Here is a 57,671-nt window from a genome sequence, read left to right as displayed (position 1 = left end):
TAAATGTTCATGTTCATGATATTTTACCGGTTAAGCAAGAAGAAACTGAATTATTTGAATTGGGGGATGAATAGTGAGTCGAAAACCATTAAAAAGACGAGCACTACGTGTATTGGCAATTCAAGCATTATATCAATTAGATATGACTCCTGAAATGCACATTGTGGATGCGCTCAGTCTTGCGTTGGAATGCTCAGAAGATTCACCTTATTCTAGCGATGCAATTACGGAAGAAGATTTATTAGACGAAGTTCCGGAAATTACTTACAGCATAGCATTAGTAAGAGGAGTACAAAATAATCTCGAAAAGATTGATGGATTAATTGAAAAACACTCTAAGAGATGGAAATTAAATCGTATTGTACGTTTAGACTTGATTATCATGCGAGTTGCAATCTTTGAGATGACTTCTCCAGAATTAGAAGTTCCACAAACTGTAGCGTTAAACGAAGCAATTGAAATTGCCAAAACATACAGTGATGAAAAATCAGCGAAATTTATTAATGGTATCTTATCAAACTTTGTAAATGGGTAAGATTCTACTACACGAAGAGTCTGAAGCAAACGTTTCAGACTCTTTTTTAAAACAGGATGCGAGAAAAGGCGCTTATAGGCGATGACGGTTCGCAGGTTGGCCGTAAGCGGTCAAGAAGACCGTGCGGACTAACCTCGAAAGGCTTGAGCCTATGCCTTTTCGAACTCAACTAAAAACAGGATGCGAGGGCGAGTGGTCAGCTTTCGACCCTTTACCGAAATTAACGCAAGCGTCCGATAAGGACGTGCGGATAATTGTCGGAAAGGAACGCGAAAGCTACGAGCCCGAACTCAACTAAACAGGATGTGAAGCAGAAAGACAGAAGCAAAGAATATTCTCACAGTGCGAGCATATTCTGCTTCGTAGTCTTTCGTTCGCACAGTTTATTAGACTTTCTTGAATCACGAGTGATGAAAAGAAAGTCAATAAACCACTGCGCCTAAGTCATGTCACACCCCATTGAATGCACTAAAAAATTATCATATATGATAATTCACGCATTTGTTAATTTCACTATACATATTTTATTTTTATCAATTTAACAACATTATTTTAAGAAAAAGGAGACTTCTATGACGCAAATTCTAGATGGGAAAGCATTAGCTGGAAAAATAAGAGAAGGACTAAAACAGGAAGTACAACAACTTTCTAAGAGTGGAGTAACTCCTTCACTAACGGTCATTCTTGTTGGAGAAGACCCAGCTAGTCAAGTGTACGTACGTAACAAAGAACGTGCGGCAACAGAAGTAGGCATTCATTCAAATGTGATTCGCCTCGCTGAAGAAACAACACAAGAAGAACTATTAGAATACGTGAATACACTGAACCTTGATGATAGCGTTCACGGTATTTTGGTGCAATTGCCCTTGCCAAAACACATCGATACAGAAGAGGTCTTAGAAGCGATTGTTCCTGAAAAAGACGTCGACGGTTTTCACCCAGTAAACTTAGGAAAGTTACTTCAAAAAGATGAATCGATTGTCCCATGTACTCCACAAGGAATTATGGAATTCTTCAAAGAATACAATATTGACCTTGCTGGAAAAGAGATCGTTATCATTGGTCAAAGTACAATTGTGGGACGGCCAATGGCACTTTTAGGATTGAATCATGGAGCAACAGTTACGGTTTGTCATAGCCGTACAAAAGATTTAGCTAAAGTTGCTAAACGAGCTGACATTCTCATTAGTGCAGTAGGGAAAGCAGGACTTATTACAAAAGACTTCGTAAAAGAAGGAGCCGTTGTGATTGATGTTGGGATTAACCGTAATGAAGCTGGAAAACTCTGCGGAGATGTTGATTTTGAAGAAGTGGCGCCACTCACAAGTGCTATTACACCAGTTCCTGGCGGAGTTGGTCCGATGACCATTGCGATGTTACTAGCCCAAACCGTAAAAAATGCTAAAAGTAAGAAGGAGTAGGACATGGAACAAGAATACTTAACCGTCACCGCGTTGACGAAGTATATTAAAACTAAATTTGACCGTGATCCGCACCTAGACCGTGTTTATTTGACGGGAGAAATTTCAAACTTTAATAAAAATAGTGTGCATAAGTATTTCAACTTGAAGGATGAAAATGCCATTATCGCTGCGACCATGTTCCAAGGCGCTTATAAGAAAATTCAATTCCAGCCTGAAGAAGGAATGAAAGTACTTGTGATTGGTCGTGTTACGGTCTATGAAAAATCTGGTAAATACCAAATGATTATCGAGCACATGGAACCAGATGGTGTAGGGGCTCTTTATCAAGCCTATGAACAGTTGAAGAAAAAATTAACTGAAGAAGGAGTTTTTTCTGGACCGAAGAAACCAATTCCTGTATTTCCAAAGAAGATTGCGATTTTAACGAGTGATACAGGTGCTGTTATTCGAGATATTCAAACAACAGTTGCTCGCCGTTTTCCGATTGCACAACTCGTGTTATATCCAACTGTGGTACAAGGAGTACACGCTGTTCCAAGTATTCTTAAAAATTTAGACTTAGTAGAACAATCGGATGCAGATGTGGTTATCATTGGTCGTGGTGGAGGTTCCATCGAAGATTTATGGGCCTTTAACGAAGAACCGGTTGTAAGACGTGTTGCTTCATTCGCTCTTCCAATCATTTCAAGTGTGGGGCATGAAACAGATACGACTTTAACAGACTTTGCCGCTGACCAACGTGCAGCTACACCGACTGCCGCAGCAGAGCTCGCAACGCCGGTACTCAATGATATTCATCTAACACTTGGAAACTTAACGGGTCGTTTGCAAACAACGATGCTCAACCAATTGAACACTCGTAAAGAGTTATTAAGTAAACTAGAAAAGTCTGGTATTTTTGTAAAACCAGAACGCATGTATGAAGTGTATGCACAGCAAGTGGATCAATTGCGATTGAAGTTGATGCAAGGGATGCAACAAAGACTTCATCTGGCAAAACAACAATCGATGCAATTTACTCACCGTCTGCAATTAGTATCGCCAGAACAATTATTAATTCAACAAAAGCAGAAACTTGAATGGTTGCATAAGCAATTACTTGATAATAATCAAAACTACTTGCAGGATAAGCAAATCAGATTCCAACAATTAGTAGAGAAATTAGATTTACTCAGCCCATTAAAAATCATGACACGTGGATACGGTATTGTGTTTAAAAATGGAACAATCGTAAATTCGGTAGAACAAATTGAAAATAATGAAGAAATAGAGATTCGTTTAAGTGATGGTCTTGTAAATGCGACCGTTAATGAAAAGAACAAGGAGAGTTTATAATGGCGAAGAAAACATTAAAATTTGAAGAAGCAATGTCTGCATTAGAACAAATCGTAAGACAATTAGAAAGTGGAAATGTTCCACTTGATGAAGCATTAGATAAATTTAAAGAAGGAATGGAACTTAGCCAATTTTGTAATGAAACATTAACAAAAGCAGAAGAAACCGTTCGAGCGATGATTACAGTGAATGCAGAAGGAAAAGAGGCATAGTCCTATGGTGAAGGCTGTTATTCAACAACTTCAACAAGACGTAGCCAATCACTTAACAAAGCTTATTGAAGAAAGACCAACAGAAGCTCGCTTGAAAGAAGCTATGCTTTATGCGGTACAGTCGGGTGGGAAACGCATTAGACCTCTCTTAACGCTTGCAGTTGGTTTTGCTGGAACGGCGAGCAATGAAGCAGCATTAGACTTAGCATGTGCTCTAGAGATGATTCATACGTATTCTCTGATTCATGATGACTTACCAGGAATGGATGATGATGATTTGCGTCGCGGTCGTCCAACCGTGCATAAGGCGTTTGATGAAGCCACTGCGATTTTAGCAGGCGATGCATTACTGACATTAGCATTTGAGGTAGCTGCAAATGCCAACTTGGAAGCTCGTCAATTAGTTGAAGCCGTGAAGATTTTATCGAGTGCTTCTGGTATGAGCGGCATGATTTCTGGCCAAATGAAAGATATTGCTAGTGAAGAAGTGACGATTACTCTCGAACAAATGAAAGAAATCCATCGTGAGAAAACAGGAGAATTGTTATTAGCTGCTGTTCGTCTTGGGAATCTCTTTTTATCTGATGAAACTCAGAAAGAAGCTTTTGTCTCTTATGCAACTCACTTTGGTCTAGCATTCCAAATTCAAAATGACTTACAAGATGTATGCTGGACAAGTGAACAAACGGGTAAAGAAACAGGGAAGGACTCAGAACTAAGTAAAAATACATATCCGAGTCTCTTGGGTGTAGAAGGTGCCAAAGAAGCACTATCAACCGAAATCGCCTTTTGTAAGAGTGCTTTGGATGAAGTAGATTATACGTTAGAGAACGAACAAATAAAGGCTCTTCTCATTGAGTTTTTAACGTATTTAGAAATATAGGAGTAACAAATGGAAAAAGAACGTGTGGATATTCTGGTTGTCCAACAAGGACTGACGGATTCCAGAGAAAAAGCAAAACGTCTTGTCATGGCAGGACAGATTGTGGATGCAGTGTATCATAATCGATACGATAAACCAGGGGAGAAAATTCCTGTAACGAGTTCATTGATGATTAAAGGAGAACCTTTAAAGTACGTCTCTCGTGGCGGCTTGAAATTAGAAAAAGCCTTAAAAGAATTCGATGTCAGTGTCGATGGAAAGATTTTATTAGATATTGGTGCATCTACTGGTGGATTTACAGATGCGGCCTTACAAAACGGGGCAAAACAAAGTTACGCACTCGATGTGGGCTATAACCAATTAGATTACAAACTACGCCAAGATGATCGTGTTGTTGTCATGGAGCGAATGAATTTTCGTTTCGCTACACCAGATGATTTTACAAAAGGACAACCGGATGTAGCATCCATCGACGTGTCGTTTATCTCGTTGAAACTGATTTTACCGCCATTAAAACCAATTCTAAAAGAAGGCGGCGACGTGCTTGTATTGATTAAACCACAATTCGAAGCAGGTCGTGAACGCATTGGGAAAAAAGGAATTGTCAGCGATCCAAAAGTCCATGAAGATGTATTAGTGGATATTTTAAGCTTCAGTGAACAAATCGGATTTACTGTAGAAAAAGTAACGTATTCACCAATCACTGGTGGAAGTGGAAATATTGAATTTTTAGCGCATTTAAGAAATACGGCTCCAAATGAGGTTCGTTCATTTGAAGAACTCGCGCGTGAGACGGTTAAAGAAGCGCAACGATTAAAAAAGTAAAGGGTGACGAACTTGATTCAAGAGATTTATATTAAGAATTTTGCCATTATCGAAGAAGTTCAGTGTACGTTTGAAAAAGGGATGACGGTTTTAACCGGGGAAACGGGCGCTGGGAAATCGATTATTATTGATGCGGTGGGCCTATTAATTGGTGAACGTGCATCGCTTGAAATGATTCGTTATGGTGAAGAAAAATCCTTGATTCAAGGGGTATTCCGAATTGAGGATCCAGCTGTTGTTGAAAAGCTGCAAGAATTCGGGGTTGAAGTCGTTGAAGATGAATTAATGATTCAACGTGAATTATTGCAAAATGGAAAATCAAACTGCCGTATTAATGGACAGTTAGCTACAGTAGCGCTCCTCAAACAAATCGGACCTTACTTAATCGATATTCATGGCCAAAATGAGCATTTCTTATTATTAAACGAAGAAAAACACTTAGGGCTATTAGATGAATTCGCACACCATCAAATGGGCACATTGTTGGTAGAGTACGATGAAGCTTATGCAAAAGTCATAGCAGCTAAACAAGAACTAAGAGCCCTACAGACTGCAGAAAAAGAAGATGCACAGCGCGTCGATCTATTGAAATTCCAACTTCAAGAAATCGAAGAAGCCAATATTTATGTGGGTGAAGAAGAGCAGTTAAGCGAAGAAAAAGAATACTTTACTCACTTCCAAAAGATCCAAACGGCTCTTCAGACAGCCTTAGGTGCACTTGAAGGTGAAGAATATTCAAGCGTTGATGCCATCGGAGAAGCTACTCGTGAAGTGGAAAGCTTAGAGTCAATTTCAACAAGCTTTAAGACCCTTTCTACGCAAATGAGCGAGGCTTACTATCAACTGCAAGATGCTGCAAGTGCGATTCGTCATGAAATCGAAAATGCAGAATTTGATGAAGAACGCCTTGCTTTTATTGAAGAGCGTCTTGATGTTTACTATCAATTAAAACGCAAATATGGGGATGATGCAGAAGAAATTCTGGCCTTCCAAGATAAAGCAAGAGACGCTTTGAATAAGATTGAAAATAAAGAGGCTTTAATCGCTGAAACTGAAAAAGTGTTGAAGCAGGCCACTCTTGAAGCTTTTGAGATTGCCAAGAAGATTTCAAGTATTCGTCGTGAAGTGGCTAAACGCTTAGAAGCAGATATTGTGAGCGAATTGCACGGTCTCTACATGGAGAATGCGCAATTTGCCATTCAATTTGAAACTTCAGATAGCTTACTGGAAACAGGGATTGACATCGTTGAGTTTTACATTTCAACGAATAAAGGGGAACCCTTGAAACCTCTTAGCAAGATTGTCTCTGGTGGTGAGTTATCTCGTATTACCTTAGCGATGAAATCCATCTTCACGAAAGAACAACTTGTTGGAACAATTATTTTTGACGAAGTGGATACAGGTGTCAGCGGACGAGTGGCGCAGGCGATTGCTTCGAAAATGCACTACATTTCAGAATACGCACAAGTGTTGAGTATTACGCATTTACCACAAGTGGCAAGTATGGCGGATACGCATATTCATATTGAGAAAGTTGAAGAGGGAGAGCGGACGCATACGATTCTAAAAGTGATGAACGAAACAGAACGTACCGAAGAAATCGCACGTATGCTTTCAGGTACAACGATTACCGCATTAACACTTGAAAATGCAAAAGAATTATTACAAATTTCAAACGCAATTAAGCAAGAAAATGATACACGAGCAGAAGGTGAACGCAAATGACAAAAATCTTTGCACATAGAGGGAGTAAAGGAACGCATCCAGAAAACACACTCTCATCTTTTAGAGAAGCAGTGCGTGTTGGAAGTGAAGGGATTGAACTTGATGTCCATTTAACAAAGGATGGACAGTTAGTGGTGATTCATGATGAAACGGTCGACCGCACAACCAATGGTACTGGAGAAATCAGAAACTTAACGTTAGCAGAAGTTAAAGCAATGGATGCAGGAAGTTGGTTTAAGAACGACTTTGCAGGTGAGAAGATTCCAACGCTAGACGAAGTACTTCACTTATTAAAAGAATTGAACTTTACCGGACAATTAAATATCGAGCTAAAAACAGATATTATTCAATATGAAGGACTTGTTGAGAAATGTCTCGCGCTCCAAGTTACCGAATCTTGGCCATTTGCAATTGTCTATTCTAGCTTTAATCCATATACACTAGTTGAGCTCAAAAAGATGAAGCCAGATCAAGAAATTGGACTTCTCTTTGAGTCAGTTGAGTGGGCGAATAAAGGTGATGCCATGCTTGAAAAAGAATCGTATCATCCTGATTTGAAGTTACTTGATTGGACGCTTGAATGGAATACGAAACAGTTGCCTTTACGTGTATGGACAGTGAATGAAGATACAGATATCAACCGTTGCTTTGAACTAAACATTGAAGCTATTTTTACGGATTATCCGCAAAAGGCGTTACAATTAAAGGAGAATTATGAGCGATAAGCTACCCAAAATTATCATTATCGTGGGACCAACCGCGGTAGGAAAAACAGCTCTCAGTATCGAGCTTGCAAAACACTTCAATGGGGAAATCATTAATGGAGATTCGCTTCAAGTTTATAAGGGGCTTGATATTGGGACTGCAAAAGTTACTGAGGAAGAAAAAGAAGGCGTTCCACACCACCTGTTAGATATTTGTGAGTGGGATGAACCTTTTACAGCAAGTGACTTTAAAGAGAAGGCAGAAGCAGCTATAGTAGACATTACGGGTCGTGGGAAACTACCGATTATCGTCGGTGGTACAGGACTCTATATCGAAGGTCTATTGTATGGATTCCATTATAGTGGCGAAGGTTCGAATGATCCGGACTATCGTATATTAAAAGAACAAGAACTGGAAGAAAAGGGTTCTGAGGTTCTTTGGAATGAATTGAATACAGTAGACCCTGAGGCGGCTTCTAAAATTTCTGTAAATAATCCTAGACGCGTGATTCGTGCGCTAGAAGTGATTCATGCTACCGGTAAGAAGTTTTCAAGTCTAGAAATTCAAAAGACGCCGCACTATGATGCGTTTATTATTGGTTTAAATACAGACCGAGCACTACTATATGAGCGCATCAATTTGCGTGTAGAACTGATGTCTCAGGCTGGTCTGGAAGAAGAGGCTAGAGAGTTATATGAAAAATCAAAAGGTCTAGATATCCAATCGATTAGTGGAATTGGATATAAGGAATGGATTCCGTATTTTGAAGGAGAGCAGTCGCGTGAGGCGATTATTTCAACTATTCAACAAAACTCAAGACGATACGCCAAACGTCAATTAACTTGGTTTAGAAATCGACTACCACAAATTCGTTGGGTGAATTTATTAGAGAATCCAAAAGAGAAAGAAGAACTATTAGAAGAGTTAACAGCTTTTGTAGAGGAGGGATAGAATGGAACAAAGAGAACGCGTATTAATTGTAAGTGTGCAAACAACGCAAACTGATGAGGATTTCGCATATGCGAACCAAGAGCTAGTGCAGTTAGTCGATACAGCGATGGGTGAAGTGGTTGCTACTGTGACACAAAAACGTGAGTCGATTAGTGGACGTACGCTTGTTGGGAAAGGAAAAGAGGAAGAAATCAGCCATCTTGTCGATGAACTAGAAGTGGATCTTGTTGTATTCTATCAATCGCTCACTGGTTCGATGGTGAAAAATCTCAATGAATCGATTAACTGTCGTATTATTGACCGAGTGCAATTGATTTTAGATATTTTTGCAATGCGTGCTCGTTCTAAAGAAGGGAAACTTCAAGTACAGCTTGCGCAATTAAACTACTTGCTTCCTCGTCTTTCAGGACAACGAGAAGGTTTATCTCGTCAAGGTGGGGGAATCGGTACTCGTGGTCCAGGGGAAACTCGCCTAGAAACAGATAGACGTTATATTCGTAAACAAATTCAAGATATTGAAGAACAGCTAGAACAAATCAAGAAACATCGTGAACGTTCACGGGAGAAGAGAAAGAGTTCAAATGGATTCCAGCTTGGATTAATTGGATATACGAATGCTGGGAAGTCAACGATTTTAAATCAATTAACACAGGCAGGAACCTATCAAATGGATCAATTGTTTGCGACTCTTGATCCACTAACAAGACAGGTGGACTTGTTCCCGAATTTTGAAGTGACTTTAACGGATACGGTAGGATTTATCCAAGAACTGCCAACGACATTGATTCATGCTTTTGAATCAACTCTTGAAGAAAGCGCGGATGTCGATTTATTAGTGCATGTAGTGGATGCGTCAAACACACAGTTTTCATTACATGAAAAAACAGTCATCGATTTAGTAAATGACTTAGAAATGCAAGAAATCCCGATGGTAACAGTCTACAATAAGACAGACTTGATTGAGGGAGAATTTCAACCAAACCTTTATCCATCGATTCAAATTTCTGCAGTCAATGATGCAGATGTGGAACGATTAAAAGCATTTTTAAAAGAACAAGTCAAAGCGCAAATGACTTACTATGAAGAATGGTTGGAAGTGACGGAGACGAAGGAGTTGAATCAACTGCAACAACGTACCCTCGTAGAATCATTAAACTATGTCGAAGAAAAGAATCAATATTGTGTCAAAGGCTATCGTAAATAATATGCAAAAAGCGGCTTGAACCTATAAATCAAGCCGTTTTATTGTGGAGTACATTTGTAATCCATCCCTAAAACTCGTATAATGTTAAAGATAAGGATTTTTTCAGGAGGCCATCATGAAAGAGATAAAAGCACTCTCAAAAATTTTAAAAGAGAAGTTCGATATTTCGTTTAACAACGAGGCATTGCTCATGGAAGCGATGACTCACTCTTCGTATACTAATGAGCATAAAGAGATGAAGGGAATCTATAACGAGCGTATTGAGTTTCTAGGAGATGCTGTTTTAGAATTAACGATTTCCGATTGGCTCTTTCGACAATTTCCTCACTTCCAAGAAGGGCAATTAACGAAACTACGAGCTCAAATCGTTTGTGAGGATAGCTTATCGTTACTTGCGAAGGAATGTTCTTTGAATGAGTATTTGCTGCTTGGAAAAGGAGAAACGCTGAGTGGCGGTCGTGAGAAACCAGCTATTTTATGTGACGTGTTCGAGGCCTTTATCGGCGCTCTATATCTTGATAAAGGAGTGAACGAGATTCAACGTTTTCTTAATCTAGTCGTTATTCCTAAAATTAAGAATGGACGATATGAACTAATTACTGATTTCAAAACAGAGTTACAAGAATACTTGCAACAAAATGGTCCGGTACACATCCGTTATGAATTAGTTAAAGAAGAAGGACCTTCGCACGATAAAACATTTACTGTTCAATTAATTGTGGATGGAAAAAAATACAAGACTGCGAGCGGCAAGACGAAGAAAGCAGCCGAGCAAATGGCCGCAAAATTGACTATGGAAGAACTAACACAGAGTTCACTTTCATAGAAAGAAAGGGTTAAAGCATGCAATTAGAAAAAATTGAAATGTCGGGATTTAAATCATTTGCCGATAAGACTACAATTGAATTCGATAAAGGCGTGACTGCGGTTGTAGGACCTAATGGTAGTGGAAAGTCCAATCTTTCTGAAGCGATTAAGTGGGTTCTTGGGGAACAATCGGCTAAGAGTTTACGTGGAAAACGGATGGATGACGTCATTTTCGCAGGTTCTCAAACTAGAAAACCAGTGAATATTGCTGAAGTTAATCTATATATCAATAACGAAGATAAAGTGTTGGCAACCGATCAAACACAGGTGGTATTGACACGCCGCTTGAATCGTAATGGAGCAAGTGATTTTTTAATTAACAAGAAACCAGTTCGTTTGAAAGACATTACAGACTTAATGATGGACTCAGGGCTAGGGAAAGACTCGTTTGCTTTGATTTCGCAAGGGAAAGTTGAGCAAATCTTTAACGAAAAACCTGAAGAACGTCGAATGATTATCGAAGAAGCGGCTGGAGTACTTAAATACAAAGACCGTAAAAATCAAGCGCAACGTAAATTGAATCAAACACAAGATCACTTAAATCGTGTGGAAGATATTCTTCATGAGATTGAAGGTCAATTAGCACCACTAGAAGAACAACGTGAAAAAGCGATTGCTTACGTTTCTAAGAAAGAACAGCTAGAAGATGTGGAAACCGCTCTTTTAGCAGTCGAAATTGAAACATTAAATGCTCAGTGGAAAGTAGCTCTTCAAGAAGTGGAGCAACTCCAAGAGCAATTAGCGCAAACGGAAGCAACGCTAGAAAGCCTTCAATTGGACATCGAGGAAAATCAAGTAAAACTTGAAGCCCGTAATGAAGACCTCGATGCAAAACAAGAAGAATACGTAGAATTAATCCAAAAAGTAGAGCAACTCGATGGTCAACGTAAAGTCTTCGAGCAACGTCGCCAATTTGCAGAACGTAGCGATGAGGAAAATCAAGAAGCACTAGCTGCTGCTCTTCGTGAGTTAGAAGAAGTAGAAGAAAAATTAGCTCTTCTTGAAAAGAATCAAGTAGAACGTAAGATTGAATTAAAGAACGTAGAAGAGGCTTGGAGTCAATTAGTTGAAGAATTAGACCAATTAAGTCAAAGTAACGAGGAAAGCGTTAAAGAGCTTCAAAATCGTTATATTGAGCAATTACAAGAAATCTCACGTTTACTCAACCAAGAGAAGAACCTTGAGAAGTCTATGGAGGTAAACCAAAACACTCAAGAGAAAATGACGGAGCGTTTTGATTCCTTTGATGAAGAACATCGAGCTTTAGAAGAAAAAGCAAATGAATTCATTGAAAAGATTGAAGAACTCACAAAAGAAAAAGCAAGTTCTGAAAAACAGCTTCTAGCTCTAAAAGAAAAATTATCAAAAATCAATGAGCAACACTCTATTCTTTCTAATGAAGGGATGGAAAAGGAACGTCATCTTCAGCAATTACAAGCGACCGTTCGAAGCTTGAAACAAGTATCTGAAGATTATGCTGGTTATTATCAAGGCGTTCGTGAAGTTCTGAAACACAAATCTGAGTTGCCAGGTGTGGTGAATTCTGTAGCAGAACTCATTCGTGTAGATGAACAATTAACGACAGCCATCGATATCGCGCTGGGAGCGACGAGCCAACATATCGTTGTAACAGACGAGAAGGCTGCTGCCAAAGCGATTACGTATTTGAAGACAAATCGTTTAGGCCGTGCAACGTTCTTACCATTATCAATTATTAAAGAAAAACAAGTACCAGATACGGTATTAAACCAAGCGAAAAAAGTAGACGGTTTTATTGGTATCGCAAGTGAACTTGTTTCAACAGATAATAAATATGCTTCGATTATTAAAAACTTACTTGGAACTACACTTGTGACAACAAACTTACAAGTAGCACAACTATTAGCGAAACAACTCGGTTACCGCTATCGTATTGTCTCACTTGAAGGAGATGTCGTAAACGCAGGTGGTTCGATGACAGGGGGAGCTTCTAAGAACTCTGGTCAACAATCACTCGTTCGACGTAACAGTCAACTAGAAACAGTGACGAAGCAATTTGAAAAAGCAAAGGCTGAATACGAAAAATTGTCAGCACAGTTCCAAAAAGTGACAGCTGAAAAGAACAAGCTAGAAGAAGAGTATCGCGAATTAAATGCGAGTCATATTCAATTGGAACAAACCCTCAATCAACTAGAATTCCAATCAAGATTTGCGCTTGAAGAAGTTCAAAAACACGAACGTATTCAACAAGCAAATCAATTTGAAATGGATGAACTCATTGAAGCATATGAGCAATTAGAAGAGCAATACGTTGAAAACCATGAAAAATTGGTGGCCCTTCAAAAAGCAAATGCATCCTTGAAAAAAGAATTGGATTACCTTCAATTATCGAATGAAGATAAGACCCAACAAATTCAAGAAAAACAAAAAGAATTGCAAGAACTTGGTACGAATCGTGCTCGTGTACAAGAGCAATTTAACCAAGAAAAACGTGAAATTCATCAAACGAAACTTCAAAAAAATCGTTTAGAAGATCAAATTGAATTATTACATTCTAAGAAATCGGAACAGTCTCGTAATCAAGAGGAAGATGAGGCGATTTACGCGAAGATTCAAGAAGAGTTTGATGCGTTAAAAGGTCAAGTGGATGAATTAGATACACTGATTAAGGAATTACGTGAGGAGCGTTCAGCACTAGAAATTCATGTAAAACAATCAGAAGCTGCTAGAACACAAGCGCAACATCAATTACAAGATCAGTTGAAGAATCAAACACGATTAGAAACGAAAGCGAATCGTTTCGAAATTTCGATTGACCAAAAATTAACGTACTTGAGTGAAGAATACGAATTAACGTTTGAAGCAGCAATTGCTAAAACAACACTTGATATGTCGATTGAAGAAGCTTCAAAACTCGTTCGTAGCCTAAAACAACAAATCGAACAAATGGGTGCTGTAAACTTGTTGGCGATTGAAGAGTTTGAAGCGGTACAAGAACGATTTACATTCTTAACAGCGCAACAACAAGATTTACTAGAAGCTAAACAGACGCTGGAAGAAACCATTACGGAAATGGACGAAGAAGTAACGACACGCTTCAAGACAACCTTTGATGCCGTAAGTACTCAATTTGAGCGTACATTCCCACGCTTATTTGGTGGTGGACGTGCAACACTTGAATTAACAGATCCAGAGAACTTACTCGAAACAGGAATTGAGATTATTGCTCAACCACCGGGTAAGAAACTTCAATCACTCAGCTTACTTTCTGGTGGAGAACGTGCCTTCACAGCGATTGCATTACTCTTTGCAATCTTAGAAGTGAAGCCAGTTCCATTCTGCTTACTCGACGAGGTTGAAGCCGCACTGGATGAAGCAAACGTAGCGCGTTACGGTCGTTACTTAAAAGAATTTACAAACCGTACGCAATTCATCGTGATTACGCACCGTCGTGGTACGATGGAAGAAGCCGATGTATTGTATGGAGTAACCATGCAAGAATCAGGGGTATCAAAACTTGCATCCGTTAAGTTTGAAGACTTTGACGAATTAGAAGAAGTGAAATAAGAGTAAGAGGTAGCAATGCGCGCTACCTCTTATTTTTTAATACGAATGGCTTGTTTTGTGGTATACTATAAGAGATACGTTCAATGAGCGTATCGAGAATATTTTTTTGAAGATGGGATTATTAAAGAATAAAGAGGTGAGATAATGCTTCGTTTGATGCATGTTTACAAAAGCTATGTAGATTCAGATAAACAATTAAACAAAACGTGGATAGAAAGAATTTTCAGTGAAAAAGCGAAAAAAAAGGTTATTAGTGACTTGAATCTCGAAATTCACCAGGGCGAAATTGTCGGTTATATTGGTGAAAATGGAGCAGGAAAGTCTACGACTATAAAAATGATATTAGGAATTATCCCAGCTGATTCGGGAGAAGTGACAGTTTTTGGTAGAAAATCTTTTAATAATCGTAGAAAAAACGCAAAGGATATTGGTGTTTTGTTCGGACAGAAATCTCATTTATGGTGGGATTTACCACTTATTGATTCATTTAATTTTTTACAAAAAATCTATTCAAAAACTTCCAAGCAGGATATGGAGTGGCTGAAATGGTTAATGAGTGAATTAGAAGTGGATGATTATGTAGATCAACCAGTGAGAGAATTGTCACTTGGTCAGAGAATGCGTGGTGAATTCATTTGTGCATTGATTCATTCTCCAAAGCTCGTGATTTTAGATGAACCAACAATTGGAATTGATGTTCAGACAAAGAAAAAAATGATGGAAATGATTTTAAAAATTAATGAACAAAAAAATACGACTTTTATGATTACAAGTCATGATTTTCAAGAAATCGAAAAAGTTAGTCAAAAAATCATTATTTTGGATAAGGGAGAGAATGCTTATCAAGGTTCGATAGAAGATTTTAAGAACCAATATAGTTTTCTAAAAAAGATAATGTTGGAACATGAACAAGGAAAGGCTATAAAAGTGACTCATCCAAATATTAAAGAGTTGGCAAGGAACATTACTTCAACCGAGTTCTTTTTTGATACACGTAACTTATCCGAGGAGCATGCAATTGCTTTCTTTAAAAAAGAATATTCTTCGAATAATGTAGAAGTTTCTAACTTGAGTCTGTCTGAATTAATGACTGTGAAGAAGGTGTTGAAATGAGAGGGCTATGGGCCTATACTGCCTATCAATATCAATCGAATAAGAAATACCAAATGAATAATATGATGACGATTTTGAGCACATTTATTGCTGTTTCTATTCAATACTATATTTGGTTATTTGTGGAAAAAACGAACGGTATTAGAACTGAACAGATTATAATTTATACAATGTTTGCATTGACCTTGTCTAGTGTATTGCCAATGTTTTCTGCAGCAGATTTTATGAATCGAATTATTTTAAAAGGAACGATTGCAAACTATTTACAACGACCGCAACTTCCATTCTTTGTGAATGTAGCTGTTCAATTAGGAAACACTTGGTATAAGATTGTCTATCGCATTATTCCTATTTGGGTGATTTATATATTCTTTTTTAGAATTAATATCTTAGAAGAAATGGATAGCTTATTTTGGGCTTTATTATCATTAACGCTCAGTTGGATATTAGCCATGATTCTAGGACATGTGATAGGTTTGTTTTCCACATTCTTAATGAGCATCAATGGAACAAAAAGTTTATTGTCAGGTTGTTTATTATTATTTGGTGGAGGAGTTCTTCCAATTGATATTTACCCAGAGTTTTTACGTAAATTCGTACTAAAATTACCTTTTGTAGCGATTCAGTATTTTCCTAGTGCTATGTTAAGTGGTAGCCAATTGTTTTATTACGAAGATGCAATTTTTGTTCAACTTTTTTGGATTGTAGTCTTTTTTGCACTACTGCTTTTGGTACAACAACGAACTTATTTCAAACTAGAAATAATGGGAGGGTAGTATTTTGTTTTACAAAATGAAGTTATATCATAAGATTTATGCAGCATTTATAAAAATGGATATAAAAAGAATTAAGATGTATCCAATAGACTTTCTGTTAGGAAATATGGGATTTTTTCTTGAGACTATTTCAACATTATTTGTCTTGTATATTATTGTCTCTACAACCGGTATTTTAGGTGAATTTAGCGGTTACCAAGTGTTATTTTTCTATGCTTTTATAATGTTAGTGAATGCAGTTTGGGAGATTTTTTTTGTGACTGTCTTGGAAGTTCCTTATCTGATTCAAACAGGAGAACTTGATATTTTTTTGGTAAGACCTTTAAATGTTTTATTTCAATTTGTGATTTTTCAACTGGATGAAGAATCGGTATTAGAGGCATTGGTTGCGTTGCTACTGTTAATAGTATCAATTTGTCAGCTGCCGACTTTATGGACTTTAACTTTTTTTGTGAAGTTAGTGCTCTTTATTGTATCTTCAATTCTTGTCAAGTATGCAGTGTATTTACTATTGAGTTGTACGGCTTTTTGGTGGGTATCCAATGATGGACTAAAAAGCATTTTTTGGGAAGTTTCTCAACTTGGAAATTATCCATTGTCGATTTATCCGAATTGGTTGAAGACATTACTTGTGGTAATTCCATTTGGTTTTATTGGGTATTTTCCTGTTAGAGAGTTATTACTTCATACAAAGCAACTTTCTTTAGAAACTTTGATGAATGTATCTTCAGGACCAGTTCTATTGATTCTGATTTATCATATTTTCTGGAAAAATGGATTAAAAAAATACCAAAGTATTGGTGGATAGTGATTTTGATGATTATTTGTGCTCTTTGACTAATCCTAGTATTGAGTCCCTCAAAAGTAAAATTTGGTTTTCCGATAAATCTTGTTACCAATAATTTTATACAAACTTCATCAGTGATTAATGAAATGATTCATCGAAGAAAAACAAAGAAGCTATATCCCTGTGATATGGCTTTTTCTATAGGAATAGTCACAAACCTAAAAATTTGGTATAATTCAAGAATGAAATCAAAGGAATGACGATCTCTAGGAAATGCACCCCTAAACATTGTTTGCACCCCCCTAGAGTAAAAAAGGAGAAAATGTATGATAAAAGTCATTGCACTAGATTTAGATGGAACATTATTAACTGGTGAAAAGAAAATAACAGAAGAAAATAAAAAAGCCATTAAATTGGCTAAAGAAAATGGAATTAAAGTGGTTCTCTGTACAGGTCGCCCAATTGTAAGTATTGTTCACTTACTTGAAGAATTAGACCTGATGGGGGACGATGACTACGCGATTAACTTCAATGGTGGTTTGATTCAAAAAACAAAACATGGAGAAATTATCTATGAAACGGGACATACTGTTGAAGATATGAAGTATTGTCATGAAGAAGTAACCAAAGTAGGGCTTCCATTAGTTATGATTGATACGGTAAGAGCTTACGAGCCAACGCCTCCCAAAGGACGTCCGTCAATTTATAATACATTACCGCATCCAATTACCTTTGAACAAAAGAATCCAGAAGATTTCGAAGAGGATCATATCTTTAATAAAGCCGTTCTTTGTATCGCTCAAGACATCTTGGATGAAGGCATTGCAAAATTACCAAAAGAATTCTTCGAACGCTTTAACTGTATGAAATCAAGAACATTTTTATTAGAAGTTGTTCCAAAACATGTTTCAAAAGGAAATGGCTTAAAGATGTTAGGAGAAATTCTAGGAATTTCGCTGGATGAAATGGCAGCATGTGGTGATGAGGAAAATGACTTACCAATGTTAACAGTTGTCGGTTATCCAGTAGCCATGGGCAATGGCTCAAAAGAAGTCAAAGATGTGGCAAAATATGTAACAGCAACGAATGAGGATTCAGGGGTTGCTAAGGCTATTTACCATATTATAGAAATGAATAAACAAGCGTAAAGTGAGGGGAAAATATGGGATTATTTGATCGAATTAAACGTGCCTTTACCGGTGAAGATGAAGTCATTAAACATGAGGAAAAGAAAGAATCAATTGTTATAGAAAAATATGACAAGGGGATGGAGAAAACACGTCGTAGTTTCTCTGATCGTTTAAACGAATTCCTTGCTGACTTCAGAGAAATTGACGAAGACTTCTTTGAGGATTTAGAAGAAACTTTTATTTCTTCAGACGTTGGGTTCGAGATGACTCTAGCGATTACAGATGCCTTACGTGATGAAGTACGTCTTCAAAACGCAAAAACTTCTGGTCAAGTCAAAGAAGTCATCATTGAGAAGATGGTAGACATTTACGAAAAAGGCGAAGATAATTTATCAGTGCTTAAAAAAGCTGAAGGTCGTCCAACAGTTCTAATGTTTGTTGGAGTCAATGGTGTTGGTAAAACAACAACGATTGGTAAGATTGCTTGGAGACTGAAGCAAGAAGGTAACAAAGTTTTACTTGCTGCAGGAGATACATTCCGAGCTGGAGCCATTCAACAGTTAGAAGTCTGGGGAGAACGTGTCGGAGTTCCTGTTGTTGCAGGTAAAGAAGGTGGCGACCCTTCTTCAGTTGTCTTTGATGCGATTAAGAAGGCTAAAGAAGAAAACTTTGATTATTTATTAATCGATACGGCTGGACGTCTTCAAAACAAAGTGAATTTGATGAAAGAGTTAGAAAAGATGAATCGTATTATCTCCCGTGAAATTGAAACGGGAGCAGATGAAACTTTATTAGTTTTAGATGCGACAACTGGTCAAAATGCTTTAGTTCAGGCGAAACAGTTTGGAGAAACTATTGATATTACGGGGTTAATCTTAACAAAATTAGATGGTACAGCAAAAGGTGGAGTCATTTTATCGATTCGTCATGAATTAAATATTCCTGTTAAATTCATTGGTTTAGGTGAACAGATGGACGACTTGCAACCATTTGAACCAGAACAATTTATTTACGGATTGGTAAAAGATATGCTATAATACGTTTATATTAAATTGAAATGAGGCGATATAATGGAGAATAATCATTATAGTGTTCAATCTAGTATTGAAGGAAGAAATCAATTTTTCATGAAAGTATACGGCTGGATGTTTGGTGGAATTGCAATTTCTGCTGTGGTTGCTTATTTATTTAGCACAACTCCTGCATTATTCAGTCTATTTTATAATTTCATGGTAGCAACACATGGATATGGTATGTGGGGAATTTTCTTATTACAATTAGTTCTTGTATTTTTAATGCGACCTAATTACGAGAGCCTAGGAAATCCTATTCGCTATATGGTCATGTATTGCTTGTATGCAGCACTAACAGGGTTAACATTCTTTACATTAACTTTTGTATATGATTTAGGAAGTATTGTTCAAGCATTTGCTTCTACATGTGCTTTGTTCGTAGGGCTATCTGTTGTAGGATTTACAACAAAAAAAGACCTAACTGGATGGGGTCAACAAGCATTGGGCGCTTTAATAGGTCTAATTCTTGCAAGTGTTCTTAACTTATTCTTCTTCCGAAGTTCTATGGTAGAGTGGATTATGTCAGGTATTTCTTTAATCATTTTTATTATTTTAACAATTTATGATACTCAAAAGTTAAAGAGAATGTATGATTACTTTGAAGATCAATCAGCACTTGAAGGAATTGCCATTCTAGGTGCTTTAGAATTATATCTTGACTTTATCAATATCTTCTTAGATATCCTTCGTTTATTCGGAAGTGGAAAAGATTAATTCGTTGAAATAGGTCTGGGTTTATCCCAGGCTTATTTTTTTGTAAAAATATTTTTATTAGGAAAGAAATAATTACATGCATTATAGTAGAAAATCATGTATACTACCTACGTACGCATTAACGATATAGGAGGAAATTTATGTTTGAGTTAAATGCATTCGATTATGAGGATATTCAATTAGTCCCAAATAAATGTATTGTAAATAGTCGTTCGGAGTGTGATACTACAGTAAAATTAGGGAAGTTCACTTTTAAACTTCCAGTAGTTCCTGCTAATATGCAAACAGTTATTGATGAATCTGTGGCAGAGTTTTTAGCGAAGAATGGTTATTTTTATATTATGCATCGTTTTGATGAGCAAAGTCGCTTGCCATTTGTAAAACGAATGAAAGAGAATGGTTTAATATCCTCTATTAGTGTGGGTGTAAAACCGCAAGAGTATGATTTCATTCTAGAATTAAAAGAAAAAAACTTAGTTCCTGACTATATCACAATAGATATCGCCCATGGTCATTCAAATTCTGTGATTGATATGATTGACCATATTAAAAAACATTTACCAGAAACTTTTGTAATTGCTGGAAATGTAGGAACGCCAGAAGCCGTTCGTGAACTTGAGAATGCTGGGGCAGATGCAACAAAAGTAGGGATTGGACCTGGAAAAGTATGTATTACAAAAATTAAAACAGGATTTGGTACTGGCGGATGGCAGTTAGCGGCTCTACGTTGGTGCTCTAAAGCTGCTCGTAAACCTCTCATTGCAGATGGTGGAATCCGTACTCATGGTGACATTGCTAAATCTATTCGTTTTGGTGCCACAATGGTTATGATTGGTTCACTTTTTGCAGGACATGAAGAGTCACCCGGTAAAACTGTGGAAGTGGATGGACAATTATACAAAGAGTATTTTGGAAGTGCTTCTGAGTACCAAAAAGGGGAACGTAAAAATGTGGAAGGTAAGAAAATTGTCGTTCCATATAAGGGATTGCTTCAAGATACTTTAATTGAAATGCAACAAGATTTGCAATCATCAATTTCTTATGCAGGCGGAAAAGATATCGAAGCCATTCGTAAAGTTGATTATGTGATTGTAAAAAACTCTATTTTTAATGGGGATTCTATTTAAACAGATTGTTAAGCAGAAAGAGAAATCTTTCTGCTTTTTTAATTTGATATTTATTCTTCGAAAATTGTTTGTTATACTAATCTAAAGAACTCCATAAAAGGAGGAAAAAACTATGTGGCTATTTAATCGAAAAAGTCGAAGGAAAGATGAATTCGAATTGGAAGAGACGCTTGATAGTGAAACTGTCGAAGTAGACAGTGATTCCGATGAAGATTGTTATCTCCAAATTTCGGAAATTATCACAGACCATAATCAGACCGTAAAAGGATTATTAGAAAATTATTTTGAGGATCCTAGACTTTTATTGGAAGAGTTCCAAGAAGATTGCGATGAATGGAATGAGGATTCTGAACTTCTTCATGAGGAATTGTTGGATGATTATTGGTTGATTCTTCTATTGACTTTAGAAAAAGAATCATATGCTAAAAGGATATACTGGAGAGATAATGTAGAAACTGTCATGAAAAATCTCAAACAGTTAAAACAGCTAAAAGAGATTTCTCTTGATGAACGTTTAAGCCATTGTAACTATCAATCTTTAGCGGAATTTCTAGAGTGCATTTCAATGGAACTCCAGAAGCTTGAGATAATTATTGGAACTTTCGAATTGGATGATGAGAATGTTTTACTTTTTTCAATGATGGAAAAAAGGATGGGAAAATTCAATAAATTAGTGAATACAATAGAGAAAAGTTGGAAGCAAATTTCGTAACGATTACAAAATGGTACGTTTTTGCTTCTTTCTATTTGAAAACTTAAGAAAATCTTAGTAAAATAAAATAGATTGTAAGGAGGATAGTGATGAATAAACGAAATTTAAAGTTTCTACTTGGAGTACTGAGTTGTTCTTTTGTATTAACTAGTTTAGCACCCATTTCAGCGGAGGAAACGACAGAAGAATCTGTTTCGCAAACAACTGTTGTGGAAGAAACAGAAGAAGCACCAACAACGGTCGCTCCGGAGAAGAAAGAAGAAACGACTCAGCAAAAATCAACAGAACTTTCTATTGAAGATGAGATTTTCGAGATCACTCAAAGATATGGTTATGATGTTAGTGAGTATTATCGACCAGAAAGTGCCATTTTAGTCGATGCTGAAACTGGACAAATTTTATATGGTGACCATATTGATAAGCCTTGGGATCCTGCTAGTACTACTAAACTAATGACAGCTTATTTAGTATATGAAGCTATTAAAGCTGGAAAAATTACATTAGATACGAAAATTACTGCGACTGAATTAGACAGAGCTATTTCTACGATTGATGATATTAGTAATAATCAAATTAGAGCAGGTATTGAATATCCGGTTCGAGATTTATTATATTTAATGATGTATCCTTCTTCAAATGTAGCTACTGTGATGCTTTCGCACGCTATCAGTCAATCAAATGAAGAATATATTAAAATGATGAACGATAAAGCAAAAGAACTTGGTATGACGAATTCTAAGTTCTATAATCCAAGTGGAGCAGTGGTATCGGCGTTCCGTGGATTATATACCGTGGAAGGTGTTCCAGATGAGTATAATCAAACAACTGCTAGAGATTTAGCAACTTTATCTTATTATTTCTTAAAAAATTTCCCAGAATTTCTTGAAATCACTAGAGAGCCAGCAGTGACAACAATGGAAGGAACGGTAGTAGAAGAAACATTCTATACATTAAACCAATTAGCAAGCGGAATGAATCAAGGTTATTTCCATGTTGATGGTTTTAAAACTGGATCTTCTCCAAACGCAGCTTTGAACCATGTTATTACAGCCAAAGAAAAGGGTAGACGAGTAATCGAAGTGCTAATGGGGGTAGGTAGTTGGAGTGATTATAATACTAGCGTATACTATAGAGCTCAATTTGGGAATGCTATTTTAGAAAAGGCATTTACGGAATATCGTGAAGAAACAGTTTTAAAAGCTGGTGTTCATGAAATTGATGGTCAAAAAATTAAAGTAGAAAAAGATATTAAAGCTATTACCAAAGGCGATTCAAAACCAACCTATAAGTTAGTTGGCGATGAAATTATCGTTGAAAATACTTTTCCAACTTTAACAAAAGCGATTAAAAGTAATGTACATAAAGTTACTAAGGTAGTTGAAGAAACAACAACTGAAGAACCTGCAACTACGTCTGAAGCTAAGAATGAAGGTGTATTGTCCTTTAATGATGAGGATACAAGCACTTTTGTTGGATGGTTACGAAGCTTAAGTAAAAACCCATTATTACTTGCTGGCATTTTATTAGCTTTAAGTGTATTTATTAGTGGGATTGTGATTGCAACTGTTCAAGTATTCAAAAAAGATTATTAAAACAAGAAACCCCTGAGAATTTCTTCTCAGGGGTATTTGTTTATTTAAAGAATGCCCAGAACCAATCGATGATGAATCTTAATCCGATAGTATAAGCAGCTAATGTGAATGGCTTAAAGACTAGAATAATAATAATAAACTTTTTGTAAGTCATCTTTGTTAAACCAGCTAACATACATAAAAAGTCATCCGGAGAAACTGGGAAGAACATCATGAAAGCAAAAAAGTAGTCAAACCATTTTCCTTTATCCAGCCAATTGATATAACGATTATACGTATTTTCACTTACCATTGATTTTACGAATTGTTGACCGTATTGACGTGCAAGGTAGAATGCGATAATTGAACCGATAATAATACCGATGTAATTGTAGACATTCCCGATAATATTTCCGTAAATATAAACTCCAGCAATACTTGTTAGAGCACCTGGTATAATTGGAACAACCGTTTGTAAGATTTGGAGAAAGATAAAAATTGGAGGTCCCCAAATTCCCGCCTGTAACATATATGCAGATAAGGTCTCTTCAGAAGTGAATAAGCCTTTTTGCCAAGCCCAAACAATAAATACGACTGTTGCGATTGCTCCTAAAATGGAAGCAATATTCATTACTTTCTGAGCGGTAGGTGAGAGTGGTTTTCCTTGTTTAATTTCGTTGGTTGTCATTGTTGCTCCTTTATGATTTTAAATTTCTTTCTGTTGCAACTTTATCGTAAAATTGTTGCCATTGGAGAAGAATACTCTCTTTTGAGTAAAATTGTTCGCCACGTTTTGAGCCTTCACATGCCATAGCATAGTACTCAGGATCTTCTTTAAGTTTAGTTAATTGTTCTTTAAACGTTTGTTGACTTGTCCCTTTTAAATAGTAGTCAAATAATATTGGCTTGTACTCAGGTAAGTCACGTAATAGAAGAGGAATATTAGCATTCATGGATTCTAAAATAGTCATAGGGAATAATTCTTCAAAAGAAAGTTGTAACATGACATCAGCCATATTAAAAAATTCATTCATTTGGTTTCTTTCAACCAATCCTAGAAAATGAACATTATCAGGAAGATCATCCATATGTTCCATAATTTCTTTGCGTCCTTCAGAAATTCCTTTAAAAGCAAAGTCTCCAGCCCAGACGAACTGAATTTCAGGCATTTTTTCAGCTAAATCGATAAATTCTAGAACACCTTTTCTCATTTGCAATTGACCTGCAGATACAACGGTGAACTGATCAGGATTTAATCCAAATTTCTTTCTTAATTCCCTTTTAGATTGATCAGTGATTTTATAAAAGGTTTCACGAGATACAAAGTTTGGAATATAAGTAACTTTCGAACGATCGACTCCATAATGTTCGAGGTCGTCAATAAAACGTGGATTCACAGTCACTAAATAATCCGCTTGTTTGTAAAAAGATAAGACATATTTATAGAACAATTCTTTTATTGGTTTTGGAAGAGAAATACTCTTTTCAAGTGTTTCAGGTAAGAAATGTACTGATGCTATTGTTGGTTGCTTCTTATTGTTTAAGAATGACTTAAACAGAAAGTCTGGATTAATGGTATGAATATGATTAATATCAGCAATCTTTAATTGGTTTACAACTACTTTGTATCCTTTAAGACCTTCAGTCACTAAATTAATTTGTTCCTCTGTTGCAGACATCACTCCTTGTCCTTTGACACTGTCTGCACGAGTTAGCATATTTATTGTAAGCATATTGACTCCTTAATAGTATATTTCCAACCCATTTTACCATGAATTAAAGCATTTGGAAAACAGCATCAACAAAATTTAGAAAAATTAATGTTTTTGCCTTATTGTTTGAATTTTTGTATACTAAAAAAGAAGAAAGAATCGAGGGTGTTTATGAAAAAAAGTAAAAGATCTAATAAAAAATCTAAAGAAGAAGAAATGACACTAGTAGAATGTTACTATATTCCTTCTGTTATAGCGGAACAATTTCAGCTTTTAAGAGAGCATTGTGCACTAGAAGTTGAAAAGGAACTAGCATTATTGTTTTCAAGAGTAGTTCGAGAGTATCGAGAAGAGGTGGGACAAGTAGTTGTTTCTTATGATGATAATGGAAATAAGACTTGCGAAATCCCTCTAAGTCCTATTGAAGTTTCAAAATTGGAAAAAGAGATTTCAGCGGAAAGATTAAATAAATATATCTTATCAAAGATTCATTGATAATAGAAAAGTAAGCTGGGCATTGTCCAGTTTATTTTGTTAGAAGTCTAGGAGTTAATTATTTTTAGCAAACATCATTTGATAAAGCGTGAGGTGAAGAGAAATGGAAAAGAGTATTCAAAATTTTACTTTTCAAAATCCAACAAAAATTTTATTTGGGAAAAAACGTATAGAGGAAATTGATAATGAAATACCTAAAGATGCAAAAGTCCTCATCTTATATGGTGGAGGATCAGTCAAAAAAAATGGAGCCTTTGAGAGAGCAGTTTTAGCTCTTGGAGGACGCGATTGGGATGAGTTTTCGGGAATAGAGGCAAATCCTACATTCGAAACGTTAATGAAGGCTGTCCATAAAGTAAGAGAAGGAGGTTTTACCTACTTACTTGCAATCGGAGGTGGTTCTGTCATTGATGGAACTAAATTTGTCTCTGCAGCCAGCCTGTTTGAAGGAGACCCTATAGATTTATTTGGTTGGGGAATTGGAAAAGGACTACCCGTTCAAGAGGTTGTACCATTTGGAACGATTTTAACCTTACCAGCAACTGGTTCTGAAATGAATTCTGGAGCAGTGATTAGTTTTGTTGAAAAAAATGCAAAAGTAAGTTTTAGAGGGCCAAAGACGTTTCCAGTATTTTCAGTATTAGAGCCTGAACTAACCTATACATTACCTGAACGTCAATTAGTAAACGGACTCTTAGACTCATTCATCCATGTAATGGAGAATTACTTAACCTATCCAGTAGGAGGGATTCTTCAGGATCGTTATGCAGAAAGCATCCTTCAAACGTTGATTGAGATTGCTCCTCGTATTATTGATATTCCTCATATTGATTATAACGATAGGGCTACTTTTATGTGGTGTGCCACTAATGCGTTAAATGGGACAATTAATTTAGGCGTTCCGACAGATTGGTCTTCTCATGCATTAGGTCATGAAATTACATTAAATCATGGATTAGACCATGGAAGAACATTATCAATTGTATTGCCAGCGATGATGAAAGTTAGAAAAAAACAAAAATGGGATAAGTTAGTTCGATATGGGAAACGCGTCTGGGGATTAGACGGAGAAGAGAATGAGGTTGTGGAACAAGCGATTATAAATACAGAAAAATTTTTCTCATCTCTAGGTGCTCCTACTCGATTTAGTGATGTAGGTTTAGGCGAAGAAGTAATCCCAGCATTAGTAGAAGGACTAAAACGTCATAAGAAGGTTGCTTTATCTGAACATGGAGATGTGACTCCAGAAGTTGCTTATGAGGTATATAAAACTGCATTATAAATAGTATGTACTTTTTATTAGTCTTGAATGAAAGGAAGATTAAATGGCTAGTGAATTGATTGAAAGCAAACTTAAGAATCTTCCAGATTTACCGGGTTGCTATATTATGAGAAATAGTAACGATGAGATTATCTATATTGGGAAGGCCAAGAATTTAAAAAATCGTGTTCGTTCCTATTTCAGAGGAGCTCATGATACTAAAACTGAAAAGCTAGTTAGTGAAATCCACCATTTTGAGTATATTGTGACAAAGACAAATAAAGAATCTCTTTTACTCGAAATTAACCTGATAAAAAAATATCAACCGTACTACAATATTAAGTTGAAACAAGGGACGATGTATCCTTATTTAAAAATCACTTCAGAGAGGGATCCTCAATTAGTGATTTCTCACAAAGTTGAAAAAGATGGAGGAATCTATTTTGGACCTTACCCTAATGTAACTGCTGCTACATCTACCCAACAACTCATTCAAAAAATTTATCCATTAAGAAAATGTGGGAAGAATGAAACCAGAGCTTGTTTTTATTATCATTTAGGACAGTGCATCGGTTGTTGCGACCATGAAATTTCTGAGGATGAGTACAAAACACAAATAAAAAAAATTCAACGCTTTTTAAATGGAGATGTAAAAACCATTAAAGATGATTTGAATCAGAGAATGTTAGAGGCTTCTGAGCGTTTAGAATTCGAAAAAGCTATGGATTATCGTGACCAAATTCAATACATTGAAGCAACGGTTGAGAAGCAAAACATAATGAGTTCTGATTTCACGAATCGAGATGTATTTGCTTACTTTGTTGATCGAGGATGGATTTCAATTCAAGTATTTTTATTAAGACAATCAACGATTATTAAAAGGGAAGCAGCGATGTTTCCTATTTATGATCAAATTGAAGATGAAGTTCTATCCTTTATTATCCAGTTTTATGAAGATCAAAACCATATTTTACCTAAAGAAATATTAGTTCCGGATGCTTTAGATATTGATTTACTATCCGAGACACTGGGTGTAAAAGCTGTATCCCCAAAAAGAGGATCTAAAAAAAGAATGCTAGACTTAGCGACTCAAAATAGTGAGATTTCTTTATTAGAGAAGTTTAGAAGAGAAGAGCAGAGTCAGTTAAAAACATTAGGTGCTTTAGATGAGTTATCACAAGCTCTTGGACTTGAAAAGTTGTCGGTGATTGAGTCTTTTGACCATTCAAATATTCAAGGTACGAATCCTGTTTCTGCTATGGTTGTTTTTCGAGATGGGAAACCCGATCGGAAACATTATCGAAAATTTAAGGTGAAGACGGTCCTTGGAAGCCATGAGTTCGCGACGACGCAAGAAGTGATTAGAAGACGTTATTCCAGATTGCTAAGAGAAAAAGCGGACCTTCCTGACTTAGTTTTAATGGATGGTGGAAAAATCCAAATGAAGGCTGCTATGGAAGTTCTTGAAGATGAACTAGGCTTATCTATTCCGGTTTGTGGGATGGTAAAAAATGATAAACATAAAACAGCTTCTTTAATTTATGGAGAAAAATTTACTCCTATTGAATTAGATCGAAAAGGACAAGCCTTTCAATTGATTCAAAGAGTCCAAGAAGAGGTTCACCGATTTGCTATAACTTTTCACAGACAAGTTAGAGGCAAGAATACTTTCTCTTCAAGATTGGAGTTAATAGATGGAGTAGGACCAAAAACTAGAAAGAAACTTTTAAGTCATTTTAAGACTACTACCGCAATAAAAAATGCTAGTGTTGAGGAGTTACGGAAGATTGGAATCTCTGAAAAAGTTGCAAGCAATATAATAACAACGTTTCAGAATGAATAAATTATTAAGAGTAAAACTAAAAAATGAAACAGGTAAATTATCTGTTTCATTTTTTAGTTTGCTTTTCAAGACTTAATCTTTGTTTTTTTTGGATGGATGTGCTATCTTTTTGATTGTTGAAAAATAAATAAAAGGTGGTTAAACCAATGAAAAAATGGATGAAAGCTGGTTTCGTTGCTGTGGCTACATTATTAGCAGCATGCGGAGCAAACACAACAAAAACACAAGAAACAACTGTATCAGTTTCAGATGCGCAAGCAAACTGGGATAAAATTGTTGAATCTGGTGTCATTAAAGTATCAACTGCAGGTACTTTATATCCACAATCATTCCATAATGATAATAATGAACTAACTGGTTACGATGTGGAAATCATGAAGGAAGTTGCGAAGCGTTTAAACCTTAAAGTTGAATTTACGGAAATGGGTGTTGACGGAATGTTAACAGCATTAGATAGTGGTATGACGGACATCGCCAACTATTCAATTGAAGAAGGTGCGAAAAACTTCGATGACTATTTACACACTACACCTCATAAATACTCATTTACATCAATGGTTGTTCGTGGAAGCGATAATTCAGGAATCCATTCTTGGGCTGATGTAAAAGGTAAAAAAGCAGCTGGTGCAGCAAGTACAAACTACATGAAGATTGCTAAAAAACTTGGTGCTGAATTAGTTGTTTATGACAACGTAACAAATGATGTATATATGTCTGATTTAGTAAACGGACGTACAGATGTAATTATCAACGATTACTACTTACAATCAATCGCGGTCGCTTTTGCTAAAGATAAATATGACATTAAGATTAACGAAGGTGTTTACGCAAACCCTTATAGTTCAAGCTTCTCAATTTCATTAAATAACACTGTATTACGTGATAAGTTCAATGAAGCGATGGATGCAATGAAGAAAGATGGAACATTGAAAAAAATCTCTGAAAAATTCTTCGCTGGTCAAGACGTAACAGAACCTAAAGAATTCAAAACAGAAAAAATCGATATTTCAGATGTAGACTAATATGTTAAATAAAATCTTCGATATCAGTATTGCGATTAACAATTTTTGGTTTATTCTTAGTGGATTAGGATATACATTAGGAGTCGCATTAACAAGCTTCGTATTCGGAACGATTTTAGGATTTATTCTCGTATTAATGAGACGCTCCAGATTTCGTTTTCTACGTTGGGTTGCAACGTTTCATGTGTCCTTTATGCGTGGAACACCAACGCTAGTGTTTTTATTTTTACTATATTTTGGTTTACCATTCTTAAAAATAACGTTACCCGCTTTAGTCTGTGCTCTCCTTTGCTTTAGTATTGCAAGTAGCGCGTATATTTCTGAAGTATTGCGTTCGGCAATGGATGCAGTGGATAATGGCCAATGGGAAGCAGCGATGTCTCTTGGGATGAGTTATCGTCAAACTTTACAAAAAGTAATCGTACCTCAAGCGTTTCGAATTGCAATCCCACCATTAAGTAATGTGTTACTGGATATGATTAAAGGATCATCACTTGTTGCGATGATTTCACTACCTGATATTTTCCAAAATGCGAAAATTGTAGGTGGTCGCGAACAAAACTATATGACGGTTTATATTTTAGTAGCAATTATTTACTGGATTATCTGTTTGCTTTTCGAACAAGGGCAACGATATTTAGAAAAGAAAATGGCACTTTAATAGAAAATAGTACAGAGAACTGTGTAACAGCAGTTCTCTTTTTTATAGAAACGTTGAAACTATTTGAAGTATAAGAGTTTCTTCGTTAAAATGAATAGGACTCTAAAGAACATTGGTTATCGGAAAGGACACTTATGAATACAAAAACTATTTGGGAGCAACACGGCTTCCACACATTAACACCGATACAAGAAAAGACACAAGAACTGATTAAAGAGGGGACAGATATCGTAGCCATCTCACCAACAGGGACTGGGAAATCATTAGCGTATGTCGTTCCTATTTTGGAAAGAGTAAAAGCAGATAGGACATTGCAAGCTCTTATTGTAGCGCCTTCACAAGAATTAGCCCAACAAATTGGAACAGTAATTAGAGAATGGAAATCTCCAGAAATCCGTGTGCAAGTTTTAGCAGGAGGAGCAAACGTTAAACGACAAGTAGAGAAGTTAAAAGAAAAACCAGAAATTGTTGTCGGAACACCTGGTCGACTATTAGAACTTTCTAAACTTCGTAAATTAAAGCTTCATCAAGTAGAACTACTCGTATTAGACGAGGCAGATTATTTACTAGACCCGGAGCAATTGAATAATACGAGAGAACTTGTAAAAAAACTTCCTTCTGAAAGACAAGTACTTTGTTTTTCAGCGACAAAGAATAAAAATTTAGAAGAAGTGAATAAATGGATTAATATGCAACCGACTTTTGTTGAAGTTTCAGAGGGAAACGCTGCGCATGCGAATGTAATTCATGGATATATTGAATGTCCAACTAGAAAACGGGATGAGGTATTAAGAAAGCTCGCTTTCTCAGAAAATGCAAACCAAGCATTAGTTTTCGTTAATTCGATTGCAAACGCTGCATTACTCGGAGAAAAGTTATCGTTTCATCAAGTCCCAGTTGCACTTTTATCAAGTGATGCTCATCAAACGGAACGTAAGAAAGCTATTGATTTATTTAAAAAAGGCCAGATTCCGTTCTTACTTAGTACTGATGTAGCACAGCGGGGACTGGATATTGAAGATTTACCACTTGTTATTCATTATGATATTGCAGACTCAACAGATCAATATACACATCGATCTGGTCGCACAGGACGAATGGGGAAAGATGGTTTAGTTCTGAGTCTAGTGAACGACCGTGAACTAAGAGACTTGAAGAAAGTTGCTGGAAAACATAAACTAGTTCCATTCGAATTATATGCAGGACAATTAAAACCAGTTGAGCAATTGAAGAAGAAAGAAGGAAGTTCTAAGAAACCAATTCAGAAACGAAAGAAGGGGAATAAGAATGGAAATCATCGAGGATTTAAAAAGTCAAATTAGTTTCTTCGGATTTGAAATGACAGATACCGATAGCTTAATAGCTTTAGATAAAGGAGAACAGAACTTTGTACTCTTTTGGGCTAAAGATGGTTTCGTTCTGTTTGAAACTTCTAAAGAAGGTGTTTGGAGAGCAAATAGACCCATCGTTATTCCTTCAAATCGTATTCAAAAAGTTTCTTTTGAAAAGAGGCTCTTAGGAAATCCGAAACTAATATTGCAATATTTAGATAAAGAGGAGACTTTCGTTGTACCGATGAAATGCAGATTTCATCAAAATCAAAAAACAGAAGTAAAGAAATTCATTAATACAATAGAAGGATTAAAAGGGTAGTTGTATGGAAAGTATAAGTTCACCTAAGAACGAAAAAATTAAGGAGCTTGTTAAACTTCAGACTGCAAAAGGTCGTAAGAAAGCAGGGATGTATCTTCTTGAAGGGGAACACCTTGTTGAAGAAGCGATTAAAGAAAGAGCTCAGATTAAGTTGATAGTGGTTACCAGTAATCGTCTTGAAGACTATAAAAATCTGTTAGCCCAAACAGATGTACAGGTGCTAGTTGTATCACAAGACGTCTTCCATAAGTTATCAATGACGGAGACGACTCGAGGGATTTTAGCAGTTGTTGAAATTGTTAAGCAGGAGATATTACCTCATAAAGGTCGTTTCATTGTGTTAGACGCTGTTCAAGATCCTGGTAATTTAGGAACGATTGTAAGAACGGCTGATGCTGCTGGTTTTGATGCGGTTGTTTTAGGGACGGGGACGGTTGATTTATATAACGACAAAGTTCTTCGCTCCATGCAAGGAAGTCATTTTCACATTCCCGTTTTCCAAGCGAACTTACAAGAATACTTGCCAATACTCAAAGAGAAGGGTGTTCAAGTGGCTGTTACAGCATTGCATCGAGATTCAAAGGATTATTCAGTCTTACAAGGAGCAACAGATGTAGTTATTGTCGTTGGTAATGAAGGCCAGGGAGTCTCTGAGGACGTGATTGATTTAGCGGATGTCGTAGTGACAATTCCGATGTTTGGAAAAGCTGAATCACTGAACGTAGCGATTGCTTCAGCTTTATTAATGTATAAAACGAAAGAAACGAAGGAGTAATAAATGGATAATAGACCAAATCCAATGGGAAGAAAACGTCCCATTCTTGATACTGTTAAAACTATGACAATTATTTTCTTTGCTTTAAGTGCCATTGCAGCTTTATATGATTTTGCCTTAGCTGCGAGAGTACTAATCATGGCGATAGTAATGTTGGTCATCTATACCATCATGTTATTTTCAAAAAAGCATAAATTAGATGATAGAGAAAAAGAAACCGAAGAGTCGTAATGAAGCTGTAAAATCGATTGACAGAATATTCGTCTTTAGGTATAATAATTTAGTACTGTTTCAGTAGCTCAGCAGGATAGAGCATTCGCCTTCTAAGCGAACGGTCGGGGGTTCGAATCCCTCCTGAAACGCTAAATTGAAAGAGCATTATCAAATTTAATTTGATAATGCTCTTTTTTGTTTTTAAATTAGTGAAATGAAGGTAAAAAAAGGTTAGATTGTGAATAATTAAGGTTATATTGTGAAATATTTCATTCTGTTTCAAAATTTTAGTACAGCAGATATAACTGTTATAACACATCTTTCACAACTTACATTGCCTTAAAATAGCGATTATAACAATACTTAACAAAATCTTTGTATTTTTTTACACTTATGTATTGCACTTAGATTTAATTGTGTTATAATATTTGTGTAGATAGCTGTTATAAGTTTCACAACCAATTATCTAAGGAGGAAAAATTTATGGAACAATGGAACGGTTTCAAAGGTAAAGTATGGAAAGAAGAAGTTAATGTCCGTGACTTTATCCAAGAAAACTACACACTTTATGAAGGAGACGACAGTTTCTTAGCTGGTCCTACAGAAGCTACTAAAGCTTTATGGGCACAAGTAATGGACTTGAACAAACAAGAACGTGAAGCTGGTGGTGTCTTAGATATGGACACTAAAGTTGTATCAACAATCACTTCACATGGTCCTGGTTACTTAAACAAAGATTTAGAAACAGTTGTTGGTTTCCAAACTGAAAAACCATTCAAACGTAGCTTACAACCATTTGGTGGTATTCGTATGAGTGAGCAATCAGCTGAAGCTTACGGATTCAAGATTGATGAAGAAATTTCTCGTATCTTCCGTGACTGGCGTAAAACTCACAACCAAGGTGTATTCGATGCTTACACTCCAGAAATGCGTGCAGCTCGTAAATCAGGTGTTATCACAGGTTTACCAGATGCTTATGGACGTGGACGTATCATCGGTGACTACCGTCGTGTAGCTTTATACGGGGTTGATCGTTTAATCGCTGAAAAACAAAAAGACTTCGCTAATATTGGCGATGGCACTATGTCAGACGATGTTATTCGTTTACGTGAAGAAGTTTCAGAACAATACCGTGCATTATTAGAATTAAAAGAATTAGGTAACATCTACGGATTCGATATTTCTAAACCAGCTTCAAACGCTCGCGAAGCTTTCCAATGGTTATACTTAGGATACTTAGCAGCTATTAAAGAACAAAATGGTGCGGCTATGTCTCTTGGACGTACTTCAACATTCTTAGATATCTATGTACAACGTGACTTAGAAAACGGAACATTAACTGAAGAACAAGCACAAGAGCTTGTTGACCACTTCGTTATGAAATTACGTTTAGTTAAATTCGCTCGTACACCTGAATACAACGCTTTATTCTCAGGAGACCCAACTTGGGTAACTGAATCAATCGCCGGTGTTGGTGAAGATGGACGTCCATTAGTAACTAAGAACAGTTTCCGTTTCTTACACACATTAGTAAACTTAGGACCAGCTCCAGAACCAAACTTAACAGTTCTTTGGTCAACTCGTTTACCAGAAAACTTCAAATTGTTTGCAGCTAAAACTTCTATTCAAACTTCTGCAATCCAATATGAAAACGATGATGTAATGCGTCCTGAGTGGGGTGACGACTATGGAATTGCTTGCTGTGTATCTGCTATGCGTATCGGTAAACAAATGCAATTCTTCGGAGCTCGTGCTAACTTAGCGAAAACATTATTATATGCAATCAACGGTGGTATCGATGAAAAATCTAAAGCGCAAGTTGGTCCTAAATATCAACCAATCACTTCAGAATACTTAGATTACGAAGAAGTAATGGCTAAATACAACGATATGATGGAATGGATTTGTGGTTTATACTTAAACACATTAAACATCATCCACTATATGCATGATAAATACAGTTACGAAAGACTTGAAATGGCATTACATGACACTGAAATTCTACGTACAATGGCAACTGGTATCGCTGGATTCTCAGTAGCAGTTGACTCATTATCAGCTATTAAATATGCGAAAGTTAAAACTATTCGTGATGAAGATGGCGTTGTTGTAGACTATGAAGTAGAAGGCGACTTCCCTAAATATGGTAACAACGATGACCGCGCTGACGAAATCGCAATTTGGTTATTGAAAGAATTCATGACTAAAGTTAAAAAACATAAAACTTACCGTAATGCTAAACATACAACTTCTATCCTTACAATTACTTCTAACGTAGTTTATGGTAAGAAGACAGGTAACACTCCTGATGGACGTCGTGCCGGCGAACCATTTGCACCAGGTGCTAACCCAATGCATGGTCGTGACACACACGGAGCATTAGCTTCATTGTCATCAGTTGCTAAAGTACCTTACAAATATGCATTAGATGGTATCTCAAATACATTCTCAATCATTCCTAAAGCTTTAGGACGTGAATTAGATGTACAAGAAGAAAACTTAGTTTCTATGTTAGATGGTTACGCTTCAAAAGGTGGTCACCACTTAAACATCAACGTATTCAACCGTGATACATTATTAGATGCTATGGAACACCCAGAAGAATACCCACAATTAACAATTCGTGTATCTGGTTACGCAGTTAACTTCATTAAATTAACTCGTGAACAACAATTAGACGTAATCAACCGTACAATGCACGAAAGCATGTAATCTTAAGGTGTGAGGTCGACTGTTCTGAAATAGACCACTGGAGGAAAATTCAAGAGGATGCAAAGCATCCGACGGAATTTTTCGAAGTGGAGGTATTTCAAGGAGACCGAACCGAATTACACAAAGTGTGAGGTCAACTGTACTAAGGAGACCGAACTAGATTACGAATGGTGTGAGGTCGACTCGCAAAATTGCTGAAATTAAGAAAACGGATGGGCAAAATCGTCCATCCGTTTTTTAATCGAAATGCCCTAAAGGACACGAATTGTGATATACTAGAAGAGAAAAGATAGGAGGAATAATGATGAGTGAACCAGTAACTGGATATATTCATTCTACAGAGAGTTTTGGTTCTGTAGACGGACCAGGTATCCGTTTTGTAACCTTCATGCAAGGTTGTCGTATGCGTTGTGAGTTTTGTCATAACCCAGATACTTGGAATATTGGGGGCGGTCATCCGATTACTTCTCAAGAATTACTCGATCAAGCATTGCAATATCGTGCATTCTGGGGACGTAAAGGTGGCGTAACTGTCAGCGGAGGAGAGCCTTTATTGCAAATTGATTTCTTAATCGATTTCTTTAAACGTTGTAAGAAAGCTGGAGTGCACACTACATTAGATAGTTGTGGAATGCCATTTACGTATGACGAACCATTCTTTTCAAAATTCGAAGAGTTATTAGAATATACAGATCTTATTTTATTGGATATTAAACATATTGATGATGAACAACATAAGAAATTAACAGGATGGACGAATAAAAATATTCTTCAACTAGCAGAATATTTATCAGACAAAGGGCAACCCGTATGGATTCGCCATGTGTTAGTTCCAGAACGTTCAGACTATGATGAATATCTCATCCGATTAAGTGAATTTGTAAGTAAACTGAAAAATGTATTGAAGTTTGAGATTTTACCGTATCATAAATTGGGTGTATATAAATGGAAAAATTTAGGGATTCCATATAAATTGGATCATATTGAACCACCAACTCAAGAACGTGTGGATAACGCTCGACGAATTTTAAGAACTGATGATTATAAAGGATTTTTAAATGCCTAACGAAATAACTGTTATAGTGTAAAAGCTATAACAGTTTTTTTATGTTCAATTTTTATGTATAAGTGCATTTTTTGTTGGTTTTAATTGGTAATTATGTTAAAATTGTCAATGTAAATTTAAATAGAGAGAGGCCATAAAATGAGTAAATTATTAGTTTTCGGACATCAAAATCCAGATACTGATGCAATTACATCAGCAATTTCATATGCTTTCTTATTACGTCAATTAGGTGAGGATGCAGAAGCAGTTGCCTTAGGGACTCCTAATGAAGAAACACAATATGCATTAAATTATTTCAAGAAAGAAGCTCCTCGAGTTATTGGGGATGTTTCACAAGAGACAAGCCGTGTTGCTTTAGTGGATCATAACGAAGTACAACAAAGCGCAACTGGCGTACAAAAAGTAGAAGTTGAATTTGTAGTGGATCATCACCGTATTGCAAATTTCCAAACAGCAAATCCTTTATTTTATCGTGCAGAACCTGTTGGATGTACGAATACCATTTTGTACAAAATGTATAAAGAATATGGGGTTGAAGTTCCTAAAGATATTGCTGGATTAATGGTATCTGCCATTGTTTCGGATACTTTATTATTCAAATCTCCAACATGTACACAACAAGATATTGAAGCAGCAACCGATTTAGCCAACATTGCTGAGATTGATGTTAATGTCTATGGGCTAGAAATGTTAAAAGCCGGAACAAATCTTGGTGACAAATCTGAAGCGGAGTTAATTGACTTAGATGCTAAATCATTCCCAATGGGGGGAGCGAATTTACGTATTGCTCAAGTAAATGTTGTAGACCCTGAAGAATTATTAGCTCGTAGAGAAGCCTTAGAAGAAAGTATGAGAGCTGCAAATTCAGAAAATGGATATGATACTTTTGTTTTTGTAATTACAAATATCTTAACAAGCGTTTCAACAGTTTTAGTTGTAGGAGATTATAAAGACAAAGTTGCCCAAGCGTTCAACTCAAGCTATACAGATGGATTACTTACATTACCAGGAGTTGTTTCTCGTAAAAAACAAGTAGTACCACCATTAACTGTTGCTTTTGAAGGATAAAATTTTGAGTGGGTGAGGAACAATTTTATTCCTCCCCATTTTTTTGTAAAGGAAATAAATCATGCGTAATTTGATACAATTTATGAAAGATTTTGTTGTTCCACAGTCAAAAAAAGAGTGGACGATTTCTTTAATTTCGATTACAGTTCGAAATTTAACCGTAATGAAAAAATTTTATACACAAATATTAGGTCTTTCTGTTTTGCAAGAATTTGATAATGAAGTTTTGATTGGTCATGGTAGAGGGAGTATCCCACTTTTTAAACTAGTCCAAGGAAATGGTGACTCTGATTCATTTTTAACAACCTATTCTATAGGGTTTCGTTTGACAAAATCTTCTCAAATTGGTGAATTGATGAACCATTTTATTATGGAAGAACAAACGATTATAGGGTCAGGATTCGATGGTTATACAACTAATTTTTATATTATGGATCCAGAGGGAAATCGATTGAAATTTATGGTTGTTGAAGATAATTCTTCTCAAGAAGTGGATCAATATCTAGAAGGAAATGAAATGAAACGTTCGTTGCACGAATTTATTGATGGAATTGATGGAGCTTCTGAAGGATTTCCCGCAAGTGCGAGAATTACGCAACTTCATTATAATGTGATGGACGTAGAAGCAACAACTGAATTTTTAATAAACAACTTCTCGTTTAAAACAACATATGATTATGTAACGAAGCGAAAAAACTTTAAAGTAAACCGTGATGGATATTCATTAGCTATAAATTCCTGGAATGAAAGGAATAAGAATAGTAAGAGTATTTATGGGCTTTCCATGATTGAATGGCGAGTTCCAAATATGAAGGAACTAGAAAATCTTGTTCTCCATTTAGAAATGAATCAAGTTCCTTTTCATTATCATGATGCCTATTTAAAAGTCCCTACGAAAGATGGGATAGAATATTGTTTCAAAGTAGGTGATCATTCATGAGCTTACTTGAGAAATACTCATATCGTAAATACCGTAAAAATAAACTATTTCGTCACTTTATTTCAGTGATTGCCGTTATTATTTCGGGATTTTTACAAGCATTCACATTAAAAGTATTTATCCAACCTTCAAATTTACTTTCTAGTGGTTTTTTGGGTGTTGCAATTTTAATAAATCAAATATCCGAATTATTTGGTGTAGAGTTATCCATTTCGATTTTATTAATATTACTCAATATTCCTGTGGCCATTTTATGTTATAGAGGGATTAGTGCTCGTTTTACGTTTTATTCGATTCTTCAAGTTTTTGTTGGAAGTTTCTTTATTCGTGTTTTAAATTTTGATCCTTTATTTGTCGATGACACTATGTTGAATGTAATTTTTGGTGGAGTATTAAACGGCTTGTATGTTTCGCTCGCACTGAAAGGGAATGCTTCAACAGGGGGAATGGATTTTATTGCATTATATGTTTCGAATAAGAGCGGAAAAACCATCTGGCAACAAGTATTCTTATTTAATACATTATTACTTGTAATATTTGGGGCGTTATTTGGATGGAGAAATGCAGGTTATTCGATTATATTCCAATACATTTCTACGAAAGTGATTAGCACATTCCATCAGAGATATCATAGGGTTACATTACAGATTACGACTCGTTATGGGGAAGATGTTATGCAATCTTATTTAAAGAATATAAGGCATGGAATATCATGTGTGGACGCTATTGGAGGATTTAGTCGAGAAAAAATGTATCTATTACATACAGTAATTTCATCTTATGAAGTTATGGATGCCGTAGCTGTTATTAAAGAAGCGGATCCTCGTGCGATTATCAATCAAATTAGTACAGAAAACTTTTATGGAAGATTCCATAGAGAACCAGAGTAGGGAGGTAATTAAACTGCAAGCTATTTCTAAAAAAGATATTTTAAAATCGTTTATGCTCGTAACTTTAGGCTGTTTTTTATTTTCATACACTATTAACGCTGTAGTAATAGCTAATCATTTTGGTGAAGGTGGCCTTACGGGAGTAACACTTCTTATGTTCTATACGCTAAATATTGATCCTGCATTATCAAGTCTAGTTTTAAATGTTTTTTTATTAATCGTCGGTTATCGTTACTTAGAGAAGAAAACAATGATTTATACAATTCTCGCCGTATTTGAATTACCGATGTTTCTAAAATACACTCAGGAATGGCCAGTATTTGTGCCTGAGAACCTAGTAGTAGCCTCAGTTGCTGCTGGTGTATTTGTTGGTATTGCTTTGGGACTTGTTATTTTAGGAAAAGGCACAACTGCTGGAACAGATATTATTGCAATGATGATGAATAAATATCTTGGGTGGCCAGTTTCATCTTCATTATTGGTAATTGATACCATTGTTGTCACTCCTTTAGCATTTGTAATAGGATTTGAAAAGGCTGTTTTAACGTTAATGATGCTATTTATTGCAAGTAAGGTCATTAATTTTATTCTCGAAGGATTTAACCCACGAAAAGCTATAATGATTATTTCAAATCAGTACGAACTAATTGGTCAAACAATTCAAGAGCAATTAGACAGAGGAATCACGGTTCTTGATGGGCATGGATTTTACTCAAAAGATAAAAGACAAGTTCTTTATGTTGTAGTGAATCGTCAACAATTAATGCCAATTCAACGCATCATTCATGAAATAGATCCGAACGCCTTTGTTATTATTACAGATGTAAATCAGGTCATTGGAGAAGGATTTACTTTCTACTTTGACGACAGTGGAAATAAATTTTTGCATTAAAAGGATGGGGAGTATGAAAATTAAGAAAGCTTTGGGAATTTTTATAGGTTTACTTTTTATGAATGGACAAGCGGTTTTAGCAAATGAAAATCAAACAGAATCAACAGTGAATAAAAATGTTACTGAAGAAACTACTACCGTTGCAAAGCCTGAAAAAGATGAAGTCACTACAAAAGAAACGGTATTGAAAAAGAAAGAAGAGGCTCCTAATAAAGAAAAAGAAGTGAAACGCACCGGATGGATGAAGGATTCAAATGGGATTTGGTACTATTATAATCAAAATGGTGTTCTAGAGACTTCTAAATGGATTGGGGACTATTATTTAGAACATAATGGTCAAATGGCGACAAATAAGTGGGTAGATGATTATCGCTATTATGTTGATTCTTCAGGAAAATGGATACCAGGAAAAATCAAAAAAACCGGTTGGAAAAAGGAAGATGGTTTTTGGTACTATTATGACGTACAAGAAAATCTTACTCGAAACAAATGGGTCGATTCTTATTATTATTTAGGATCTGATGGGAAAATGAGTGTTGATAATTGGGTTGATAATTACCAATATTACGTCGATAAAGATGGTGTTTGGGTCCCAGGAAAGAAAAAAGAAAATTGGATTAGATTAGATTCTATTTGGTATTTCTATGAAAATGGATTACCAGTAAGAAATGTATGGAAAGGAAATTACTTTCTACAAGAAGATGGCACAATGGCAACGAACAAATGGGTAGATGATTATCGTTATTTTGTTGGTGATAATGGTGCTTGGATTAGAGATAAGAAGATGAAATCTGGATGGGTAAAAGAGAATGGTTATTGGTACTTTTACGAAGGAAAAGAATCTCTAGTTAAAAATGCTTGGAGAGGTAATTATTACTTGGGTGAAACGGGAGAGATGCTCGTTAATCAATGGGTCGATCAAAATCGATACTATGTCAATGAGGATGGAAAATGGATTCCAGAAGCCCAAAAAGGGAAAGATGGATGGAAACAAAACTCTTCCGGTGATTGGTATCATTTTTCAAATGGTATTCCTTCCCGAAACAAATGGGTCGGAAGTTATTATCTTTTAGATGATGGAAAGATGGCAACCAATAAATGGGTAGATAATTTTAAATATTATGTAGGTTCTGATGGTGCTTGGGTTTCCAACATTAGCGAAGCTAAGAATCGTAAAGAAATCTTACTGGATTTAGCTCGAGGCTTTATTGGAGTAGAACAGTATAATCCTCTTCACCAATATTTGGTTAATCAATATAATTCTGGACCAAGTAGTTATAGTGGATATAAAGTACAAAGCTGGGATGATTGGTGCGATGTTTTTGTTTCATCTATGTACCAAATTGCGGGAATGATTGACCTTATTGATAAAGAAGCGTATGTTCCTTATCACATAAATATTTTCAAAAATAAGAGAATTTGGATTGGCAAATCAACACCAAGAGCTGGAGATATTGTAACTTTTGACTGGAATGGTGATGGTCTTGCAGATCATATTGCAATTGTTGAAAAAGTAGAAGATGGGAAAATCGTAACTATTGAAGGAAATACCACGGAACATTTGAATGTTGATGAGTCAAAAGTAGTGCGCCACACTCATCGCTTATCCGCATACTATATCATTGGGTACGCTCGTCCTAACTATTAATTTATGTTATAAAAAACCAGTCATTTTTGACTGGTTTTTTATCTTTTTTTATTGCTCAAAAAGCACTCAATTCAGCGTATATTAACGGTTGATTTTAGTGAAAAATTCCCAGTGTTGTGTTATTATAAATTAAATCAATAAAATGATTAAATTTATATAAAGGAGGTAGCTTTATGGTAGGGATTATCATTGCAAGTCATGGTGAATTCGCTGACGGGATAAAACAATCTGGTTCTATGATTTTTGGAAACCAAGAAAAAGTTGAATCAGTTACATTTATGCCAAGTGAAGGCCCTGAAGACTTACAACGTAAACTGCGTGAGGCTGTTGATAAACTAGAGACAGAAGAAATTCTATTTTTAGTAGATTTATGGGGAGGAAGCCCATTTAACCAAGCAAATATTTTGTTCGAAGAAGATCCTGAACATCGTGCAATTGTTGCTGGTTTAAGCTTACCAATGCTTATTGAATCGTACGCTAGTCGTTTTTCAATGAATACTTCTCATGAAATCGCAAAGGCAATTGCACCAACTGCGATTGAAGGAGTTAAGATTCGTCCAGAAGCTCTTCAACCAGAAGAGAAGAAAGAGGAAAAATCTGCACCTTCAGCACCTGTTACTAACGGAGCCATTCCAGAAGGAACAGTTATTGGAGACGGGAAAATTAAATTTGTTTTAGCTCGTATCGATACTCGTTTGTTACATGGACAAGTAGCTACAAGCTGGACGAAAGCAACAAATCCAAACCGCATTATCGTAGTTTCTGATAAAGTTGCAAAAGATGATTTACGTAAGAAATTAATTGAACAAGCAGCACCTACTGGAGTTCGTGCTCATGTGATTCCACTCAATAAACTAGTTGAAGTTTATAACGATCCACGTTTTGGGGATACAAAGGCATTATTATTATTCGAAACACCGCAAGAGGCTTTAGAAGTTATTGAAAAAGGTGTTCATATTGATGAATTAAATATTGGATCAATGGCACACTCTGTAGGTAAAGTTCAAGTAAGTAATGCATTATCATTAGACCAAGATGATGTGGAAACTTATAAAAAATTACGTGACTTAGGTGTTAAAATGGATGTTCGAAAAGTTGTTTCGGATTCTCCTGCCGACATCTTTAAATTGATTGAAGCAAAGTCTAACGAAGGCTTGAAACTATAATAGAGAGATAGGAGATTATTATGGATTTTAATGTAATTCAAATTATTTTAGTCCTAATTGTCGCATTCTTAGCTGGTTTGGAAGGGATTTTAGATGAGTTTCAATTCCACCAACCAATTATTGCTTGTACATTAGTTGGGCTTGCGACAGGACATTTAACTGAGGGAATTATCCTTGGTGGTTCTTTACAAATTATTGCACTTGCTTGGGCAAACGTAGGTGCTGCGGTGGCACCAGATGCTGCTTTAGCATCTGTAGCTTCAGCTATTATTTTTATTAAAGGGAATGATTTTTCAGAAGGTGGACGTAACCTTGCTATTGCTACTGCTGTTACTTTAGGAACAGTTGGTTTAGTTTTAACAATGGTGGTACGTACATTATCAGTTGCATTAGTCCATAGAGCGGATGCAGCGGCTGAAAAAGGAGACTTCAAAGGAGTTTCATTCTGGCATTATGTTGCATTATGTTGCCAAGGATTACGTATTATGATTCCAGCTGGATTACTTTTATTCTTACCTTCAGATGTTGTTCAAGGTTACTTAAAATCAATTCCTGATTGGTTTGCTAATGGTATGACAATTGGTGGTAACATGGTAGTTGCTGTGGGGCTAGCAATGGTTATTAACTTAATGGCTTCTAAAGAAACTTGGCCATTCTTCTTCATCGGTTTCGCAATCGCTCCTTTAAACGAGTTAACATTGATTGCAACTGGTGTTATCGCTTTAAGTTTAGCGTTAATTTACTTAAACTTATCTAATAACAGCGGAAATGGTTCAACTGGTGGACGCTCAGGTTCTGGAGACCCACTAGGTGACATTTTAAATGACTACTAAGGAGTGTGAATGAGATGACAGAGAAAAAAGTATCTTTAACGAAACAAGACCGCTTAAAAGTTATGTTACGTTCACAATTCTTACAAGGTTCTTGGAACTATGAACGTATGCAAAATGGAGGATGGGCATTCTCCCTAATTCCTGCATTGAAAAAATTATACCCAAACCCAGAAGATTCAAAAGCAGCGTTAAAACGTCACTTAGAATTCTTTAATACTCACCCATATATTGCTTCACCAATTCTTGGGGTAACTTTAGCTTTAGAAGAAGACCGTGCAAACGGTGCGCCAATTGATGACGCAACAATCCAAGGGGTTAAAGTTGGTATGATGGGACCACTAGCTGGTATCGGTGACCCCGTATTCTGGTTTACTGCTCGTCCTATCTTAGGTGCGATTGCCGCTGGGTTAGCAGCAACGGGTTCAATCATTGGACCATTATTCTTCTTTATTGTTTGGAACTTAATTCGTATTGGTTTTATGTGGTATACACAAGAGTTAGGATATCGCCAAGGTTCTGAGATTACTAAAGACTTATCTGGTGGTATTTTACAATCTATTACAAAAGTTTCATCAATTGTAGGGATGTTTGTAATGGGGATTTTAGTACAGCGTTGGACAAGTATGAAATTCCCACTTGTCTTAACAAAAGTACAATTGACGGCCGATCAATATATTCAAACTCCTGGAAAAGATGATGTTGTAACTGGTGGACAACTTCAAGAGATTGTTGCTAAATTATTAGATGGTAAAAAGTTATCGCCTGAAGTAGTAACTACTCTTCAAGACAACTTGAATAAATTGATCCCAGGATTGGCTGCTTTACTATTAACATTCTTTGTAATGTGGTTATTGAAGAAAAATGTAAAACCAATTTACATTATCTTCGGGCTATTTGTCCTAGGTATTTTAGCTGGTTTAACAGGAGTAATGGCTCCTTAATCCTACTTGATTGGAGATAGACTATGGCTGTTTCATTAAATACAAAAGCGATTTATAAAACAAAAGCAAACCTTTTTAATGGAGGACTAGGATTTAAAAATGGTGATATCCTTATTGGAGATCGCGCATTTGAATTCTATAATCATCAGAACCCGGAAAGCTATCTTCAAATTCCATGGGAAGAAATTAAATTGGTTAGGGCTCATGTCATGTTTAAAGGACGTTTTATTAGAGCATACTATATTGATACGAAACAAGCTGGAACATTTCAGTTTATTTCTTCAGATGCTGGGCGAACTCTTAAAATGATGAGAGATTTTATTGGAAATGATAAAATCGTTAAAACTGAACCTTTATTTAGTTTGAAAAAACTATTTAAAAAGTAATAAAAAGGCGAATGCTTTAGCATTCGCCTTTTTAAGTTTCATTTGTAAGTAGAAAAGGATAATGATCCATGGAAAGATTCAAATTCACCGTTGGATATGTTACAAATTCTCCATCTTTTTGAGCTTTTATAGGTTCATTAATTTTTATATTGGCTTTTGTACATGAGTATTCTTTTAAATTTTTGGGAAACAGTTTGAAATGAGTTCCATTTGTTAAAATAAACGGAAAAGCTTTTAGAACTGTAAAAAGAGAAACTTTTCTTGCAATTGCAATTTGAAAATGATGACTTCCTTGTGTTGCAGAAGGTACAAAGCGAATCCCACCTCCAAAGTAGGCGTGATTAAAAGCTCCAAGTAGAAGATTTTTTGTAGAAGTAAAACTTTCTTTGTCATCAAGAGTGATTAGGGCATCAAACTCTTTGCGTTCTTTAAAAGCCTTAATAATAGGAGTTAAGTAAGAAGCTTTTTTAATCCCTTTAGCTTGCAGGAGTGCTTGCCTTTGTTTTTGGTTTATTTCACAAATAGCAGCATCAATCCCAAATCCCATCGAATTTAAAATGATACCAGTTGTTTGTGAGTTTTCTTCTGAATAAGTAAGAAATTCTAAGTCAATAATATGATTCTTTGAAAGCTTTTCGATAAACTTTCTCGCGTGATGAGTTAAATTCATTTCCCGTGAAAAATCATTCCCAGTTCCAGCCGGTAAATAGCTAAGAGGTACAAAGATGTTCTGTTGTTTTAAATATTGAAGAGCTTCATTGAGAGTGCCATCACCACCAACAATAACGATTACGGTATGTTGATTTCGTTGCTGTAGATGTTTGTCCATCAATTCGGGAAGTTCTCCAGCTCTTTGAGTCTGAAATAATTTGAAGGGAATTCCTTTTTCTGTACAAACTTCGACAATATGATTAATTTGTTGCTGGCCTGAAAAACTGCCAGACATTGGATTTCCAAAAATAAATAAATTCATGAAATACTTCCTTTCGATTCTTCACAATTATAGCATAAATGAAAGTTAAAAAAGAGTGATTTTTGTAAGAAATAACGTATAATGAAGATGAGGTGAAAGTATGGCTAATGATTTTTTTGAGCGAGTGTTAAATCCTACTTGGAAAAATTTAAGTAGAGAATCAAAAGAAGTAGTAATTCGAAATATTCTACGCTTTTTCGTGAATCCAATACTAACAATTGAAGATTTAAAGTTTGTACAATATGATTACGCTGGTATCACAAATGATACGTTTGAAGTAACGATTGATGGCAGAGTTTTTGTTTTTGTACCTGGTCAGAAAGAGGTTGTTCTTGGGTGGGATAGCGGTTTGTCAGGACTTTCAGGTCTTGACTGCAGTGAAGAGAGACAAGAACTAAGATATGCGTTTAAACGGTATTTGAACCAACACGTAACTGGGTTTATGTTTTTAAATCAAAATGTTCAAGAGAAAGATCTTTCTTCTGAAAAGCTAACTACTCAGATTGTTGAAGATGGCATTAATTTGATGACATCTGAATTAAGAAAAGTTGATATTTCAGCAATGTTAGTTGAAAAGAAGCCTAATTTCGTTGGCTTAAAATTTATTGGTCATTATTCTGTGGTCACTGGTCAGATAGATGGGGAAGATATGGTATCAAGTGAAACATTATCCATTTTAGAAGAGGCCATTACTCCAGATAATTCTTTAGAAGCTCTTTTTCAAGAATTTCCAAGAGCAGTAAGAGTCGATCAGTACTTCATGCAACAAGATATTCAAAATCCAGATCTTTTTGCGTGTTATGTAGCAGATCCAGTTAGTTATGATGAAGGACGCAAAGAGATAGAAAGATCCGGAATGGGACTGTTAAATGAAGATGAATGGGAATATTGTTGCGGTAGTGGAACGAGACGTTTATTTAAATGGGGAAATCAACTACATAGAACTCTGTTGCAGGATGAGTTTAAGTCTCCTTTATGGCAAGAGAATATGTTTGGTTTAGAAATTGCAAACGCTGAATTCGGACCAGAAATTATTGAAGGTCGTCCATATACCAAAGGAGCTTGGCTGGAAGAAAATTTTAAAGCACCTGTGTTAAATTTATTACCTCTTTCTTCTTACTATTCAGTAAATCTACCACTTTTTGTTGATCCAAACGGAAAATTAGCAGCAGGATATTATTGTATAAGAAGAGCTATTCGAATTGAAATGTAATAGTAAAAGCAGCTACTCAAGTGGCTGTTTTTAAATTTTTATTAAGGTCAAAAAAAGTCAAATAACACTATTGACCTTTCCTGACTAAAGGTGTATACTTAATTCATGGTCAAGAGACCACAAAAGGAGGAATGAAGATGAATATTGAAAAAATGACAACAACAATGCAACAAGCATTAGGCCAAGCGCAACAAATTGCGATGGTCCGTAAACATCAAGAAATAGATATTCCTCATTTATGGAAAGTATTTATGGAACCAAATCACTTTGCTAGAAATTTATATAGTGATTTACAAGTGAATGACAAAGAATTTGAGGAATTAATTGATAAAGAATTAGACCGTATTTCTGTAGTGGAAGGGCAAAATGTCCAATACGGTCAAAGTATGAGTCAAAACTTATATCGACTCTTTACAGAAGCTGAAAAGATTAGAGAAAGCTTTAAAGACGATTACTTATCTACAGAGGTAGTTGTACTTGCATTAATGGAACTACAAAATCATCCATTAACACGCTATTTAGTACAACAGCATATAACCAAAGAAAATTTGAGAGCTCGAATTGAAGAGCTAAGAGGGGGAGAACGTGTGACTAGTCAAAATCAAGAAGAACAATATGAAGCATTATCAAAATATGCACGTAATTTAAATGAAGCTGTTCAATCTGGTAAACAAGATCCAGTCATTGGACGTGACGAAGAAATTCGAGATGTGATTCGTATTTTATCTCGTAAAACAAAAAATAACCCTGTCTTAATCGGGGAACCTGGTGTTGGTAAAACAGCAATCGTTGAAGGATTAGCGCAACGTATCGTTAAAAAAGACGTACCAGAAAACTTAAAAGATAAATTAATCTACTCATTAGATATGGGTGCTTTAATCGCAGGTGCAAAATACCGTGGTGAATTCGAAGAACGTTTGAAAGCCGTTCTTAAAGAAGTAACAAAATCAGAAGGACGCATCATCTTATTTATCGATGAAATCCACACAATCGTTGGTGCTGGTAAGACAGAAGGCTCAATGGATGCTGGTAACTTACTAAAACCAATGTTGGCTCGTGGTGAATTACATTGTATTGGTGCTACAACTCTTGACGAATACCGTGAAAATATGGAAAAAGACAAAGCGTTAGAACGTCGTTTCCAAAAAGTACTTGTTCAAGAACCAACTGTTGAAGACACCATTTCAATTCTTCGTGGGTTGAAAGAACGTTTCGAAATCCACCACAGTGTAAATATTCACGACAGTGCGTTAGTGGCTGCTGCGACTTTATCAAACCGTTATATTACTGACAGATTCTTGCCAGATAAAGCGATTGACTTAGTCGACGAAGCCTGTGCTACAATCCGCGTTGAAATGAACTCAATGCCAACAGAACTTGACGCAGTCACTCGTCGTTTGATGCAACTTGAAATCGAAGAACAAGCATTGAAAATGGAAAAAGATGACGCTTCTCAAAAACGTCTTGCTATTTTACAAGAGGAATTAGCAGAACAACGTGAAAAAGCCAATAACCTCAAAATGAAATGGGAAATCGAAAAAGAAGAAGTCAATAAAATCCGTAATAAACGTGAAGAAATCGATCATGCTAAACGTGAATTAGAACAAGCAGAAGCTGATTATAACCTTGAAAAAGCTGCTGAACTTCGTCACGGACGTATTCCAGCTCTTGAACAAGAATTGAAGGAATTAGAAGAACAAAATAAAGCGAATGCTGAAAGCACGCAACGTCTCGTTCAAGAATCAGTAACTTCAGAAGAAATTGCTCGAGTAGTGGGACGCTTGACAGGTATTCCTGTAACAAAACTTATGGAAGGCGAACGTGAAAAACTTCTTCACTTAGAAGATATTCTTCATGAACGTGTCATCGGTCAAGATGAAGCTGTACAAAAAGTAGCTTCAGCAGTACTTCGTTCTCGTGCAGGCTTACAAAATCCTAGCCGTCCAATCGGAAGTTTCTTATTCCTCGGACCTACAGGGGTTGGTAAGACAGAACTTGCTAAAGCTCTTGCAGAAGATTTGTTCGACTCAGAAGACCATATGGTTCGTATCGACATGAGTGAATATATGGAAAAACATTCAGTGTCTCGTTTAGTGGGAGCTCCTCCAGGATATGTTGGATATGAAGAAGGAGGCCAATTAACAGAAGCTGTTCGTCGTAATCCATATACAATCGTTCTTTTAGATGAAATTGAAAAAGCTCATCCAGATGTATTTAATATCTTATTACAAGTATTAGACGATGGACGCTTAACCGATTCTAAAGGACGTGTAGTAGACTTCAAGAATACAGTGATGATTATGACAAGTAATATTGGTTCACAATTCTTGCTTGAAAATCAAGGTGAAACAATCGATGAAGAAACTCGTACAGCAGTAGAGGGTGTTCTAAAAGCAACCTTCAAACCAGAGTTCTTGAACCGTATCGACGAAACAATCTTCTTCACACCACTTTCTAAAGACAATATTCGTGGTATCATTACGAAGATGTTGAAACAATTAGCCAAACGTGTAGAAGATCAAGAAATCGTCCTAAGCTTCACAGATGAATTGAAAGATTGGATTGCAGATAATGCTTATAATCCAGTGTACGGTGCTCGTCCAATTTCTCGTTATATTCAACGTGAAATTGAAACGCCACTTGCTAAAGAAATCATCCGTGCAAGCATCCTTCCAGGCGACCAAGTGAAATGTGATTTAGGAATTGATCATGTGACATTTGAAGTGATTGGAAAGAATGAATAATAAGTAAAAATAAAACGCAATGGAAATTTGTCCATTGCGTTTTTTTGTGCTTTATTGGTCTTCTTGAATACGACGTTTTCTAATACCCCAGAATTGGAAGTAGTCAGTACGGATAGCACCGTTATAGAGTTTGCGTTTCTTTGTCGCTTTTTGACCATAGTGATCTTCAAATGTTAAGTCACTCGTTAAAATATATTTACTCCAAGTTGTCAGTGGTGCATAGGTTTCACCCATTTGTTTATAGATGGCTTGAGCTTGTTCTTCAGAAAGAAGACGGTCTCCGTATGGTGGGTTTGCCACGATAATTCCATTTTCTTTCTTTGTGCGAAAGTCCTTCAACTGCATTTGTTTGAATTCGATTTGGTCCGCGACTCCTGCTTTAATCGCATTTTGTTTAGCAATTTCAATCATAGAGCCATCAATATCGGCACCAAGAATATCGAGTTGGATATCAGTGCGGATTTCTTTTCTTGCTTCTTCTCTGACTTTGTCAAATACGCCTGGAGTAAAGAATGTCCATTTTTCAGCAGCAAACGAACGATTCAATCCAGGAGCGATATTCTTACCAATCAGAGCCGCCTCAATTGGGATTGTCCCAGAACCACAAGTCGGATCGTAGAATGGTTTATCGGGATACCAACTTGTAAGCATCACAAGAGCCGCAGCCATGTTTTCTTTCAGTGGCGCGCCACCTTTTTCTGTACGGTAGCCACGTTTAAAGAGACTTGTTCCACTTGTATCAATTGTTAAAGTGACAACATCTTTTAAAATCGCCACTTCAATAGGGTAGAGGGCACCAGACTCAGGCAAGTGAGTACGACGATGATAAGCTTCGCTTAAACGATTGACAATCGCTTTTTTAACGATGGATTGGCAGTTAGGAACACTGTGAAGAGTCGATTTTACAGATTTACCAGAAACTGGGAATTCAGCATCGACGGGAAGAATTTTCTCCCATGGAATCGCTTTTGTTTGTTCAAAGAGCGAGTCGAAAGTTTTTGCAGTGAACTGTCCCATAATGATTTTGATACGGTCTGCAGTTCGAAGCCAAATATTTGTACGAGCGATATCGTAGTCGTCACCTTCAAAGAAGGCTTTTCCGTTTTCTACTTGAACCTCATAACCCATGTTGCGTAATTCTTTACCAACGAGAGCTTCAATTCCTGCAGCTGCAGTTGCTACTAATTTATATTTTGTCATAGATTTCTCCTTTATTCGTAAAAAGAGGAGTGGACACAAGGCCTCACTCCTTACCATTTGCTAAAAATCCTGAAGTAAACTTCTATAAGCCATGTTCTGTTCCATTTAATAGCAGGATCCATTAAATTTCAGTAATCATCTGTCTACACAAATGTGTCTCTTTTTTCGTTCATTTCCTAGTAAGAGTGCCCCTACCATAAGTTTGGGTTGCTCGCTCGAGGGGTTTACCGCGTTCCACCAATTTCGTTTCCAAAATTGCTTCGTCACTGTGGCACTTTCAAGAATACTAGAGCATAGCATTGCCGTAGCTCGTTTTTCTGCCGTCAACATGAAGTTGCCTTAGCTTATTGTTTCGCTAAGCACGAACACTACAAGCATCTCAGCTTGTGCGAGCATGGACTTTCCTCAGCATTGAATGCCGCGATTACTCAAAGTTTACTTAGTAATTAGTTAAATGTATCAATATTGATACATTTATGATTAATAATCGTTGTCACGTAATGGTGTAATTACACGTGTTTTATAAAAATCGTCATCATCTTCTGTTGAATCCAATGAAGAATGAGCACCATTTCCTTCTTCTAACTTCGAATCAAAAACATGTTTTTCTAGATTTGAAAGTCTTTTTAAAATATCAAAGTTAGTCACTCCTGAAGAAGAAACATTAGAAGTACGATTTACTTTTGATACAGTTGCTTGACGAGATAATTCGTCTACTTTCGTTAATAAACGTTCGTTTTCTGCTTGTAAAAAGCTGATTTCCTTTTGGAATGTGTCATAATCACGAATAATTAAGTCTAAAAATGCATCGACTTCTTCAATATCAAAACCTCTGAATGAGCGTTTAAATTGTTTTTGTAAAATATCTTTTGTACTTAATGAAATACGCGCCATAATTGCTTTCCCCTTTTTTAATCAATCATAATAATCATTAATTTAATTTATCTTCTTTATGATACTAAAATCACTAGGAAAATACAAATACGACAGAGTTATTTTTAGTTATTTTTAATGAAATTTGATATAATTTTTTAAAATAAACTTGTAAAGTAGAGGATTATCATGAATTGGTTAGAAGTATCGGTAAATACACATTCAGAAAGTGTAGAAGTAGTAAGCTCTATTCTGATTGAATTAGGTTCCAAAGGAGTTTCTATTGAAGATCCACAGGACTATTATCAATTAACGGATGAACAACTTGAATGGTTAAAAGTTCAGCAAAAAGATCTTTACGAAACAGATACAGTGATCGTTAAAGGATATTTTCAACCTTCACAGTGGTCAAAGGATTCAGATGTCCTTCTTCATGAAAAACTAGAGGAAATTAAAGTTTATGGCTTGCAAACAGGACCGCTATCCGTTCAAGTGAAAGAAGTAGGAGAAGAAGACTGGGCTAATGCATGGAAACAATATTATTTTCCTGTGCGTGTCACGAGATTTTTAACAGTGGTTCCTAGTTGGGTTGATTATGAAAAGGAACAAGATGATGAGTTATTAATCGAATTGGACCCTGGTTTAGCATTTGGAACAGGAACACATCCAACGACTCAATTGTCCCTAACTGCTTTAGAGCAAACGATTCGAGGAAATGAGAGTGTTTTGGATGTGGGTACAGGATCTGGTGTTTTAAGTATTGCTTCTAAACTATTAGGTGCAAGTAAGGTGACTGCATTTGATATTGATGAAATGGCTACTCGAGTTGCAAAAGAAAACATTGCATTGAATCCTACCATTGGTGAAATCGAAGTTTATGAAAATAATTTACTTGTTGGGGTAGATCAGAAGAGTGACTTAATCGTTGCGAATATTTTGGCTGAAATTTTACTTCAAATGCCAGAAGATGCTTATCGAAATCTGAATGATGATGGAAGGTTAATTTTATCTGGAATCATAGAGTCAAAAGCAAATGAAGTGAAGGAAGCTTATGAAAAAGCTGGATTTACTCTTGTTGAAAGAATGATAATGAGAGAGTGGAATTGTTTTATTATGAAAAAGGATGTTGAGTAAATGCAACGTTATTTTGTAAAAGGAATCGTTAGCGAAACTACTCATTCACTTGAGTTTTCAAAGGAACAGATTCATCAGTTGAAAAAAGTAATGAGAATGAAAGTAGAAGAGCAGTTTGAAATTGTGGATGAGAATAGTACCTTAGCCATAGTTGAACTAGTTTGTTTAGAACCTTTTGAAGTAAGAGTTATTAAGACCTTAAATCAAAAGGTGGAACTTCCCGTATTTACCGCAATTGCAGTCGGTTTATCAAAAGGAGACAAATTAGATTGGATTGTTCAAAAAGCAACTGAATTAGGAGTTCATGAAATTATTCCTATTGAGATGTCTAGAAATGTTGTGAAATGGAACAAGGATAAAGCTAGCAAAAAAACTGAAAGACTACAAAAGATAGCAGAAGAAGCAAGCGAACAGTCTCATCGATTAAAAGTACCCTTTGTTAGTGAAGTAATGACGATCGACAGTTTGATTGAATACACAAAACCGTATCATCAAAAATTAATTGCATACGAAGAAGCTGTAAAAGAAGGCGAAACGGTTCAACTTGTAAAGAGTTTACAAGCTTTAAAAGAAGGAGAAAAGATTGTTTTCGTTTTTGGTCCGGAAGGCGGCATTGACGAAAAAGAAGTAGCCAAATTACAAATGAATGAGTTTCATACTTGTTCATTAGGGCCAAGAATTTTACGAGCAGAAACTGCTCCTTTATATGCTTTAAGTGCATTATCATACCAATGTGAATTACTCCAATAAACTTCAGTTGACGATATTCGTTTAGAGCGGTACTATAAATTACTACATGCAATCAAGAAATGCTTAAGGAGATTCAAATGTCTAAAAATAAGACTTATACCTCAGATGATGTCCTTGCAATGTGTAAGGAGTACATGAATGAGAAGCACATTCAATTTATAGAAAAAGCGATTTATTTCGCAACCTTCGCTCATAAGGAACAAGTGCGTAAATCAGGTGAAGCGTATATTGTTCATCCTATCCAAGTTGCTGGGATTCTTGCGGAATTAAAGCTGGATCCTGATACTATTGCAACAGGGTTTCTTCATGATGTTGTTGAAGATACGGGATTTAGTATCGATGATATTGAGTATGAGTTTGGAAAAGATGTAGCATTTCTTGTAGAAGGTGTCACGAAATTAGGAAAAATCAAATATAAATCTCACGCAGAACAACAAGCGGAGAATCACCGTAAAATGCTTCTTGCGATGGCTAATGATTTGCGTGTGATTATGGTAAAACTAGCTGATAGACTACATAATCTTCGTACATTAAAATTTCATAAGCCTGAAAAACAAAGAATGATTGCGGAAGAAACGCTTGAAATTTATGCACCGTTAGCGCACCGTCTAGGGATGAATAAAATTAAGTGGGAATTAGAAGACACGTCTCTTCGTTATTTAAACCCACAACAATATTATCGTATTGTTCATCTCATGAATTCAAAACGTGATGAACGTGAAGAGTACATTGAAACGACGATTGAAAATATTAAAGAAGCGACTAAAGATTTGGAAATTGAAGCGGTCATTTATGGACGTCCAAAACATATTTATTCCATTTACCGTAAAATGAAAGATCAAAAGAAACAGTTTAGCGAGATTTACGATTTACTTGCGATCCGTGTTTTAGTGGATAGTATTAAGGATTGCTACGCAGTACTTGGAGCAATTCATACAAAATGGAAACCAATGCCAGGTCGTTTTAAAGACTATATTGCGATTCCAAAAGCGAATATGTATCAATCCATCCATACAACCGTGATTGGTCCTGGTGGACGACCTGTGGAAATTCAAATCCGTACCTTCGAAATGCACCAAGTAGCTGAGTACGGGGTTGCTGCTCACTGGGCTTATAAAGAAGGAAATAAAGAAAAAGTTACGAACGATCCATTACAAAAACAATTAGATTGGTTTAAGGACTTAATCGAACTTCAAAATGAAACTAAAGATGCAAAAGACTTTATGAATAGTGTGAAGGGAGATATCTTCGGTGATAAGGTTTATGTCTTTACGCCGAAAGGAGATGTATCTGAGCTTCCTTTAGGTTCTGGACCACTTGATTTTGCTTATAATATTCATACTGAGGTTGGTAACAAAACAGTAGGGGCCAAAGTCAATAATAAGATTGTTCCATTGAACTACCAGTTAAAGACTGGGGATATTGTAGAGGTATTGACGTCTGCCAATTCATTTGGACCATCTCGTGACTGGATTAATCTTGTTTATACGACTCGTGCGAAAAATAAAATCAAACGTTTCTTCAAATTACAAGATCGCGATGAGAATATTATTAAAGGACGAGAGTTACTCGAAAAACAAATTACAGAACTTGGATTTAATTTCAAAGACTTTATGACAAAACAAGGCATGAAAGACATTGCTTCTCGCTTCAACTTTGGAACGGAAGAAGATTTGTTAGCAGCAATTGGCTTTGGAGAAGTCTCTTATCAAACAGTTGCCAATAAGATGACCGATAAAGCTCGTAAAGAAATTGAGGACCAAAAAGTTGTCGAAACTGCTTTTGAGAAAACAACGACTCAAGGACAGAAGAAAGAAAGTCAAAAGATGAAAATTCGTCACGAAGGTGGCGTGATTATTGAAGGAGTAGACAATCTTTTAATTCGTTTAAGTCGTTGTTGCAATCCAGTTCCTGGGGACGATATTGTTGGGTATATTACGAAAGGTCGCGGAATTTCAGTTCATAGAAAAGACTGTCCGAACGTTCAACTACCTGAGAGCGAACAAAATCGCTTGATCGAAGTAGATTGGGAGGATGCTGCTAACACAGGACAACAATATGATACGGAACTAGTTGTTGAAGGATACAACCGTAATGGATTATTGAATGAAGTCTTGAATGTTATCAACAGTACGACGAAATCACTAAACTCAGTTAACGGGAAAGTTGATGCGAATAAGATGGCGACAATCTCTGTCAATATCGGAATTATGAATACGCAACAATTAGACTTTATTGTGGATAAGATTAAACAAATTCCAGATGTATACAGTGTACGTCGTGTGATTTCATAGGAGGAGTTCATGAGAATAGTATTACAGCGAGTGAAGTCAGCAAGTGTATCGATTGAAGGCTCCGTTGTTGGTGAAATCAATCAAGGCTTCCTCTTATTAGTTGGTGTGGGACCTGATGATAATAGAGATGATGCCTCCTATTTAGCTAAAAAGATTGCAGGCATGCGTATCTTCAGTGACGAGAATGGAAAGATGAATCTGTCGATTGACCAAGTCGGCGGAAAGATTTTATCTGTTTCGCAATTTACACTGTTTGCCGATACGAAAAAAGGGAATAGACCTTCTTTTACAGGGGCTGCCAGTCCTGAAGTAGCGAACCAACTTTATGAAGAATTCAATGAAATCCTACGCACAAAGTATGGGTTAACTGTTGCAACAGGAGAGTTCGGAGCAGATATGCAAGTGAGTCTTGTAAATGATGGGCCAGTAACGATATTACTCGATACAAAAAACCAATAAAAAGAAAGCACAGGAGAAATCCTGTGCTTATTTCTTTAAATCAAATGATTATGGACGTTTGTTTTCTAAGTCTGTTCTTACGACTAAAACGTCACAAGAGGCATTCCGAATCACGTATTCAGAAACCGAACCAATGAAAAGACGTTCTACAGCATTTAAGCCGGTAGCTCCCATCATGATAAGGTCTATATTGTAATCCTTTGTCAGTTGTTTAGAAATGACTACTTTAGGAGAACCATATTCAAGTACGGTTTCAACATCTGTAAAGTTATGAGATTTAGCATAATCAACATATTCAGCAAATAAGTTTTCAGCTTGTTTACGAATCTCATCTGAAAAATTACCCTCAAATCCAGTAGGAGTTTGAAGAGAACGAGTATCGATGACATGAGATAATACAAGCTTCGCATGATTTCGTTTGGCAACTTCAATGGCTTTGTCAAAGGCTAGTTTTGCTTCTTTTGAACCATCAATTGGAACGAGAATTTTTTCATATTCATGAAACATAAAATCACATCCTTATTCTTGATACTCTTATTATACACCTAAAGGAAGGGAATGAAAAGGGAACCAAAAAAGGAAGAAAATAGGAATTTAAGTAAAAGAAAAAGGCTCTTTGTCAAATAGTGTTGATGAAGA

54 protein-coding genes, 1 tRNA gene and 1 other RNA gene (1 of these 56 running past the window's edge) are annotated in these 57,671 nt (G+C 36.1%); 49 read left to right on the top strand and 7 right to left on the bottom strand.

Annotation, left to right across the window (positions count from 1 at the left end):
- From HMPREF3106_RS01840 to HMPREF3106_RS01735, 22 genes are all read left to right on the top strand, one after another.
- Positions 1–74 carry the final stretch of an Asp23/Gls24 family envelope stress response protein gene (locus tag HMPREF3106_RS01840; protein WP_049554619.1) on the top strand. It extends 316 nt beyond the left edge of the window, so the window shows 74 of its 390 coding nt (coding positions 317–390); the start codon falls outside the window, past its left edge; the stop codon is at positions 72–74.
- Complete coding sequence (nusB, locus tag HMPREF3106_RS01835; protein WP_070444057.1) at positions 74–535, top strand: transcription antitermination factor NusB; 462 nt, start codon at positions 74–76, stop codon at positions 533–535. Before HMPREF3106_RS01840 ends, nusB begins: the two co-directional genes overlap by 1 nt.
- A gap of 572 nt (positions 536–1,107) precedes the next feature.
- Positions 1,108–1,956 carry a bifunctional methylenetetrahydrofolate dehydrogenase/methenyltetrahydrofolate cyclohydrolase FolD gene (folD, locus tag HMPREF3106_RS01830; RefSeq protein ID WP_070444054.1) on the top strand — a complete coding sequence of 283 codons (849 nt, stop codon included), beginning with the start codon at positions 1,108–1,110 and terminating at the stop codon, positions 1,954–1,956.
- Between the two features lie 3 nt (positions 1,957–1,959).
- Positions 1,960–3,294 (top strand): exodeoxyribonuclease VII large subunit, encoded by a 1,335-nt coding sequence (gene xseA / locus HMPREF3106_RS01825; protein WP_070444051.1) that lies wholly within the window; start codon positions 1,960–1,962, stop codon positions 3,292–3,294.
- On the top strand, positions 3,294–3,506 hold the full coding sequence (xseB, locus tag HMPREF3106_RS01820) for an exodeoxyribonuclease VII small subunit (RefSeq protein ID WP_005605298.1): 213 nt from the start codon (positions 3,294–3,296) through the stop codon (positions 3,504–3,506). Before xseA ends, xseB begins: the two co-directional genes overlap by 1 nt.
- Before the next feature lie 4 nt (positions 3,507–3,510).
- Entirely contained in the window at positions 3,511–4,389 is an 879-nt protein-coding gene (locus HMPREF3106_RS01815) for a polyprenyl synthetase family protein (RefSeq protein WP_070444048.1), read from the top strand.
- 9 nt (positions 4,390–4,398) lie between these two features.
- On the top strand, positions 4,399–5,214 hold the full coding sequence (locus HMPREF3106_RS01810; protein ID WP_070444045.1) for a TlyA family RNA methyltransferase: 816 nt from the start codon (positions 4,399–4,401) through the stop codon (positions 5,212–5,214).
- Between the two features lie 3 nt (positions 5,215–5,217).
- On the top strand, positions 5,218–6,939 hold the full coding sequence (gene recN / locus HMPREF3106_RS01805; protein ID WP_083281572.1) for a DNA repair protein RecN: 1,722 nt from the start codon (positions 5,218–5,220) through the stop codon (positions 6,937–6,939).
- Positions 6,936–7,664 carry a glycerophosphodiester phosphodiesterase gene (locus tag HMPREF3106_RS01800; RefSeq protein ID WP_070444039.1) on the top strand — a complete coding sequence of 243 codons (729 nt, stop codon included), beginning with the start codon at positions 6,936–6,938 and terminating at the stop codon, positions 7,662–7,664. Before recN ends, HMPREF3106_RS01800 begins: the two co-directional genes overlap by 4 nt.
- Complete coding sequence (gene miaA / locus HMPREF3106_RS01795) at positions 7,654–8,595, top strand: tRNA (adenosine(37)-N6)-dimethylallyltransferase MiaA (protein ID WP_070444036.1); 942 nt, start codon at positions 7,654–7,656, stop codon at positions 8,593–8,595. The genes HMPREF3106_RS01800 and miaA overlap by 11 nt, the downstream gene beginning before the upstream one ends.
- A 1-nt stretch (position 8,596) precedes the next feature.
- Positions 8,597–9,799: a GTPase HflX gene (gene hflX / locus HMPREF3106_RS01790; RefSeq protein ID WP_070444032.1), complete on the top strand. Its 1,203-nt coding sequence runs from the start codon at positions 8,597–8,599 to the stop codon at positions 9,797–9,799.
- Between the two features lie 115 nt (positions 9,800–9,914).
- Positions 9,915–10,625, top strand: a complete 711-nt coding sequence (rnc, locus tag HMPREF3106_RS01785) for a ribonuclease III (RefSeq protein WP_070444029.1) — start codon at positions 9,915–9,917, stop codon at positions 10,623–10,625.
- A gap of 17 nt (positions 10,626–10,642) precedes the next feature.
- Positions 10,643–14,212, top strand: coding sequence for a chromosome segregation protein SMC (smc, locus tag HMPREF3106_RS01780; RefSeq protein ID WP_070444026.1), 3,570 nt, complete (start codon positions 10,643–10,645; stop codon positions 14,210–14,212).
- A gap of 144 nt (positions 14,213–14,356) precedes the next feature.
- The gene (locus HMPREF3106_RS01775) at positions 14,357–15,325 is read left to right on the top strand and encodes an ATP-binding cassette domain-containing protein (protein ID WP_070444023.1); all 969 of its coding nucleotides are present in this window, start codon (positions 14,357–14,359) and stop codon (positions 15,323–15,325) included.
- Entirely contained in the window at positions 15,322–16,101 is a 780-nt protein-coding gene (locus tag HMPREF3106_RS01770) for a hypothetical protein (protein ID WP_049554749.1), read from the top strand. Before HMPREF3106_RS01775 ends, HMPREF3106_RS01770 begins: the two co-directional genes overlap by 4 nt.
- Before the next feature lie 4 nt (positions 16,102–16,105).
- Entirely contained in the window at positions 16,106–16,909 is an 804-nt protein-coding gene (locus HMPREF3106_RS01765) for an ABC transporter permease (RefSeq protein WP_083281571.1), read from the top strand.
- A 305-nt stretch (positions 16,910–17,214) separates the two neighbouring features.
- Positions 17,215–18,036 carry a Cof-type HAD-IIB family hydrolase gene (locus HMPREF3106_RS01760; protein WP_049555621.1) on the top strand — a complete coding sequence of 274 codons (822 nt, stop codon included), beginning with the start codon at positions 17,215–17,217 and terminating at the stop codon, positions 18,034–18,036.
- Positions 18,037–18,050: 14 nt separating this feature from the next.
- Complete coding sequence (gene ftsY / locus HMPREF3106_RS01755; RefSeq protein ID WP_070444020.1) at positions 18,051–19,055, top strand: signal recognition particle-docking protein FtsY; 1,005 nt, start codon at positions 18,051–18,053, stop codon at positions 19,053–19,055.
- Between the two features lie 33 nt (positions 19,056–19,088).
- Positions 19,089–19,805, top strand: a complete 717-nt coding sequence (locus HMPREF3106_RS01750; protein ID WP_070444017.1) for a Bax inhibitor-1/YccA family protein — start codon at positions 19,089–19,091, stop codon at positions 19,803–19,805.
- Positions 19,806–19,945: 140 nt separating this feature from the next.
- Positions 19,946–20,932, top strand: a complete 987-nt coding sequence (gene guaC, locus HMPREF3106_RS01745) for a GMP reductase (protein WP_070444014.1) — start codon at positions 19,946–19,948, stop codon at positions 20,930–20,932.
- A gap of 112 nt (positions 20,933–21,044) precedes the next feature.
- Positions 21,045–21,644, top strand: a complete 600-nt coding sequence (locus tag HMPREF3106_RS01740; protein ID WP_070444011.1) for a DUF6630 family protein — start codon at positions 21,045–21,047, stop codon at positions 21,642–21,644.
- 89 nt (positions 21,645–21,733) lie between these two features.
- On the top strand, positions 21,734–23,236 hold the full coding sequence (locus tag HMPREF3106_RS01735; RefSeq protein WP_070444008.1) for a serine hydrolase: 1,503 nt from the start codon (positions 21,734–21,736) through the stop codon (positions 23,234–23,236).
- Positions 23,237–23,276: 40 nt separating this feature from the next.
- Here the strand turns inward: HMPREF3106_RS01735 and HMPREF3106_RS01730 are convergent, their stop codons facing one another.
- Together HMPREF3106_RS01730 and HMPREF3106_RS01725 are read right to left on the bottom strand one after the other, a co-directional pair.
- Entirely contained in the window at positions 23,277–23,903 is a 627-nt protein-coding gene (locus tag HMPREF3106_RS01730) for a TVP38/TMEM64 family protein (RefSeq protein WP_005605322.1), read from the bottom strand.
- Positions 23,904–23,913: 10 nt separating this feature from the next.
- Positions 23,914–24,948, bottom strand: a complete 1,035-nt coding sequence (locus HMPREF3106_RS01725; protein ID WP_005605323.1) for a glycosyltransferase family 4 protein — start codon at positions 24,946–24,948, stop codon at positions 23,914–23,916.
- Between the two features lie 150 nt (positions 24,949–25,098).
- Here HMPREF3106_RS01725 and HMPREF3106_RS01720 point away from each other — a divergent pair, with 150 nt between their 5' ends.
- The 21 genes from HMPREF3106_RS01720 (at position 25,099) to HMPREF3106_RS01620 (ending at position 45,392) form a co-directional block, all read left to right on the top strand.
- Positions 25,099–25,422 (top strand): hypothetical protein, encoded by a 324-nt coding sequence (locus tag HMPREF3106_RS01720; protein WP_246827496.1) that lies wholly within the window; start codon positions 25,099–25,101, stop codon positions 25,420–25,422.
- 103 nt (positions 25,423–25,525) lie between these two features.
- A complete protein-coding gene (locus tag HMPREF3106_RS01715; protein WP_070444003.1) occupies positions 25,526–26,704 on the top strand; it encodes an iron-containing alcohol dehydrogenase in 1,179 nt (392 codons plus the stop codon).
- Positions 26,705–26,747: 43 nt separating this feature from the next.
- On the top strand, positions 26,748–28,526 hold the full coding sequence (gene uvrC / locus HMPREF3106_RS01710) for an excinuclease ABC subunit UvrC (RefSeq protein WP_070444000.1): 1,779 nt from the start codon (positions 26,748–26,750) through the stop codon (positions 28,524–28,526).
- A 146-nt stretch (positions 28,527–28,672) separates the two neighbouring features.
- Entirely contained in the window at positions 28,673–29,548 is an 876-nt protein-coding gene (locus tag HMPREF3106_RS01705; RefSeq protein WP_039848758.1) for a transporter substrate-binding domain-containing protein, read from the top strand.
- Between the two features lie 13 nt (positions 29,549–29,561).
- A complete protein-coding gene (locus HMPREF3106_RS01700; RefSeq protein WP_065427327.1) occupies positions 29,562–30,209 on the top strand; it encodes an amino acid ABC transporter permease in 648 nt (215 codons plus the stop codon).
- A 134-nt stretch (positions 30,210–30,343) separates the two neighbouring features.
- Positions 30,344–31,531: a DEAD/DEAH box helicase gene (locus tag HMPREF3106_RS01695; RefSeq protein WP_049555611.1), complete on the top strand. Its 1,188-nt coding sequence runs from the start codon at positions 30,344–30,346 to the stop codon at positions 31,529–31,531.
- Positions 31,497–31,862 (top strand): hypothetical protein, encoded by a 366-nt coding sequence (locus HMPREF3106_RS01690; RefSeq protein WP_005605332.1) that lies wholly within the window; start codon positions 31,497–31,499, stop codon positions 31,860–31,862. The genes HMPREF3106_RS01695 and HMPREF3106_RS01690 overlap by 35 nt, the downstream gene beginning before the upstream one ends.
- Positions 31,863–31,866: 4 nt before the next feature.
- The gene (locus HMPREF3106_RS01685) at positions 31,867–32,637 is read left to right on the top strand and encodes a TrmH family RNA methyltransferase (RefSeq protein WP_070443997.1); all 771 of its coding nucleotides are present in this window, start codon (positions 31,867–31,869) and stop codon (positions 32,635–32,637) included.
- Positions 32,638–32,640: 3 nt separating this feature from the next.
- Positions 32,641–32,868, top strand: a complete 228-nt coding sequence (locus HMPREF3106_RS01680; protein WP_049555609.1) for a hypothetical protein — start codon at positions 32,641–32,643, stop codon at positions 32,866–32,868.
- Positions 32,869–32,925: 57 nt separating this feature from the next.
- A tRNA-Arg gene (locus tag HMPREF3106_RS01675) sits at positions 32,926–32,999 on the top strand.
- Positions 33,000–33,333: 334 nt separating this feature from the next.
- A complete protein-coding gene (pflB, locus tag HMPREF3106_RS01670; protein WP_005605338.1) occupies positions 33,334–35,562 on the top strand; it encodes a formate C-acetyltransferase in 2,229 nt (742 codons plus the stop codon).
- A gap of 304 nt (positions 35,563–35,866) precedes the next feature.
- Positions 35,867–36,628 (top strand): pyruvate formate-lyase-activating protein, encoded by a 762-nt coding sequence (gene pflA, locus HMPREF3106_RS01665; RefSeq protein WP_039848759.1) that lies wholly within the window; start codon positions 35,867–35,869, stop codon positions 36,626–36,628.
- A 138-nt stretch (positions 36,629–36,766) separates the two neighbouring features.
- Positions 36,767–37,696, top strand: a complete 930-nt coding sequence (locus HMPREF3106_RS01660) for a manganese-dependent inorganic pyrophosphatase (protein WP_070443994.1) — start codon at positions 36,767–36,769, stop codon at positions 37,694–37,696.
- Positions 37,697–37,757: 61 nt separating this feature from the next.
- Positions 37,758–38,636, top strand: a complete 879-nt coding sequence (locus HMPREF3106_RS01655) for a VOC family protein (RefSeq protein ID WP_070443991.1) — start codon at positions 37,758–37,760, stop codon at positions 38,634–38,636.
- Positions 38,633–39,526, top strand: coding sequence for a YitT family protein (locus HMPREF3106_RS01650; RefSeq protein WP_005605346.1), 894 nt, complete (start codon positions 38,633–38,635; stop codon positions 39,524–39,526). The genes HMPREF3106_RS01655 and HMPREF3106_RS01650 overlap by 4 nt, the downstream gene beginning before the upstream one ends.
- The gene (locus HMPREF3106_RS01645; protein ID WP_083281570.1) at positions 39,498–40,418 is read left to right on the top strand and encodes a YitT family protein; all 921 of its coding nucleotides are present in this window, start codon (positions 39,498–39,500) and stop codon (positions 40,416–40,418) included. Before HMPREF3106_RS01650 ends, HMPREF3106_RS01645 begins: the two co-directional genes overlap by 29 nt.
- Before the next feature lie 13 nt (positions 40,419–40,431).
- Entirely contained in the window at positions 40,432–42,066 is a 1,635-nt protein-coding gene (locus tag HMPREF3106_RS01640; RefSeq protein WP_070443988.1) for a CHAP domain-containing protein, read from the top strand.
- 173 nt (positions 42,067–42,239) lie between these two features.
- Positions 42,240–43,232: a mannose/fructose/sorbose PTS transporter subunit IIA gene (locus HMPREF3106_RS01635; protein ID WP_005605352.1), complete on the top strand. Its 993-nt coding sequence runs from the start codon at positions 42,240–42,242 to the stop codon at positions 43,230–43,232.
- A gap of 20 nt (positions 43,233–43,252) precedes the next feature.
- Positions 43,253–44,065 (top strand): PTS mannose/fructose/sorbose transporter subunit IIC, encoded by an 813-nt coding sequence (locus tag HMPREF3106_RS01630; RefSeq protein ID WP_070443986.1) that lies wholly within the window; start codon positions 43,253–43,255, stop codon positions 44,063–44,065.
- A gap of 14 nt (positions 44,066–44,079) precedes the next feature.
- A complete protein-coding gene (locus HMPREF3106_RS01625) occupies positions 44,080–45,006 on the top strand; it encodes a PTS system mannose/fructose/sorbose family transporter subunit IID (protein WP_049555559.1) in 927 nt (308 codons plus the stop codon).
- A 23-nt stretch (positions 45,007–45,029) separates the two neighbouring features.
- Positions 45,030–45,392 carry a DUF956 family protein gene (locus tag HMPREF3106_RS01620; RefSeq protein WP_049555558.1) on the top strand — a complete coding sequence of 121 codons (363 nt, stop codon included), beginning with the start codon at positions 45,030–45,032 and terminating at the stop codon, positions 45,390–45,392.
- 31 nt (positions 45,393–45,423) lie between these two features.
- Here HMPREF3106_RS01620 and HMPREF3106_RS01615 read toward each other — a convergent pair whose 3' ends face one another.
- The gene (locus tag HMPREF3106_RS01615; protein ID WP_070436728.1) at positions 45,424–46,365 is read right to left on the bottom strand and encodes a diacylglycerol/lipid kinase family protein; all 942 of its coding nucleotides are present in this window, start codon (positions 46,363–46,365) and stop codon (positions 45,424–45,426) included.
- A gap of 100 nt (positions 46,366–46,465) precedes the next feature.
- Between HMPREF3106_RS01615 and HMPREF3106_RS01610 the strand changes: the two genes are divergently transcribed.
- Together HMPREF3106_RS01610 and clpB are read left to right on the top strand one after the other, a co-directional pair.
- Entirely contained in the window at positions 46,466–47,578 is a 1,113-nt protein-coding gene (locus HMPREF3106_RS01610) for a hypothetical protein (RefSeq protein ID WP_070436730.1), read from the top strand.
- A gap of 137 nt (positions 47,579–47,715) precedes the next feature.
- Positions 47,716–50,322, top strand: a complete 2,607-nt coding sequence (gene clpB, locus HMPREF3106_RS01605; RefSeq protein ID WP_070436732.1) for an ATP-dependent chaperone ClpB — start codon at positions 47,716–47,718, stop codon at positions 50,320–50,322.
- Between the two features lie 51 nt (positions 50,323–50,373).
- Here the strand turns inward: clpB and HMPREF3106_RS01600 are convergent, their stop codons facing one another.
- The 3 genes from HMPREF3106_RS01600 to gpsB form a co-directional block, all read right to left on the bottom strand.
- Complete coding sequence (locus HMPREF3106_RS01600) at positions 50,374–51,522, bottom strand: THUMP domain-containing class I SAM-dependent RNA methyltransferase (RefSeq protein WP_070436734.1); 1,149 nt, start codon at positions 51,520–51,522, stop codon at positions 50,374–50,376.
- Positions 51,523–51,602: 80 nt separating this feature from the next.
- An RNA gene (gene rnpB / locus HMPREF3106_RS01595) (RNase P RNA component class B) lies at positions 51,603–51,958 on the bottom strand.
- A 44-nt stretch (positions 51,959–52,002) separates the two neighbouring features.
- Positions 52,003–52,416: a cell division regulator GpsB gene (gene gpsB / locus HMPREF3106_RS01590; protein ID WP_005605364.1), complete on the bottom strand. Its 414-nt coding sequence runs from the start codon at positions 52,414–52,416 to the stop codon at positions 52,003–52,005.
- A gap of 168 nt (positions 52,417–52,584) precedes the next feature.
- Here gpsB and prmA point away from each other — a divergent pair, with 168 nt between their 5' ends.
- The 4 genes from prmA to dtd all read left to right on the top strand — a co-directional run bounded on the left by prmA (position 52,585) and on the right by dtd (position 57,032).
- Positions 52,585–53,529: a 50S ribosomal protein L11 methyltransferase gene (prmA, locus tag HMPREF3106_RS01585; RefSeq protein ID WP_070436736.1), complete on the top strand. Its 945-nt coding sequence runs from the start codon at positions 52,585–52,587 to the stop codon at positions 53,527–53,529.
- The gene (locus HMPREF3106_RS01580) at positions 53,530–54,279 is read left to right on the top strand and encodes a 16S rRNA (uracil(1498)-N(3))-methyltransferase (protein WP_070436738.1); all 750 of its coding nucleotides are present in this window, start codon (positions 53,530–53,532) and stop codon (positions 54,277–54,279) included. It abuts the gene before it with no gap.
- Between the two features lie 77 nt (positions 54,280–54,356).
- Positions 54,357–56,573, top strand: a complete 2,217-nt coding sequence (locus tag HMPREF3106_RS01575; protein WP_070443983.1) for a RelA/SpoT family protein — start codon at positions 54,357–54,359, stop codon at positions 56,571–56,573.
- A 9-nt stretch (positions 56,574–56,582) separates the two neighbouring features.
- Positions 56,583–57,032, top strand: coding sequence for a D-aminoacyl-tRNA deacylase (gene dtd / locus HMPREF3106_RS01570; protein WP_070436742.1), 450 nt, complete (start codon positions 56,583–56,585; stop codon positions 57,030–57,032).
- 48 nt (positions 57,033–57,080) lie between these two features.
- Here the strand turns inward: dtd and HMPREF3106_RS01565 are convergent, their stop codons facing one another.
- Positions 57,081–57,539, bottom strand: a complete 459-nt coding sequence (locus tag HMPREF3106_RS01565; protein WP_070436744.1) for a universal stress protein — start codon at positions 57,537–57,539, stop codon at positions 57,081–57,083.
- Positions 57,540–57,671: the final 132 nt, after the last annotated feature.

Source organism: Granulicatella sp. HMSC31F03, from assembly GCF_001807725.1.
GTDB lineage: Bacteria > Bacillota > Bacilli > Lactobacillales > Aerococcaceae > Granulicatella > Granulicatella adiacens.
The sequence above is the reverse complement of the archived record's forward strand: the minus strand, read 5'-3'. Positions and strand labels throughout refer to the sequence as shown.

Excerpts from the sequence above, each read along its gene's own strand:
- folD (WP_070444054.1), top strand. The coding sequence starts at position 1,108 with ATGACGCAAATTCTAGATGGGAAAGCATTAGCTGGAAAAATAAGAGAA.
- xseA (WP_070444051.1), top strand. The coding sequence starts at position 1,960 with ATGGAACAAGAATACTTAACCGTCACCGCGTTGACGAAGTATATTAAA.
- xseB (WP_005605298.1), top strand. The coding sequence starts at position 3,294 with ATGGCGAAGAAAACATTAAAATTTGAAGAAGCAATGTCTGCATTAGAA.
- HMPREF3106_RS01815 (WP_070444048.1), top strand. The coding sequence starts at position 3,511 with ATGGTGAAGGCTGTTATTCAACAACTTCAACAAGACGTAGCCAATCAC.
- HMPREF3106_RS01810 (WP_070444045.1), top strand. The coding sequence starts at position 4,399 with ATGGAAAAAGAACGTGTGGATATTCTGGTTGTCCAACAAGGACTGACG.
- HMPREF3106_RS01800 (WP_070444039.1), top strand. The coding sequence starts at position 6,936 with ATGACAAAAATCTTTGCACATAGAGGGAGTAAAGGAACGCATCCAGAA.
- miaA (WP_070444036.1), top strand. The coding sequence starts at position 7,654 with ATGAGCGATAAGCTACCCAAAATTATCATTATCGTGGGACCAACCGCG.
- hflX (WP_070444032.1), top strand. The coding sequence starts at position 8,597 with ATGGAACAAAGAGAACGCGTATTAATTGTAAGTGTGCAAACAACGCAA.
- rnc (WP_070444029.1), top strand. The coding sequence starts at position 9,915 with ATGAAAGAGATAAAAGCACTCTCAAAAATTTTAAAAGAGAAGTTCGAT.
- smc (WP_070444026.1), top strand. The coding sequence starts at position 10,643 with ATGCAATTAGAAAAAATTGAAATGTCGGGATTTAAATCATTTGCCGAT.
- HMPREF3106_RS01775 (WP_070444023.1), top strand. The coding sequence starts at position 14,357 with ATGCTTCGTTTGATGCATGTTTACAAAAGCTATGTAGATTCAGATAAA.
- HMPREF3106_RS01770 (WP_049554749.1), top strand. The coding sequence starts at position 15,322 with ATGAGAGGGCTATGGGCCTATACTGCCTATCAATATCAATCGAATAAG.
- HMPREF3106_RS01760 (WP_049555621.1), top strand. The coding sequence starts at position 17,215 with ATGATAAAAGTCATTGCACTAGATTTAGATGGAACATTATTAACTGGT.
- ftsY (WP_070444020.1), top strand. The coding sequence starts at position 18,051 with ATGGGATTATTTGATCGAATTAAACGTGCCTTTACCGGTGAAGATGAA.
- HMPREF3106_RS01750 (WP_070444017.1), top strand. The coding sequence starts at position 19,089 with ATGGAGAATAATCATTATAGTGTTCAATCTAGTATTGAAGGAAGAAAT.
- guaC (WP_070444014.1), top strand. The coding sequence starts at position 19,946 with ATGTTTGAGTTAAATGCATTCGATTATGAGGATATTCAATTAGTCCCA.
- HMPREF3106_RS01740 (WP_070444011.1), top strand. The coding sequence starts at position 21,045 with ATGTGGCTATTTAATCGAAAAAGTCGAAGGAAAGATGAATTCGAATTG.
- HMPREF3106_RS01735 (WP_070444008.1), top strand. The coding sequence starts at position 21,734 with ATGAATAAACGAAATTTAAAGTTTCTACTTGGAGTACTGAGTTGTTCT.
- HMPREF3106_RS01730 (WP_005605322.1), bottom strand. The coding sequence starts at position 23,903 with ATGACAACCAACGAAATTAAACAAGGAAAACCACTCTCACCTACCGCT.
- HMPREF3106_RS01725 (WP_005605323.1), bottom strand. The coding sequence starts at position 24,948 with ATGCTTACAATAAATATGCTAACTCGTGCAGACAGTGTCAAAGGACAA.
- HMPREF3106_RS01720 (WP_246827496.1), top strand. The coding sequence starts at position 25,099 with ATGAAAAAAAGTAAAAGATCTAATAAAAAATCTAAAGAAGAAGAAATG.
- HMPREF3106_RS01715 (WP_070444003.1), top strand. The coding sequence starts at position 25,526 with ATGGAAAAGAGTATTCAAAATTTTACTTTTCAAAATCCAACAAAAATT.
- uvrC (WP_070444000.1), top strand. The coding sequence starts at position 26,748 with ATGGCTAGTGAATTGATTGAAAGCAAACTTAAGAATCTTCCAGATTTA.
- HMPREF3106_RS01705 (WP_039848758.1), top strand. The coding sequence starts at position 28,673 with ATGAAAAAATGGATGAAAGCTGGTTTCGTTGCTGTGGCTACATTATTA.
- HMPREF3106_RS01695 (WP_049555611.1), top strand. The coding sequence starts at position 30,344 with ATGAATACAAAAACTATTTGGGAGCAACACGGCTTCCACACATTAACA.
- HMPREF3106_RS01690 (WP_005605332.1), top strand. The coding sequence starts at position 31,497 with ATGGAAATCATCGAGGATTTAAAAAGTCAAATTAGTTTCTTCGGATTT.
- HMPREF3106_RS01685 (WP_070443997.1), top strand. The coding sequence starts at position 31,867 with ATGGAAAGTATAAGTTCACCTAAGAACGAAAAAATTAAGGAGCTTGTT.
- HMPREF3106_RS01680 (WP_049555609.1), top strand. The coding sequence starts at position 32,641 with ATGGATAATAGACCAAATCCAATGGGAAGAAAACGTCCCATTCTTGAT.
- pflB (WP_005605338.1), top strand. The coding sequence starts at position 33,334 with ATGGAACAATGGAACGGTTTCAAAGGTAAAGTATGGAAAGAAGAAGTT.
- pflA (WP_039848759.1), top strand. The coding sequence starts at position 35,867 with ATGAGTGAACCAGTAACTGGATATATTCATTCTACAGAGAGTTTTGGT.
- HMPREF3106_RS01660 (WP_070443994.1), top strand. The coding sequence starts at position 36,767 with ATGAGTAAATTATTAGTTTTCGGACATCAAAATCCAGATACTGATGCA.
- HMPREF3106_RS01655 (WP_070443991.1), top strand. The coding sequence starts at position 37,758 with ATGCGTAATTTGATACAATTTATGAAAGATTTTGTTGTTCCACAGTCA.
- HMPREF3106_RS01650 (WP_005605346.1), top strand. The coding sequence starts at position 38,633 with ATGAGCTTACTTGAGAAATACTCATATCGTAAATACCGTAAAAATAAA.
- HMPREF3106_RS01645 (WP_083281570.1), top strand. The coding sequence starts at position 39,498 with ATGGAAGATTCCATAGAGAACCAGAGTAGGGAGGTAATTAAACTGCAA.
- HMPREF3106_RS01640 (WP_070443988.1), top strand. The coding sequence starts at position 40,432 with ATGAAAATTAAGAAAGCTTTGGGAATTTTTATAGGTTTACTTTTTATG.
- HMPREF3106_RS01635 (WP_005605352.1), top strand. The coding sequence starts at position 42,240 with ATGGTAGGGATTATCATTGCAAGTCATGGTGAATTCGCTGACGGGATA.
- HMPREF3106_RS01630 (WP_070443986.1), top strand. The coding sequence starts at position 43,253 with ATGGATTTTAATGTAATTCAAATTATTTTAGTCCTAATTGTCGCATTC.
- HMPREF3106_RS01625 (WP_049555559.1), top strand. The coding sequence starts at position 44,080 with ATGACAGAGAAAAAAGTATCTTTAACGAAACAAGACCGCTTAAAAGTT.
- HMPREF3106_RS01620 (WP_049555558.1), top strand. The coding sequence starts at position 45,030 with ATGGCTGTTTCATTAAATACAAAAGCGATTTATAAAACAAAAGCAAAC.
- HMPREF3106_RS01615 (WP_070436728.1), bottom strand. The coding sequence starts at position 46,365 with ATGAATTTATTTATTTTTGGAAATCCAATGTCTGGCAGTTTTTCAGGC.
- HMPREF3106_RS01610 (WP_070436730.1), top strand. The coding sequence starts at position 46,466 with ATGGCTAATGATTTTTTTGAGCGAGTGTTAAATCCTACTTGGAAAAAT.
- clpB (WP_070436732.1), top strand. The coding sequence starts at position 47,716 with ATGAATATTGAAAAAATGACAACAACAATGCAACAAGCATTAGGCCAA.
- HMPREF3106_RS01600 (WP_070436734.1), bottom strand. The coding sequence starts at position 51,522 with ATGACAAAATATAAATTAGTAGCAACTGCAGCTGCAGGAATTGAAGCT.
- gpsB (WP_005605364.1), bottom strand. The coding sequence starts at position 52,416 with ATGGCGCGTATTTCATTAAGTACAAAAGATATTTTACAAAAACAATTT.
- prmA (WP_070436736.1), top strand. The coding sequence starts at position 52,585 with ATGAATTGGTTAGAAGTATCGGTAAATACACATTCAGAAAGTGTAGAA.
- HMPREF3106_RS01580 (WP_070436738.1), top strand. The coding sequence starts at position 53,530 with ATGCAACGTTATTTTGTAAAAGGAATCGTTAGCGAAACTACTCATTCA.
- HMPREF3106_RS01575 (WP_070443983.1), top strand. The coding sequence starts at position 54,357 with ATGTCTAAAAATAAGACTTATACCTCAGATGATGTCCTTGCAATGTGT.
- dtd (WP_070436742.1), top strand. The coding sequence starts at position 56,583 with ATGAGAATAGTATTACAGCGAGTGAAGTCAGCAAGTGTATCGATTGAA.
- HMPREF3106_RS01565 (WP_070436744.1), bottom strand. The coding sequence starts at position 57,539 with ATGTTTCATGAATATGAAAAAATTCTCGTTCCAATTGATGGTTCAAAA.